This window comes from Phytohabitans kaempferiae (assembly GCF_042433955.1).
In the GTDB taxonomy this organism is placed as follows: Bacteria; Actinomycetota; Actinomycetes; order Mycobacteriales; family Micromonosporaceae; genus Phytohabitans; species Phytohabitans kaempferiae.
This window is the reverse complement of sequence record NZ_JBHLUH010000056.1, coordinates 1-57671: the sequence shown is the minus strand read 5'-3', so window position 1 is coordinate 57671 and position 57671 is coordinate 1. Positions and strand designations below refer to the sequence as shown.

The 57671-nt window shown below is 71.6% G+C and carries 50 protein-coding genes and 1 pseudogene (1 of these 51 running past the window's edge); 19 read left to right on the top strand and 32 right to left on the bottom strand.

Going from position 1 to position 57671, the window contains the following annotated elements; all coding sequences use genetic code 11:
* Nucleotides 1-1946 carry the 3' end of a type VII secretion protein EccCa gene (gene eccCa / locus ACFFIA_RS25715; RefSeq protein ID WP_377254771.1) on the top strand. 2020 nt of this gene lie to the left of the window's left edge, so the window shows 1946 of its 3966 coding nt (coding positions 2021-3966); the start codon falls outside the window, past its left edge; its stop codon occupies nucleotides 1944-1946.
* 313 nt (nucleotides 1947-2259) lie between these two features.
* Here eccCa and ACFFIA_RS25710 read toward each other — a convergent pair whose 3' ends face one another.
* The 4 genes from ACFFIA_RS25710 to msrB form a co-directional block, all read right to left on the bottom strand.
* Nucleotides 2260-3432 carry a hypothetical protein gene (locus tag ACFFIA_RS25710; RefSeq protein ID WP_377254768.1) on the bottom strand — a complete coding sequence of 391 codons (1173 nt, stop codon included), beginning with the start codon at nucleotides 3430-3432 and terminating at the stop codon, nucleotides 2260-2262.
* 58 nt (nucleotides 3433-3490) lie between these two features.
* On the bottom strand, nucleotides 3491-4765 hold the full coding sequence (locus ACFFIA_RS25705) for a type VII secretion protein EccE (protein WP_377254765.1): 1275 nt from the start codon (nucleotides 4763-4765) through the stop codon (nucleotides 3491-3493).
* A gap of 195 nt (nucleotides 4766-4960) precedes the next feature.
* Nucleotides 4961-6640 (bottom strand): right-handed parallel beta-helix repeat-containing protein, encoded by a 1680-nt coding sequence (locus ACFFIA_RS25700; protein ID WP_377254763.1) that lies wholly within the window; start codon nucleotides 6638-6640, stop codon nucleotides 4961-4963.
* Nucleotides 6641-6967: 327 nt separating this feature from the next.
* Nucleotides 6968-7387 (bottom strand): peptide-methionine (R)-S-oxide reductase MsrB, encoded by a 420-nt coding sequence (gene msrB, locus ACFFIA_RS25695; RefSeq protein WP_377254760.1) that lies wholly within the window; start codon nucleotides 7385-7387, stop codon nucleotides 6968-6970.
* 93 nt (nucleotides 7388-7480) lie between these two features.
* Between msrB and ACFFIA_RS25690 the strand changes: the two genes are divergently transcribed.
* Both ACFFIA_RS25690 and ligD read left to right on the top strand, forming a co-directional pair.
* Nucleotides 7481-7927 (top strand): hypothetical protein, encoded by a 447-nt coding sequence (locus ACFFIA_RS25690; protein ID WP_377254757.1) that lies wholly within the window; start codon nucleotides 7481-7483, stop codon nucleotides 7925-7927.
* A gap of 27 nt (nucleotides 7928-7954) precedes the next feature.
* Nucleotides 7955-8977: a non-homologous end-joining DNA ligase gene (gene ligD / locus ACFFIA_RS25685; RefSeq protein WP_377254754.1), complete on the top strand. Its 1023-nt coding sequence runs from the start codon at nucleotides 7955-7957 to the stop codon at nucleotides 8975-8977.
* A 36-nt stretch (nucleotides 8978-9013) separates the two neighbouring features.
* Here ligD and ACFFIA_RS25680 read toward each other — a convergent pair whose 3' ends face one another.
* Nucleotides 9014-9184, bottom strand: coding sequence for a hypothetical protein (locus tag ACFFIA_RS25680; RefSeq protein ID WP_377254752.1), 171 nt, complete (start codon nucleotides 9182-9184; stop codon nucleotides 9014-9016).
* A 115-nt stretch (nucleotides 9185-9299) separates the two neighbouring features.
* Between ACFFIA_RS25680 and ACFFIA_RS25675 the strand changes: the two genes are divergently transcribed.
* The gene (locus ACFFIA_RS25675; protein ID WP_377254749.1) at nucleotides 9300-9923 is read left to right on the top strand and encodes a CGNR zinc finger domain-containing protein; all 624 of its coding nucleotides are present in this window, start codon (nucleotides 9300-9302) and stop codon (nucleotides 9921-9923) included.
* Between the two features lie 345 nt (nucleotides 9924-10268).
* Here ACFFIA_RS25675 and ACFFIA_RS25670 read toward each other — a convergent pair whose 3' ends face one another.
* The 15 genes from ACFFIA_RS25670 to ACFFIA_RS25600 all read right to left on the bottom strand — a co-directional run bounded on the left by ACFFIA_RS25670 (nucleotide 10269) and on the right by ACFFIA_RS25600 (nucleotide 27856).
* Complete coding sequence (locus tag ACFFIA_RS25670) at nucleotides 10269-10718, bottom strand: GNAT family N-acetyltransferase (RefSeq protein ID WP_377254746.1); 450 nt, start codon at nucleotides 10716-10718, stop codon at nucleotides 10269-10271.
* Between the two features lie 108 nt (nucleotides 10719-10826).
* On the bottom strand, nucleotides 10827-12389 hold the full coding sequence (locus ACFFIA_RS25665) for an alpha/beta hydrolase (RefSeq protein ID WP_377254743.1): 1563 nt from the start codon (nucleotides 12387-12389) through the stop codon (nucleotides 10827-10829).
* A gap of 264 nt (nucleotides 12390-12653) precedes the next feature.
* A complete protein-coding gene (locus ACFFIA_RS25660) occupies nucleotides 12654-13418 on the bottom strand; it encodes a DUF1775 domain-containing protein (RefSeq protein ID WP_377254741.1) in 765 nt (254 codons plus the stop codon).
* A gap of 109 nt (nucleotides 13419-13527) precedes the next feature.
* Nucleotides 13528-14373, bottom strand: coding sequence for a Pecanex-like protein 1 (locus ACFFIA_RS25655; RefSeq protein WP_377254738.1), 846 nt, complete (start codon nucleotides 14371-14373; stop codon nucleotides 13528-13530).
* A gap of 437 nt (nucleotides 14374-14810) precedes the next feature.
* Nucleotides 14811-15710 (bottom strand): DNA-3-methyladenine glycosylase family protein, encoded by a 900-nt coding sequence (locus ACFFIA_RS25650; protein WP_377254736.1) that lies wholly within the window; start codon nucleotides 15708-15710, stop codon nucleotides 14811-14813.
* A 331-nt stretch (nucleotides 15711-16041) separates the two neighbouring features.
* Nucleotides 16042-16791, bottom strand: coding sequence for a DUF4142 domain-containing protein (locus ACFFIA_RS25645; RefSeq protein ID WP_377254734.1), 750 nt, complete (start codon nucleotides 16789-16791; stop codon nucleotides 16042-16044).
* A 442-nt stretch (nucleotides 16792-17233) separates the two neighbouring features.
* Nucleotides 17234-17872 (bottom strand): COG4315 family predicted lipoprotein, encoded by a 639-nt coding sequence (locus ACFFIA_RS25640; RefSeq protein ID WP_377254731.1) that lies wholly within the window; start codon nucleotides 17870-17872, stop codon nucleotides 17234-17236.
* A gap of 256 nt (nucleotides 17873-18128) precedes the next feature.
* Complete coding sequence (locus tag ACFFIA_RS25635) at nucleotides 18129-18926, bottom strand: anti-sigma factor family protein (RefSeq protein ID WP_377254729.1); 798 nt, start codon at nucleotides 18924-18926, stop codon at nucleotides 18129-18131.
* On the bottom strand, nucleotides 18923-19612 hold the full coding sequence (locus tag ACFFIA_RS25630) for a sigma-70 family RNA polymerase sigma factor (protein ID WP_377254726.1): 690 nt from the start codon (nucleotides 19610-19612) through the stop codon (nucleotides 18923-18925). Before ACFFIA_RS25630 ends, ACFFIA_RS25635 begins: the two co-directional genes overlap by 4 nt.
* Nucleotides 19613-19711: 99 nt before the next feature.
* Entirely contained in the window at nucleotides 19712-20566 is an 855-nt protein-coding gene (locus tag ACFFIA_RS25625; RefSeq protein WP_377254723.1) for a spermidine synthase, read from the bottom strand.
* Nucleotides 20567-20586: 20 nt separating this feature from the next.
* Nucleotides 20587-21537: a hypothetical protein gene (locus ACFFIA_RS25620; RefSeq protein ID WP_377254721.1), complete on the bottom strand. Its 951-nt coding sequence runs from the start codon at nucleotides 21535-21537 to the stop codon at nucleotides 20587-20589.
* Complete coding sequence (locus ACFFIA_RS25615) at nucleotides 21534-24023, bottom strand: AAA family ATPase (RefSeq protein WP_377254719.1); 2490 nt, start codon at nucleotides 24021-24023, stop codon at nucleotides 21534-21536. Before ACFFIA_RS25615 ends, ACFFIA_RS25620 begins: the two co-directional genes overlap by 4 nt.
* A gap of 37 nt (nucleotides 24024-24060) precedes the next feature.
* Nucleotides 24061-25257 carry an exonuclease SbcCD subunit D gene (locus ACFFIA_RS25610; protein ID WP_377254716.1) on the bottom strand — a complete coding sequence of 399 codons (1197 nt, stop codon included), beginning with the start codon at nucleotides 25255-25257 and terminating at the stop codon, nucleotides 24061-24063.
* 25 nt (nucleotides 25258-25282) lie between these two features.
* The gene (locus ACFFIA_RS25605) at nucleotides 25283-27031 is read right to left on the bottom strand and encodes an ATP-binding protein (protein ID WP_377255283.1); all 1749 of its coding nucleotides are present in this window, start codon (nucleotides 27029-27031) and stop codon (nucleotides 25283-25285) included.
* 93 nt (nucleotides 27032-27124) lie between these two features.
* Complete coding sequence (locus tag ACFFIA_RS25600) at nucleotides 27125-27856, bottom strand: pyrimidine reductase family protein (RefSeq protein ID WP_377254714.1); 732 nt, start codon at nucleotides 27854-27856, stop codon at nucleotides 27125-27127.
* Between the two features lie 169 nt (nucleotides 27857-28025).
* On the opposite strand from ACFFIA_RS25600, the gene ACFFIA_RS25595 reads away from it, so the two are divergent.
* The 8 genes from ACFFIA_RS25595 (at nucleotide 28026) to ACFFIA_RS25560 (ending at nucleotide 36835) form a co-directional block, all read left to right on the top strand.
* Complete coding sequence (locus ACFFIA_RS25595) at nucleotides 28026-28571, top strand: plasmid pRiA4b ORF-3 family protein (RefSeq protein ID WP_377254711.1); 546 nt, start codon at nucleotides 28026-28028, stop codon at nucleotides 28569-28571.
* A gap of 345 nt (nucleotides 28572-28916) precedes the next feature.
* Nucleotides 28917-30212, top strand: a complete 1296-nt coding sequence (locus ACFFIA_RS25590) for an ABC transporter substrate-binding protein (protein WP_377254708.1) — start codon at nucleotides 28917-28919, stop codon at nucleotides 30210-30212.
* Nucleotides 30213-30421: 209 nt separating this feature from the next.
* Nucleotides 30422-31393, top strand: a complete 972-nt coding sequence (locus tag ACFFIA_RS25585) for a carbohydrate ABC transporter permease (protein WP_377254705.1) — start codon at nucleotides 30422-30424, stop codon at nucleotides 31391-31393.
* A gap of 10 nt (nucleotides 31394-31403) precedes the next feature.
* A complete protein-coding gene (locus tag ACFFIA_RS25580) occupies nucleotides 31404-32255 on the top strand; it encodes a carbohydrate ABC transporter permease (RefSeq protein WP_377254702.1) in 852 nt (283 codons plus the stop codon).
* A complete protein-coding gene (locus ACFFIA_RS25575; RefSeq protein ID WP_377254699.1) occupies nucleotides 32252-33679 on the top strand; it encodes a GH1 family beta-glucosidase in 1428 nt (475 codons plus the stop codon). The genes ACFFIA_RS25580 and ACFFIA_RS25575 overlap by 4 nt, the downstream gene beginning before the upstream one ends.
* Before the next feature lie 48 nt (nucleotides 33680-33727).
* Nucleotides 33728-34774 (top strand): LacI family DNA-binding transcriptional regulator, encoded by a 1047-nt coding sequence (locus ACFFIA_RS25570; protein WP_377254696.1) that lies wholly within the window; start codon nucleotides 33728-33730, stop codon nucleotides 34772-34774.
* 122 nt (nucleotides 34775-34896) lie between these two features.
* On the top strand, nucleotides 34897-35640 hold the full coding sequence (locus tag ACFFIA_RS25565) for an ACT domain-containing protein (RefSeq protein ID WP_377254694.1): 744 nt from the start codon (nucleotides 34897-34899) through the stop codon (nucleotides 35638-35640).
* A gap of 133 nt (nucleotides 35641-35773) precedes the next feature.
* Nucleotides 35774-36835: a GNAT family N-acetyltransferase gene (locus tag ACFFIA_RS25560; RefSeq protein WP_377254692.1), complete on the top strand. Its 1062-nt coding sequence runs from the start codon at nucleotides 35774-35776 to the stop codon at nucleotides 36833-36835.
* 660 nt (nucleotides 36836-37495) lie between these two features.
* Here ACFFIA_RS25560 and ACFFIA_RS25555 read toward each other — a convergent pair.
* Nucleotides 37496-37987: pseudogene (locus ACFFIA_RS25555) on the bottom strand (aldehyde dehydrogenase family protein); the annotation flags it as partial.
* A gap of 558 nt (nucleotides 37988-38545) precedes the next feature.
* On the opposite strand from ACFFIA_RS25555, the gene ACFFIA_RS25550 reads away from it, so the two are divergent.
* The 3 genes from ACFFIA_RS25550 to ACFFIA_RS25540 all read left to right on the top strand — a co-directional run bounded on the left by ACFFIA_RS25550 (nucleotide 38546) and on the right by ACFFIA_RS25540 (nucleotide 42791).
* On the top strand, nucleotides 38546-40885 hold the full coding sequence (locus tag ACFFIA_RS25550) for a glycoside hydrolase family 9 protein (RefSeq protein ID WP_377254689.1): 2340 nt from the start codon (nucleotides 38546-38548) through the stop codon (nucleotides 40883-40885).
* 243 nt (nucleotides 40886-41128) lie between these two features.
* Entirely contained in the window at nucleotides 41129-41950 is an 822-nt protein-coding gene (locus ACFFIA_RS25545) for a helix-turn-helix domain-containing protein (RefSeq protein WP_377254686.1), read from the top strand.
* A gap of 16 nt (nucleotides 41951-41966) precedes the next feature.
* On the top strand, nucleotides 41967-42791 hold the full coding sequence (locus ACFFIA_RS25540) for an SAM-dependent methyltransferase (RefSeq protein WP_377254683.1): 825 nt from the start codon (nucleotides 41967-41969) through the stop codon (nucleotides 42789-42791).
* A gap of 68 nt (nucleotides 42792-42859) precedes the next feature.
* Here the strand turns inward: ACFFIA_RS25540 and ACFFIA_RS25535 are convergent, their stop codons facing one another.
* Nucleotides 42860-43066: a DUF397 domain-containing protein gene (locus ACFFIA_RS25535; RefSeq protein ID WP_377254680.1), complete on the bottom strand. Its 207-nt coding sequence runs from the start codon at nucleotides 43064-43066 to the stop codon at nucleotides 42860-42862.
* Nucleotides 43067-43391: 325 nt separating this feature from the next.
* On the opposite strand from ACFFIA_RS25535, the gene ACFFIA_RS25530 reads away from it, so the two are divergent.
* Nucleotides 43392-44432, top strand: coding sequence for a GGDEF domain-containing protein (locus tag ACFFIA_RS25530; protein WP_377254678.1), 1041 nt, complete (start codon nucleotides 43392-43394; stop codon nucleotides 44430-44432).
* Between the two features lie 92 nt (nucleotides 44433-44524).
* On the opposite strand, the gene bsaP is transcribed toward ACFFIA_RS25530, so the two are convergent.
* Both bsaP and bioB read right to left on the bottom strand, forming a co-directional pair.
* A complete protein-coding gene (bsaP, locus tag ACFFIA_RS25525; protein WP_377254675.1) occupies nucleotides 44525-44728 on the bottom strand; it encodes a biotin synthase auxiliary protein BsaP in 204 nt (67 codons plus the stop codon).
* Nucleotides 44725-45720, bottom strand: a complete 996-nt coding sequence (gene bioB / locus ACFFIA_RS25520) for a biotin synthase BioB (protein ID WP_377254673.1) — start codon at nucleotides 45718-45720, stop codon at nucleotides 44725-44727. Before bioB ends, bsaP begins: the two co-directional genes overlap by 4 nt.
* Before the next feature lie 35 nt (nucleotides 45721-45755).
* Here bioB and ACFFIA_RS25515 point away from each other — a divergent pair, with 35 nt between their 5' ends.
* Entirely contained in the window at nucleotides 45756-46892 is a 1137-nt protein-coding gene (locus ACFFIA_RS25515; protein ID WP_377254670.1) for an 8-amino-7-oxononanoate synthase, read from the top strand.
* Between the two features lie 166 nt (nucleotides 46893-47058).
* Nucleotides 47059-47787 (top strand): dethiobiotin synthase, encoded by a 729-nt coding sequence (gene bioD, locus ACFFIA_RS25510; protein WP_377254668.1) that lies wholly within the window; start codon nucleotides 47059-47061, stop codon nucleotides 47785-47787.
* Here bioD and ACFFIA_RS25505 read toward each other — a convergent pair.
* Both ACFFIA_RS25505 and ACFFIA_RS25500 read right to left on the bottom strand, forming a co-directional pair.
* A complete protein-coding gene (locus ACFFIA_RS25505) occupies nucleotides 47739-48974 on the bottom strand; it encodes a cytochrome P450 (RefSeq protein ID WP_377254665.1) in 1236 nt (411 codons plus the stop codon). The genes bioD and ACFFIA_RS25505 overlap by 49 nt on opposite strands.
* Complete coding sequence (locus ACFFIA_RS25500; protein WP_377254662.1) at nucleotides 48971-49630, bottom strand: class I SAM-dependent methyltransferase; 660 nt, start codon at nucleotides 49628-49630, stop codon at nucleotides 48971-48973. The genes ACFFIA_RS25505 and ACFFIA_RS25500 overlap by 4 nt, the downstream gene beginning before the upstream one ends.
* A gap of 77 nt (nucleotides 49631-49707) precedes the next feature.
* Here ACFFIA_RS25500 and ACFFIA_RS25495 point away from each other — a divergent pair, with 77 nt between their 5' ends.
* Entirely contained in the window at nucleotides 49708-50880 is a 1173-nt protein-coding gene (locus tag ACFFIA_RS25495) for a Glu/Leu/Phe/Val family dehydrogenase (protein ID WP_377254659.1), read from the top strand.
* Nucleotides 50881-50964: 84 nt separating this feature from the next.
* On the opposite strand, the gene ACFFIA_RS25490 is transcribed toward ACFFIA_RS25495, so the two are convergent.
* From ACFFIA_RS25490 to ACFFIA_RS25465, 6 genes are all read right to left on the bottom strand, one after another.
* Nucleotides 50965-51762: a carbohydrate-binding protein gene (locus ACFFIA_RS25490; RefSeq protein WP_377254656.1), complete on the bottom strand. Its 798-nt coding sequence runs from the start codon at nucleotides 51760-51762 to the stop codon at nucleotides 50965-50967.
* 82 nt (nucleotides 51763-51844) lie between these two features.
* Nucleotides 51845-53290: a rhamnulokinase gene (locus ACFFIA_RS25485; protein WP_377254653.1), complete on the bottom strand. Its 1446-nt coding sequence runs from the start codon at nucleotides 53288-53290 to the stop codon at nucleotides 51845-51847.
* 70 nt (nucleotides 53291-53360) lie between these two features.
* On the bottom strand, nucleotides 53361-55391 hold the full coding sequence (locus ACFFIA_RS25480) for a bifunctional aldolase/short-chain dehydrogenase (protein ID WP_377254650.1): 2031 nt from the start codon (nucleotides 55389-55391) through the stop codon (nucleotides 53361-53363).
* Entirely contained in the window at nucleotides 55392-56552 is a 1161-nt protein-coding gene (gene rhaI / locus ACFFIA_RS25475) for an L-rhamnose isomerase (RefSeq protein ID WP_377255280.1), read from the bottom strand.
* Nucleotides 56545-56889 carry an L-rhamnose mutarotase gene (locus tag ACFFIA_RS25470; RefSeq protein ID WP_377254647.1) on the bottom strand — a complete coding sequence of 115 codons (345 nt, stop codon included), beginning with the start codon at nucleotides 56887-56889 and terminating at the stop codon, nucleotides 56545-56547. Before ACFFIA_RS25470 ends, rhaI begins: the two co-directional genes overlap by 8 nt.
* Before the next feature lie 98 nt (nucleotides 56890-56987).
* Nucleotides 56988-57671: substrate-binding domain-containing protein (locus tag ACFFIA_RS25465; RefSeq protein ID WP_377254644.1), on the bottom strand; the 684-nt coding region annotated here is incomplete at its 5' end.

Sequence of the window (57671 nt, the reverse complement as noted above, 5' to 3'; positions counted from 1 at the left end):
CCGGCCACGGCTACCTGCGCACCGGCACCGAGGGCCTGATCCGCTTCCGCGCGGCGTACGTCTCCGGCGTCGTCCGTGGCGACGGCTACCGTCCCACCTCGCGCGGGCGCCAGCTCGACCCGGTGCGCGACTTCACCACGTACTACGTCGCCCCGCCCCGCGACGACAAGCCGGCCACGCCCGAGGCGGTCGAGCCGGAGGAGACCGCGGTCGGCGAGACGCTGCTCGACGTACTCGTGGAGCGCATGGAGGGGCAGGGCCCGCCGGCCCACCAGGTGTGGCTGCCGCCGCTCGACGAGCCGCCGACGCTGGGCCAGATGCTCGCGCCGATCGTGCAGGCGCCGGAGCGCGGCCTCACCACGCAGGCGCTCAGCCCGGAGCGGGCGCTGCACGGGCTCGTGGGCATCATCGACAAGCCGTTCGAGCAGCTGCGCGAGCCGATGTGGCTCGACCTCTCCGGCGCCGCCGGCAACGTGATGGTGGTCGGCGGTCCGCAAAGCGGCAAGACCACCTTCCTGCGTACGCTGGTCGGCAGCCTCGCCCTCCGCCACACGCCACGCGAGGTGCAGTTCTACGGCCTCGACTTCGGCGGTGGCGGCCTCTCGGCCATGGCCGGGCTGCCCCACATGGGCGGTGTGGCAAACCGGCGTGAGGTCGACAAGGTGCGCCGCACCATCGCCGAGATGCACGGGCTGATGCAGGTCCGCGAGGCCACGTTCGCCAAGCACAACGTGGAGGGCATCGCGGCGTACCGGCGGGCCAAGTCGCAGGGCCGGTTCGCCGACGACCCGTTCGGCGACGTGTTCCTGGTCATCGACGGCTGGAATACGATCCGCTCCGAGTTCGAAGACCTCGAGCCGATGGTCAACGAGCTGGCCAGCCGCGGCCTCGGCCATGGCATCCACATCCTCGCCGCCAGCAACCGGTGGATGGACGTGCGGGCGGTCGCGCGCGACATGTTCGGCACCAAGCTGGAGCTGCGCCTCGGCGACCCCAGCGACTCGGCGATCAACCGGCGCGCCGCGGTCAACGTGCCGGAGGGCGCGCCCGGCCGCGGTCTCACCCCGGACGGCTTCCACTTCCTGGCCGGCCTGCCCCGCATCGACGGCGAGATGCGCGTCGACGACCTGGCCGACGCGGTGGCCGAGTTCGTCAAGCTCTCCCAGGACTACTGGACCGCGCCGCCGGCCCCGGCCGTACGCCTGCTCCCCGCCGAGCTGCCCTTCGAGGTGCTGCCCATGCCGTCCGGCGGGCGCCTGCCGATCGGCATCGCGGAGGCCGACCTCCAGCCCGTACACCTCGACTTCGACGCCGAGCCGCACACCATCCTCTTCGGCGACATCGAGGCGGGCAAGAGCTCGTTCCTGCGCAGCCTGGCCAAGATGATCACGATGAGCTACGACCCGAGCCAGGCCCGCCTGATGCTGGTCGACTTCCGCCGCAGCCTGCTGGGCACAATCGACACGCCGCACCTGATCGGCTACGGCACCTCGCAGCAGACCACCATCGACCTGGTCAAGCAGGTGGCCACGGTCATGCGCGAGCGGCTGCCCGGCCCCGACGTCACGCCCGAGCAGCTGCGCAGCCGGAGCTGGTGGAAGGGCCCCGAGCTGTACCTGCTGATCGACGACTACGACCTGGTCGCCAGCTCGACGGCCAACCCGCTCACCCCGCTGCTGGAGTTCCTGCCACAAGCCCGCGACATCGGCCTGCACCTGGTGCTCACCCGGCGCATCGGCGGCGCCAACCGCGCCATGTTCGACCCGGTGATCGCCCGGATTCGCGAGCTGGCCTCGCCGGGCATCATGATGTCCGGCCCGCGCGAGGAGGGCGCGCTCTTCGGCAACATGAAGCCGCAGATCCTGCCCCCGGGCCGCGCGTGGCTTTTCACCCGCCGCGGCGGCGCCCGGCTCGTCCAGCTCTCTTGGACCCCACCGGCGGCCTAACCGCACAGAGCAGCCTAGCCGCACAGATCCTTCCAAAGGAGACAGATCCGGGCTACCGCGATGTGCGCCGTGGTCCAGACCGCTGCTCCCGCAGCCGCACCCTCCGCGGTTCACAACCTTCGCCCTGGCCCGCACGCGCTGTCGGGGAGGCTTGCTCGGCTTCCGGTTGTTGGCGGGCTGCCTCACAGGCAGCCGCCGGGCGAAGGCGCAGTCGGTGGTGTTCTGCTCGCGCGTAGGACGCGGCTGTGTGGGCGCGCTTGCACGCGCGTGGCGGCACAGGCGCTCACGCCCTCTCCGGCGCGGCGGTCCGCGGTCAGCGGCGCGGGGCGCCCGCGTACTGCCGCTCGACGTCGGTTTGCGAGAACCAGATGTAACGGTCGCTGCCGTCGCCGACGAGCGCGATCATGTCGTCTGCCATCACCTGGAGGAACTGCGTGCTCGGCGCCGGCAGCCGCAGCGCGCCGCCGACCAGGGCGGCCTCCGCGCTGCCCAGGCGCTGCAACATCACCAGGTTGCAGTCCTGAATGGACGGTACGCCGCTCTGGTCGAGCTGCCGCAGCACCGTCATCTGGGTCTGCCACGGCCCGAGCTGCTGCGGCGCGTTGGGGCCGACCAGGCCCAAGTCGTACAGGAGGAGCACCGGCTGCTGGGCGGTGGCCGCGAGCGCGAGCGGCTGCTCGGTCGGGAAGACCGCGACCCGGTCGCCCCGCCCGGTGGCCCGCTCACCGAAGCCGTGCCAGGTGCGCGGGTCAGCGGTGATGACGGCTACTCGGGCGCCGAGCGCGAGTGCGCGGAACGCGACCAGCATGCCCGCCCACGCCCCGCCGACCAGCGCGACGCGGGTCGGCTCGGGCCGGAAGAAGCGCACGGAAACGGGGCGCTGCTGCCGGTCGGCGCCGAGGATCAGGCCGGTGCCCGGGGCGGAGAAGCGCAGCTTGGCCAGCGCGGAACGGGACACCGTGTGCGAACCGATCCGCAGCCGCGCCAGCCTGCCGGAGATGCCCTGGCGGCCACCGCCGTTGGGCGGGCGGCGGCTGTCGTACACCGTGCCGGCTGGCGCCTGCTGCTCCGCCTCCGGGATCGCGCGGGCAGCGGCCTGCGCGGACGCCGTGGAAGCGGCCTGTGCGGCGGCGGCCGCCTGCGCCGCCTGGCGGGCCACGGTGCTGCTCCGCGGGTCGGCCGTCGAGGGCGGCGGCACCTGCACCACCGGCGCGGAGAGCGTCGGGTCGCGGCCGATCACCATGCCGCCGGTGGGCGGGGATGCGACCGGTATTTGCGGGGTCGGTGGCGGCGGTGGTGCGGTGCGCGGCGGGGGCGGCGCGGCCTGCTGGGCGTACGGCGTGCCGTGCTGCGTGGGGACGGCCGGGCGCGCGACGGAGGGAGGCGGGCCGACGACCGCCTTGCCCACGGCGCCCTGTCCGGGCGCCGCCTGGGCGGCGCCGTGCTGCGGCTGGTGCTCTTCGTCACGGTGTCTGGGCTGGGTCATCGCGCGTCCCCTCCGCTCACGGCACGCCGGCCGCTCTCGCGGGATGCGTGGGGCCGGGTCATCGCGCGCCACCTCCGGTCGGGGCCGAGGCGTAGACCGCGGGCCCTTGCTCGCCGTCGAGCGGGAAGAGGTCGGCCTTGGCCTGCTCGGCGCCGCGCCGGATCGCCTGGCTGACCTGGGCCAGCTGCTCGGGGGGCGCGGCCACGCGGACCAGCCCGCGCAGGTCCATCATGCGTTTGTCGTCGTCGGGCGCCATGATCAGGGAGAGGCTGGTCATCGCCGCCGGCGTGGTCGTGAGCCAGTCGAGGAGCGCGGCCGCCTGGTCGACCGGCGGCCAACCGCGAATCCAGTAGGACCGGTGCGCCAGGCGCGTCGAGTGCCACTCGGACCAGTCCTCACGCGGCTGCACCGGCTCGGCGCTCTGCGTGGTGGGCGCCAGGTCACACGAGCGGAGCAGCACCTCGAGCAGCTCGTTGGCGTCGAGGAGGCGGTGGCTCACGCCCACGCGCCGGAGCGCCTTGGCCACGCGCCGCACCAGCGCGGCCACCACCGCCGGCGCGGTCTCGATGTCGGCCTCGCCGTCCGCGACGGCCTCCGCGAGGGTACGGGCGTCGAGCCGCACCGCGATCCACGTGCTGCGGTCGGCCGGCACCGGCACCGTGCCGAAGCGGGCCAGCAACTGCCGGTATGACTGCCCGGCCGCGGAGGAGGGGTGCATGTCGAGGCTCGGCGCCGGCACGGTCTGGGTCACCACCTGCAGCACCGCGCCCGGCTGGTCGGCCTCGGCGAGCGCCGCGGCCAGCGCCTCCAGCGGGATCGGACCCGGCTCGTCGCGCATCGGGGAGCTGGAGGTGACCGCGGCCACCGCGTACCAGCCGGCGTCGTCGCGGGCCACGCCCACGTGCGCGCCGTCGGCCACCGACACGTTTTCCACGACCAGGTCGGGGGCGAGGCGGCGCAGGGCGCCCAGGCGGGGATCGTCACCGTACGGCGACGTGGTGGAGCTCAGCCGGCGGCGCTTGTAGTTGCGCGTCATCATCCGCCGCTCCAGCCACCACCGGCCGTGGCGCCGGCCGAGCGTGACGAGCAGCAGCAGGATACCGGCCAGCACCACACCGCCGATCAGCGCGATGATCTCGCTGGTGATGCTGGCCAGGATGGCGACCACCACCACCTCGGCGAGCAGCAGCTGGGTGATGTGCACCGGGCCCAGGTGGCCCGGTCTGCGGCGAGGTAGCAGGATCGCCGGGCCGGACTGCTCCGGCGACTCGCTCGCGACCCGCGCGACGGCGCGAACCTGGTGTGGCGACACGCTCTGCGGCGACACCGTCATGCCGTCGACTACCCCCGTCCTCGCTTTCGCCCAGCGCGGGCGCTGCCTCAACCGTCGTGTGCTCGGCTGCTGGCGCGCGCCGCACCGTCAGCCATGCGCCTCACCATCATAGAAAGGCATGCCCGTCTGATGGTGAGACGAGCATCGGGCCTGATTCACTGAGCCTGATGGCTAGCTCGCAAGCTCGCTCACTGTTCAGCGTGTGGCTCCCAGCAAGTCGTCGAGGACGAGAGTGCGCAGGTCGTCACGGCTGGGCATGCGGCCGAGCGCGCGCAGGCGGCCGGACTGCACCTTGCGCATGCCCTCCAGCAGCTTGCGTGCCTCGCGCGCGTTACCGAAGTTTTGGTCGCGCTCGATCTGCGCGAACCACTCCAGCAGCGCCTCGTCGAGCCCCGCTCCCAGCAGGTAGTCGTCGTTGCGGGCGATCCGCCGCACGATCAGCACCAGCTCGTCGGGGGAGTAGTTTTCGAACTCGAGCGTCTTGGCGAACCGGGAGGCCAGACCGGCGTTGGCGTCGAGGAAGTTGGCCATGTCGTTGGTGTAGCCGGCCACGATGACCGCCACCTGGTCGCGGTGGTCTTCCATCAGCTTCACCAGCGTGTCGATGGCCTCCTGCCCGAAGTCGGCGCTGGCGCCGGCCGACCGGGAGAGGGTGTACGCCTCGTCGATGAAGAGCACCCCGCCGAGCGCCTGCTCGAAGACCGAGGTGGTCTTCTCCGCGGTGTGACCGATGTACTGGCCGACGAGGTCGCGGCGGGACACTTCCTTGAAATCGCCGCCCGGTAGCACGCCCAGCGCCTTGAGGAGCTGGCCGTAGATGCGGGCGACGGTGGTCTTGCCCGTGCCCGGCGCGCCGGTGAAGACCAGGTGGTTGCTGGCGCCGCCGACCGCGAGGCCCGCGCTGCGCCGCCACTCGTTGACCTGGATCTCGTCGATGAGCGCGCGGACCTCGGCCTTGACGCTGGCGAGGCCGATCATCGAGTCGAGTTCGGCGAGCAGCTTGTCGACCTTCTCGGTGTCCTGCTGGGCCAGGCCCTCGGTGGCGCTCACGCCGACCTTGAGCTGGCCGGCCGTGTCGTCGGCCACGCGGATGGTCGGCGTCGCGCCGTCCTCCACGTCGATGCCGGGCGACGCGGTGCCCTCCACGCGCGTGCCCTCGACCAGGCCGCCGCACCCGCGCCCGAAGGAGATGCCCACGCCCGAGGTGTCGTGCACCCAACTGTCGGTGATGGTCGGCGCGCTTTGGTGTGCCACGGAGATGCCCGCGTCGCCGGTGCCGGAGATGTCGCACCGCTCGATCGTGGGGCGGCCCGCCTGGTACACATAGATGCCCCGGTAGCCACAACCGGCGACCGTCGAGTTACGGATCGTGGGGTTGGCGCCGAGTCGCACGATGATGCCGTCGTCGGCGATGCCGCGGACCTCGCACTTGTCGAGCGTGCCGCCGGAGTCTTCGAGCACGAAGCCGTACTGCCCGCCGGTCACCTTCACGTCGGTGGCGGCCACCTGGGCGCCGTCGGTCACCGAGATGCCCGCCGCGTAGCCCGCGCTGGCCTCGCACTTGTCGATCGTGGCCCGGCCGCCGGACGCGGTCACCGCCGGGTAGTCGCCGGCCTTGAGCACCAGCCCCTGGAGCGTGATCTCGGCACGCGAGGCGGCGATGGCCGGGCCGCCCGCCTCGCTCGCGTCGATCGTGACCGAGCCGGGATCCTTGGCGGCCGAGATGCTGATGCGGCGACCGATGATGCGGATCGCCTCGGTGTAGGTGCCGGGCTCGACAGAGATGACCGCACCGTCGGCCGCCACCTCTAGCGCGTCCTGAATGGTCGGATACGCCCCCGCTCGTTGCGAGGAAACCGTCAGTATGCGCGCCATGTTGTCCTCCCCGTACACCTTGGTTGGGGATCGTAGCGACTGTGCGCCTCATCCTGTAGGCGAGGCTCGTCCCGTGGGCGGGCAGGGCGCTCCCGGTGGCTCCCCACGGGGCATGGCGCGCGGTCTCTTGGCGTGCATGGCGCGGTGTGCGTGGTGTCGAGGAGACGGGCGTGCTCGTGCGCGAGGCGCGTGGGCGGGGCGCGTGCTCGTCAGGGCCTGGCCCCCACGGACCCGGCCCTGGCGGCACGTGTCGCCGCCCGCCCCGCGCGGTGGTGGCCTTGCGCCAGCCACCTACGGCTCGGGGCGGTGCGTCTCGCGGCCGCTCGCCTACGCCTTGTCGGCCGGCTCCAGCGTCAGCGAGATGCTGTTGATGCAGTATCGCTGGTCGGTGGGCGTCGGGTAGCCCTCGCCCTCGAAGACGTGACCCAGGTGCGAGTCGCAGCGGGCGCAGCGCACCTCGGTGCGGACCATGCCGTGTGACTGGTCGACGATGTAGCGCACGCGGTCTTCAGCCAGCGGGGTGAAGAACGATGGCCAGCCACAGTGCGAGTCGAACTTCGTGTCGCTGGAGAAGAGCTCTGCCCCACATGCCCGGCAGCGGTAGACACCTTTGGTCTTGGTGTCCACGTACTCTCCGGTCCAGGGCGCCTCGGTGCCGGCCTGGCGGAGAACGCGGTATTCGTCGGGCGAAAGTCGCACGTGCCATTCCTCATCGGTGGTGGGCACGGTCATTTCGTCTGCAGCCATGCTCCAACGGTACGACCGCGCCCGGGTGACTGGCCCCGCCCCCTGATTACCAACAGGTGACGCCGTCGTTGACCTGACATGGGGGACGCGGACGTGCTGGTCAGCTTTCGGCCGACCTGGCGCCAAGCGATCAGCCACGGGCTGTGCGGGGGCATGATCTGTGCGGTTGTCGCCCTGCTCGTCGCGTTTGTGGTGCCGACGTCGCTTCGCCCGGCCGTGCTGGTCGTGCCGCCGCTCGCGGTGCTGCTGTGCCGTGTGGTGGCCGGGCGCCGCGGCGGCACGGAAGTCGACGAATACGGCATCCGCCGCACCGTGCCCGACCTGCCCGGCGTGGCCTCATGGCGCCAGGTGGTGGACATCCGCCCCGAGCGCCGGCGCCGCCGCACTGTCGTGGCCGTGTATCTGGAGAGCGGCGAGACATTGCGACTGCCCGCGCCCTACGACGGGCGATGGCTGGGACGGGACCCGTTTTTCGAGCGCCGCCTCTTTATGCTCGTGCACCTGTGGGAGACCCACCGCGACTGGAGCGTGCACAGCTGACCTGCTCAGAAGCAGTATGGTCGCGACATGAGTCCGAAGGCGAGCGCCGTCGAGGTCGAGGTCGCCGGCCACAAGGTGCGACTGAGCAGTCCTGACAAGGTCTACTTCCCGCAGCGTGGATACACCAAGCACGACCTTTTCTCGTACTACCTCGCCGTGGGCGACGGCATCGTGCGTGCCCTGCGTGACCGGCCCACCACCCTCCAGCGCTTTCCGGAGGGCATCGAGGGGGAGATGTTCTACCAGAAGCGCATCCCGACGCGGGGTGTGCCGCCGTGGGTGCAGACCGCACGGATCGCCTTTCCGAGTGGGCGCCCCGCCGACGAGCTGTGCCCCGTGGACCTGGCACACGTCGCGTGGGCGGCCCAACTCGGCACGGTGGTCTTTCACCCCTGGCCGGTGCGCAAGGCCGACGCCGACCACCCCGACGAGCTGCGCATCGACTTCGACCCCCAGCCGGGCACCGACTTCGGCCACGCGGTGAAGGCCGCCGGCGTGCTGCGCGAGGTGCTCGACGAGCTGGGCATCGCTGGCTTTCCGAAGACCTCGGGCGGCCGGGGCGTGCATGTCTACGTGCGGATCCGCCCCGAGTGGGACTTCGTCGGCGTGCGCCGCGCCGTGATCGCGCTGGCCCGCGAGGTCGAGCGTCGCCGCCCCGACCTGGTCACCACCTCGTGGTGGAAGGAGGAGCGGGGGGAGCGCGTCTTCGTCGACTTCAACCAGATGGCGCGCGACCGCACGATCGCCTGTGCCTACTCCCTCCGGGCCAACGCGCGCGCGACCGTCTCCACGCCTGTGACCTGGGACGAGCTGCCCGAGGTGGAGCCGGACGACTTCGACATCCGCACGGTGCCGGAGCGGTTTGCGAAGATCGGCGACCCGCACGCCGCGATCGACGACGAGTCTTACGACATCTCGCCGCTGCTGGAGTGGTCGGAACGGGACGAGCGCGACGGCCAGGGCGACATGCCCTATCCGCCCGATCACCCGAAAATGCCGGGCGAGCCCAAGCGCGTGCAGCCATCCAAGGACCGCGACCGCAAGGGCTGATCCCCTCGACCGCGCCTCGCCCCGCATGGCGTGCCGTCAGGCGGGACGGGGGTGACGGGCGGCCTCGCCCGCCAGCCGGTGGCCAAGCCGGATCAGCCCGCGACCCGCGCGGACGCGGAGCGAACCGCCGCCGAGGTGCACAGCGGCGGCTCGGCGCTCATGTCGGGCCTCGTCACGCAGCTCCTGGTCGTATGCCTCGAGCCACATCGAAGCGATCAATGGGTGCATCGCGCGCCCCCTCGACACTAGTGAAAAGTCTTTGATGGTGTTGCCATGACGGTAGTAGGATGGTGGTTACCAGTCAAGGCGGTTTGGAGGTGTCGTGGCCGACGGGGTTCCGGAGCAGCTGGCGTTGGTGGAGGCGTTCGCCAACACCGTCGACGTCGAGGAGGGCACCGACGAGCTGACCTCGACCGAGCGCTTCCAGCGGTGGCTGTCCGCGCAGGGGCGCGACGTGCCCGTGGCGACCGCCGACCTCGACCTCGCCTGGCAGTTGCGCGCGGCGCTGCGCATGGAGCTGGCCGCGCACGACCTTGAGAGCCCGCCGCACGGCCACGAGGTGCCGGCACACGACACGGCGGCGGCGGGCGAGCGGGGGAGCGAGGCATCCGGGCACGACGACGAGGGCGCCGATCCCCGCGCGGAGCTCGACCGGCTCGCCGCCGGGCTGCCGCTGCGGGCCCGCTTCACCGGGGGCGGCATGAGCCTGGCGCCTACGGCGGGCGGCGTCCCCGGCCTGCTGGCGGAGATCGTCGCCGCGATGGTGCTCGCCGAGCGCGACGGCATCTGGTCACGGCTGAAGATCTGCCGGGAGGACAGCTGCCAGTGGGCCTATTACGACCGTTCCAAAAACTCGTCGAAGTGCTGGTGTGGCGCCTCCTGCGGTAACCGCAACAAGACCCGTGCGTATCGCCAGCGCCGCGTCGTGGGGAGCGCGCGCGCCTGACTCCTGAGGGCGCTGTGGAGGCTGCCCGGCGCCGGTCGGGTCCGCGTCGGTGCACGCGGCAGTGCGGTGAAGGCGGGGCGCCCGCCGGAGACCAGGCCGGGCGCACCTCGGCCGTGCGGCATTCGCTGACCAGGCACCGCGCCGGTCACGCCCGCGACGGGTCAAGCTGACCGGGCACCGGGTCGCTCACGCCCGCGACAGGCCAAGCTGACCGGGCACCGGGTCGCTCACGCCCGCGACAGGCCAAGCTGACCGGGCACCGGGTCGCTCACGCCCGCGACAGGCCAAGCTGACCGGGCACCGCGTCGCTCACGCCCGCGACGGGGCCAAGACGACGGCTGAGCCTCAAAGGGGCAGTTTCATGCCCTCGTGCGAGGCGATGAAGCCGAGGGACGCGTAAAACCGGTGTGCGTCGACGCGGCGCTTGTCGGTCGTCAACTGCACCAGGCCACATCCGCGTGCCTTGGCCTGCTCGACCGCCCACCGGATCATCTCGTGACCCAGGCCGCGGCCGCGCTGGTCGGAACGGACGCGCACGCTCTCGATCTGCAACCGCTCGGCGCCTCGGTTGCTCAGGGACGGGATGTAGGTCAGTTGCATCGTGCCGATCACGTCGCCGGCGCGGTCCGCGACCACGAGAGTGTTCTGCCGGTCTGCCTCGATCTGGTCGAACGCCGCGGCATATGCGGGATCGTCGGCCGGCCCCCAACTGGCGTTGAAGGTGTCCTCGGCCAGCATGGCCACGATCGCGGGCAGGTCGGCACGGGTCGCGGGGCGCAAGAGGGCGTCGGTCACGCCTCCCACCCTAGGGCTGTTCCGTAAAGGCAGGGCGGGCCCAGACGACGGAATCAGCCCGGGGCCACATCGGTGCGGACCTGGCGTCCGCCTCCGCCTACCGCCGGCTCACCGCGGACAGCGCAGCCCCGCCTTTGGTACCTCCAGGTCCAGCAGGTACCGGTCGACCGCCTGGGTGACGCACTCGGTCTGCGGGTACGCGGTGTGGCCCTCGCCCTCCCACGTCAGCACCACGCCCACGCCCAGCATGTCGGCGAGCTTGGCGGTCTGCTCGTACGGCGTCGCCGGGTCGCCCGTCGTGCCCACCACCACGATCGGCGGTGCACCGCGCGCCTCGCCGGTCGGGTACGGGTCGCGCTCGCCCGGCCAGTACGCGCACGGCAGCATGCCCAGCGCGAGTGCCGCCCCGAAGAGCGGGTACCGGGAGCGCCACTGCGACTGGTACGTGCGGATCTGCTCGAGCGTCGGCTTCTCGGCGGAGTCGGCACAGTTGACCGCCAGGTTGGCGTCGAAGAGGTTGGAGTAGCGGCCGTTGTCGTCGCGTTCGGCGTACGAGTCGGCCAGCTCGAAGACCCCCGAGGCGTCGCCGCGCTGGATGTCGTCGATCGCGGTGGCGAGCTCCTGCCAGCCCTGTTCGGTGTAGAGCGAGGAGATGACCGCGTAGAAGACCCAGCCGGCGGTGGCCTCGCGACCGTCGCGGCCACGTACCGGCGAAACTCGGGCCTTGTCGAGTGCGGCCGTGACGGCGCCGCGGGCATCTGCCGCGATGGGGCATCGCCCGCTGGTCTGCGCGCACCAGTTGGTGAAGTTGGTGAAGGCCCGCTCGAAGCCCTTCGCCTGGCTCTCCGATCCGGCGACCAGGTCCTGGCCGGGGTCCACCGCACCGTCGAGCACGAGCGCGCGGATCTTGTTGGGGAAGAGCTGCGCGTAGGTGGCGCCGAGAAGCGTGCCGTACGAGTAGCCGAGGTAGGTGAGCTTCTCGTCGCCCACCGCGGCCCGCACCGCGTCCATGTCGCGTGCGGCCTGCTCGGTGGAGAAGAGCTTGAGGTCGTCGCCGTACTTGGCGCCGCAGCCGTCCGCGACCCGCTTGTTGATCGCCACCACCTCGTCGAACCCGGCCTGCGTGTCAGGGTCGGGGTCGGCGGCGAAGGTCGCGTCGAGGTCGGCGTCGGAGATGCACTCGACCGGCGAGGAGCGGGCGACGCCGCGGGGGTCGAAGCCGACGACGTCGAAGCGCTCGGTGATCTCGTCGGGCAGCCCGCTGAACGCCGCCCCGAACGACAGGTAGACGGCCGTGTCGATGCCCGAGCCGCCCGGACCACCCGGGTTGACCACCAGCGAACCGATGCGGTCATGCTGGCGGCTGGAGCGGGCGCGCAGCAGCGCGACCTCGAACGTGCCGCTGCCGCTCGGGTCGGCCCAGTCCTGCGGCACCGCGATGCTGGCGCACTCGTAACGCATGCCGGGCGCGCCCCGCCCCACGAGGTCTTCGGGCACGTCGGGGCAGGGCCTCCACACCGCGGCCTCGCCGGGCGCGGCAGGTGCGGGGGTGTCGCGCGCGGCGTTGCCGCCCCCGTCGGTCTGCGGGGCGTAGACCGGGAGCGTGCAGCCGGCGGCGATTAGGGCACCGGCGACGAGACCGGCCAAAACCCGGCGTTGGGTGCGAGCCACCCGGCAAGGCTACCCGCCCACGCCTCACCGGCCAGCCGCCGTCACACGGTGGCCGCCGCCGGAAAAGGCCGCCGGAGAGGCGATTTCAAAGACAACCTTGGGCTGCCGCTCTGTCCGTCGCGGTCCAGACCGTTGCTCCCGCAGCCTCGCCCTGCGCGGTCCACGACCCCAACCGACGATGGACGGACGGTAGACGATGGACGGACGGTAGGAGCCCCACGCCATTGGCGCGGGGCTCCGGAAAGTGCGTGTGTCGCCGGCGGATCAGCTGGCGCCGGCGCCGACCTTCTCCCGTTCCGGCGCCTCGACGGTCGCGGCGGGGGAGGCGGTGCGGCGGCTGCGCAGGATCAGCCAGCCACCGAGTACCCCGAGCCCAAGTCCGGCGACGAGCCCGGCGGCGAGGATCCCGTAGGTGGAGCCGCCCTCGTCCACCGTGTCCGGTGCGGCGGCCGCAGGCGGGGGCGCCTGCCGCTGGCCGCCGTGGTGGCCGCCGCCCGGGGCGGCCTGGCCGACCAGCTTCACGGCCACGGCGGGGTGGGCGCCGCCGGCCGGGTCGGCCCAGCGGACCACGGTACCGTCGGAGTACGTCTGCACGAGCACGAACACGAGCTGGTCGCCCTCGGTCGGCATCGGTCCCATGGAGACGGTCAGCTCGGCCGCCTCCGGTGTCGCCGGCGGCGGGGTGACCCGCGTCCACGTGATCGAGGCCGCGGCCTCGGTGACCGGCATGCCGTGCAGCCCAGCGACCGCCTCGTCGAGCCTGCGGGTCTCGGTGGCCGGCGCCCAGTCGTCCTGGGACATGGGGTAGATCTCGCCGATCGGGTTGTCCACCGGGGCGATCAGCTGAACCTTGATGGTGTGCGCCCCGGGGCGGTCCTCGGTGACCCGGAAGGTCACCTTGGCGCCGTCCCCTCGCGTGGCCTCGGCCGGGTTCGCGGTCACGTCGGCTGAGGCCGGCGACGCGAGCGCGAGGGCACCGAAGACGGCGGCGCCGAGCGCCACGACTGCCGTACGCCGGTTGCGGAACATGGACGGCTCCTTACCTTGCTGCTCTCGCTGCTTCCCTTATGGGGCAAGGGGGCACGGCCTGGCTGGCCCGTGCCCCCTTGACTGTCGCATGTGGATCGCCGCTCTGTCGCTATCGGACGGTCACGCGAACCGAGTCGAACGCGGGGATCTGGTTCGCCCGCTGCATCAGCGGGATTCGGTGCGAGGCGTCACCGGCCCAGGAGGCGCACTGGAAGGTGCCCCGGTTGGGCAGGCCCGGTACGCGGATCTCGATGACGTCCGGTGCGGCGGAGCCGCCGTTGTCCTCGGTGGCGACGAAGAACGCCGGTGCCGGTGCGGGATCGGGGGCGGCGTTGGCGTTGTTGAGCTGGCGGCAGGCGCTGTGGAAGTGTCCGCGGACCAGGTTCTGGGCGTTGAGGATGGACATTTCCACGTAGTAGCCGCCCTGGCCGGCCGGCAGGAACCGGTCACGGATCAGGTTGCGGGTGCTGACCCGGATGGTGAAGGGCTGGTTGACGCGGACGGTCCGCGGCGCGTCGGTGATCAGCAGGGTCGGGTTCTGGTCGGCGTTGGCGACCTCACCCATCTGCGTGTCGACGCAGCGGTTGCCGTTCTGGAAGCCGTCGTGCGGTTGGAGGCCGTTGCCTTCGGAGCACTCGTCCGGGCCGATCTCCAGCGGTGGTGGCGGCGTCGTGGGCGAGCCGGTCACCGGCTGGTTGGGCTGACCGGACGTGCTCGTCGTGGGCGTCGGCGCGGTGGTGGTGCACGCCTGCCCGTCACCCCAGTAGTTGCGGACCGTCCGGCCGTTCTGCCGGGTCTCCGTGACGTTCTGCTGCCCGGAGGGCGCGGTGCCGTTCGGAGCGGGCCGGCACTCGGTCGCCGGAGGACGCTGGTTGCCACGGTTGCGCCGGTCACCCGCGTTGGAGACCTGGGTCACGGTGATGATGCCGCCGAACACCACGAGTGTCGCAAGCACGGCAATGATGCGCTTGCGACGCCCGCTGGTGGTCGATCTGCGCCGTTGTGCCGACCTGTACATGTGGGGATACCTTCTCCTTCTCGTCGAGGGCGGCGCGGTGGGCAGGCGTCGTCCCATGAGGGGTTACCTCTAGCACGTGGTCCAGTGCGGGGTGCCGAATACACGTCCGAACTTCCATACGCGACGAGTTCGCACCACGTCTATCCGCCCAGCCAACCTAAAAGCGGCCGTCGATTAGTGTCAAGCGACGAAGAAGGAATTAAGATTTCCCGGCTTTCCTTAATTGAGATTTATGGTGGCGGCCTGAACGCGCACGTATCCACCGAACGGATGATGTGGGCGGTTCAACGATCTTGGAACTTTTTCAAAGTCGCAGGTCAGGGCCGGTGAGCTGCCGTGTAGCCGCCCCGTTGCCGGTCGCTGACGGAGCGTGGTCAGAATTGGGCGAAAGAACGGATTGGCATCCGCGGGCCAAATCGCGGCGCCATAATTCCCGCGCTTTCCAAGAGTACGCACACTCGGCCCCGATGTCCCATGAACGGAGCCAGCAGTTCGAGCATCCGGGCGTCGTCCGCGCGCGCTTCTCCGGCCAGTGCCCAGGCCACTGTGTTGGGAATGTGGTAATCGCCGACACTGACCGCGTCGGCGTCGCCGTAGACGGTGCGGACGACCTCCGCCGCGGTCCACGGCCCGATGCCCGGGATCGAGGTGAGTCGCTTCGTCGCCTCGGCGCTCGTTTCGCAGCGCTGGAGCCGGGCGGCCTCGGCGGCGCCCCGGCGCAGTGTGTCGGCCCGCCGCTGCTCGACCCCGAACGGATGGAACACCCAGTACGGCGCCGCCGCGACCGCCTCGGCCTCCGGCGGCAGGTACAGCCGCTCGACCGGCCCGGGCGCGAACTCGCCGAAGTGGCGCACGGTCGCCGCGTACGCCCGGTAGGCCTCCTTGCCGGTGACCTTCTGTTCGAGGATGGCCCGCAGCAGCCGGGGAAAGATCTGCCCGGTGGCCGGCAGCCGCACGCCTCGGTGCACGCGGGCGAGTTCGGCGACGACGGGGTGGGCGGCGGCGAGCTCGGCGAATCCGGTGAGATCGTCGTGCAGGCCGGCGATCGCCGGCGTCCGGTCGAGCAGCCAGCCCGCGCCGGGGCCGTGGCCGGTGGCGACCAGGTCGGTGCCGTCGCGGTGCAGGGCGAGCGAGGCGGGACCGTCAGGCGTGCGGCTCGCGTACCAGAATGTGTCACCGACGAAGCGGGCGCAGGGATCGTGCCGCCCCATCGCGAGCTTCGCGACCGACCCGGCGAGGTGGTATCCCGCAGGCGGCGTCAGGACCCGATGCACTGCCTCACTCTATGGGCTGGGCCTGCCTGGTGAGGGCGTGCCCCTCGTGAGACGGGCCCGGGGCTTAAGGTGTTGCGGACGGCGAAGCGCCGGGACACGGACGGGGTGTCCCGGCGCTTGCCCTTTCCGGAGTCGTGCGCAGGCCCGGTGGTCGTACCCTGACCACTCCCTTCGCGCTGGGTTTGTCCGGGCCTTCCCTTGGTGCGCCGGTTTGGGGGAACCGATCGCCACCGCCCGCTGGCTGGTTGCGCGACCTGCGTGGATGTCGTGGGCTCTCCGACACGACATCCACGGGCCGGGGCGGGTGCGCTGCGCTCCGGAAAGCTTTCTCCTACCTCCCTGAACGGAACAGTCGGAACGTCGTCGCGCCGCCGGCTATCAGCGCCGCGAGCAGGACCACCCAGATGACCGCGGGGTCGACGCCGCCGATCTGGGCGCGCGCCTCGGCGCCGTTCAGAATGCCGTTGCCGGCGGCGTTGTTGGCCTGCGGCGGGTCGGGCGGCAGGGGCAGCTCCGAGTACTTCACCAGACCGGTGCTCTCCAGCAGGGTCAGGTGGTTGAGCACGAAGCCGTTGGCGTCCTGGGCCAGCTCGCGCACGATGTCGTTGCGTGTGCCGGTGCGCACGCCAGCGATGACCGGGAAGACCTTGCCGTGCGCGGCGCGGAGCCGGTCGACGAAGACCTGGTCGAAGTCGGCACCGGCCCGCGCCTCCTCCATCTCGGCCAGCCACTTCTGCTGGTCCGCGTTGGGCTCGTCGGGAAGCCGGTAGTTGAGCTTGTTCGCCGCTTCCACCACCAGGCGGTCGAGCTCGGCGTGCTGCTTGGAGATCTCAGCACCCACCTGGCGAACGCGAACCCGGCCGCCCTTCTCGGCGGCCATGTTGCCGGCGGGCATCTCCCAGAGGCCGGCGAGCCGCACGGCCGACAGCAGGTTCTTGTCGGCGGCGGTGAGGGGCGTGTCCGGGGCGGCCTGGGCGGCTGCCATCGGCATCGCGAAGGTGCCGACGGTGCCGATGACCAGGCCGGCGAGGACGGCTGCCGCCCGGCGCGATCCGGGTGCCGCAAGTCGTCCCGAGAACATCTCAAACCTCCCACGTAGAAGCTGGAAGAAACGGTATTGCCGGCACCAGGAATCGTCAATCTGGGACGACTGGAAATAGGGAGTTCTTACGTGACATTTAAAGCGAACTTATGTCGTTCCCGCTCGTCGTCGAGGCATCGTACTTTCGGCCGATGCTGGCGGTTCGAAGTGCGCGTCAAAGTAGTCGCGTGGTGCCAGATCGTGGTCGCCTCTGGCATTCATCGTGGTCGCACGATACTTGCTGGTCGCATCGGCCGCGAAGCCGTGACGTCACCGCGTGCGAAGCCGTGACGCCATCGCGTGCGAAGCCGTGACGTCACCGCGTGCGAAGCCGTGACGTCACCGCGCGCGAAGCCTTGACGCCCACCATCGGCGCGGACGACGGCGGCCGGCCACGCCTCGATGGCTGCGACCGGCCGCTGTGTCCGCGGATGTGGATACCTCAGTAGTTGTAGGTCTCGGAGTCGCCGCCGTCGCCCTTGTCGGCGGCGTCCTCGGCCGGCGGCTCGACCGGCTTGGGGGTGAAGGTGGGCAGGCAGCTCACGTTCCGCTTGCCGTCGGCCGCGATGACGAACCACGTGCCACCGACGCCCTGGCCCTTCCACTGGCCGGGCTTCTTGTCGCCGATGTAGCGGTACAGGGCCCAGCCGTCCAGCGTCAGCTGCTTGGTGCCGTCCTCGCGGGTGATCACGCCGACCTTGCTCTCGTCGACGCCGGAGAGGTCGGGCTTGCCGTTCTCCGTGTACGCCGGCGGCCACACCTGCTCGCACTTGTCGACACAGTTGCTGGTCGGCGGGTTCGCCGTGTCCTTGTCGAACCGGTACAGGATCCAGCCTTCCTGGTCGACGACCGCCTGGCCCATCCGGGGGAGGTTCTTCGCCGTCAGCTTGGTCGTGATCGGTACGTCCTTCTTGGGCTCGTCGGCGGTCTCCTCGGCCCCTTCACTGGCATCGGGCGTGGGGGTCGTCTCCGCCGCCGCGGCCGCTTCGTTGGCCACCGAGACCTGGTCGCCGTCCTGGTTGTAACCAGCCGGAGCACAACCTTGCAGGGCGAGCGCGACCCCCGCCAGAGCGCCTGCCAAGAGAGCGGTTCGCTTTCCCGGTATCACTTGCCCTCCCTGTACATGTCCACTTGGGCCTTGTCTCCACTGTGTACGTACGAGCGGGGCGAAGAGATGAACTATCGACCGTAAACAATTTCACAGCTACGCCTTGAACCAGATCCTCGGCGCGTACGTGTGCAGGTATGCAAGCGGTGTGTACCCAGCGGATCCTTAAGAGGAGCTAAAGGGGCGCCGGCCATTTCTGGCGGCGCCCCTGTCAATTTTTGGCGCGCTTCTAAACCGGCATCTCGACGAGCGACTCGACGACGCCGTCCTTGCTGACCTGCTGCACCAGGATGCGGTCGATCTCGTTGCGCGGCGTGGCGGTGCTGGTCTGGAGCAGCAGCGGCTCCGGCTCCTCCTTGGTGCCGTATCCGGGCGGCGGCACCGACCAGCTGTTGAGCACCTCCTTGGTGCCGTCTTCGCGGAGCACCATCAGCCGGCACTGGCGTGGGCCGGTCAGCTTGGTCAGCTGGAACGACACCTGCGTGCCCCAGGTCTTGGTCTCCAGCACCAGCGTGGCCTCGACGCCGGTCTGCACGTCGGTGGCGGCGAACCGCTCGCCGTCTTCGCCCACCCCCTGAGGGCCGCCGATGCCGGGACCGGCCTGGCCGGAGGGGACCGACGGGGTGAGCGGGGCGCTGGTGCCGCCGCCCTGCGCGACCACGTCGGACGGGGTGGAGCCGTTGCCCAGCCAGCGGCCGCCGGCGAGGAGGGAGACCCCGGTGGTGGTCGCGAGCACCACGACCGCCGCGGCGACCGCGAGCAGCTGGCGGCTCCGGGCCCGGCGCCGGTGGGCACCGACCTCGACGATCATGCGGTCGAGCAGGCGGCCGTCGGAGCGGGACTGCTCGGCGGTGATGAGGCTCTCGCCATCTACCTCGGACAGCAGGTTTACCACAGGCAGCATGGACTCGAGCTCGCCCGCGCAGGCCCAGCAGCCGGCGAGGTGCTCCTCGAACCGCTCCGCCTCCTGCGGGTCGAGGACGCCGAGCGCGTACGCGGCGACATCCCAGTGGGCTGCCCGGCTCATCCGGTCACGCCCCGCTGCTGTAGCGCGCTCCGCAATGCACGGAGCGCATAATAGACCCGCGACTTGGCCGTCCCTAAGGGCAGGCCCAGCGTCTCCGCTGCCTCCGGCACGGTCTTCCCCCGAAAGTACGTCTCCAGGATGATCTCCCGGTGTGGCTGGCTGAGCGTGCGCAGCGCGTCGGTGACGGTCATCAGGCGCAGCACGCGTTCGGTCTCGTCCGGCTCGGAGAAGTTTTCCAGATCCCGGCCGTACGTCTCCGGCGGGCGGGCGTTTTCGCTGCGGTGGTCGTCGATGGCGATCCGCCGGGCCACCGTGACCAGCCATGGGCGCAGCGACGTCTGCCCCTGGGCGCCCAGGCGGTGCGCGTTGCGCCAGGCGCGCAGCAGCGTCTCCTGCACGATGTCCTCGGCCCGCTGGCGGTCGCCGCCGGTGAGCCGGAGCACGAACATCAGGAGCGGACCGGCGTGCTCCTCGTACAGCTCGCGCACCAGAGCGTCGTCATGGTCCGGGGTCGAAGACCCGGCCTGGTGGCGCCCGGGTGCGGGTCGTGGCGTCACGCGCTCATCATGGCGTGCGGCCGAACCTCCGTCGATAGCCTGCCACCGACTCGCTGACCGCTGGGCCGGCACGGCCGACACGCGGTCTCTCGCGCGGCTACCGCGCCATTCCGCGGCTACCGCGTACATAGGCTGTCCAGCGGCGTCAGCATGTGACTGTGACCTCCATACATCGCGGGTCCGAGATACCCGGACCATGCTTGTGTACGGATCACGCCCGCGTACGGATCAATGACTCCAGAAACTCGCTGGCGGCGGCGTCGAGGGCTGTGCTGAGACGTCGTCGACCACCTTGGCGCCGTGGGTGAACCGTTCGAGCTCGCCGTCGTAGACCACGCGCCCCGGAAACCAGTCGCCGGCCACGCGCCGGGACAGGGCCGGGATCGGCGGCTCGGCGTGGCCGGCCACGATGACGAGGTTGCCGTAGCGGCGGCCGCGCAGCACGGTCGAGTCGGCCATCAGGCAGGCGTGCGCCAGCGCCGCCCGCACGGTCGCGACCTGGCCCTTCGCGTACGCCAGCGGCGGCCCATCGGCGACGTTGACCAGGTAGGTGCCCGCCGGGGCGAGGACCCGGGCCACCTGCCGGGCGAACTGCACCGACGCCAGGTGGGCGGGCGTGCGGGCACCGGCGAAGACGTCGCTCACCACCAGGTCGTACGACGCGTCGCGGCAGGACTCCAGCGCCGCCCGCGCGTCGGCGACCCGTACGCGCAGCCGCGGGTCTCGCGGCCACGGCAGCTCGCGCCGCACGAACTCGACCAGCGCCCCGTCGACCTCCACGACCCGTTGCGTCGACCCGGGGCGGGTCGCGGCGACGTACCGCGGGAGGCTGAGCCCGCCGCCGCCCAGGTGCAGCACGCCCAGCGGCCGCTCGGGCGGGGCGGCGAGGTCGACCGCCATCGCCATCCGCCGCATGTACTCGAACTCGAGGTAGGTGGGGTCGTCGAGATCCACGTACGACTGGGGCGCCCCGCCGAGCACGAGCGTGAAGGCGCGCGCCCGGTCGCGGTCGGGGACCAGCTCGGCGGTGCCGGAGTCGACGCGCGCGGAAATCCGGTCCGCTGCCCGCCGCCCTCCCGCCACGAGAGCAGTATGCACAGGCTCTAGCTCAGGCGGGCCGTCGCCAGGGTCAGTGCCCGGTGCAGGAGGCGGGCGTCGCCCAGCAGGCCGCGCAGCCGCCGCTCCAGCCCGGCGATCGGGATGAGGTTCTGCGGCGCGCGGGGGTCCTTGTACGCGGTCGACGCGAAGCGGGGGAGCGTCACCAGCGACAGGTCGGCCAGCTCCTTCGCCTGTTCGAGGAGCAGGTCGGGCGAGCACTCCACGCGCACGATGCCGGACCAGGGGGCGCCGCTCGCCCCGGGCAGCCGCAGGTACCACGACCAGCAGCCCCAGGCTGTGCCCTGCTTGAAGATCGGCGACCGCTGCCCGGGGATCAGCGAGGTGACCACGAGCGCGAGCGCGGGCGGAAGGTACTGGCTCTGCTGCGTCTTGACATAGCCGATCGTGCGGGGGAGGTGCCTCCGGCCGCGCAGGGGGCCATCGACCACCAGCAGGTCGCCGTCGGTGCGGGCGGTGCCGGAGATCTCGACTTCGAGCGCGGTGAGCGGGGCCTGCACGGAGGCTTGGAGCTTGCTCAGCTCACCTGAACCTTCCACCTTGTGCACGGCGTATCGGATTTGTCCCGCGAGCACATCCTCCACCGATGGGCTGGCGGTGAAGAGCGCTCGGGCCACCTGGGACCCGGCCAGCTCGGCGGCGCCCCGTGCGAGATCACACCGCACCACGCCGGCCGCGTACGAGGCGGCCAGGCCGGGGAAGGACGTGCCGTCGTCCTCCTCGGTGGAGAGCGTGCCGTCGACTCGCTGCACGCCGTCGACCAGCAACACCACGTCGGGCGCCTTGGCCCCATCCTCCGCCACGATCGGATGCCACTCCTCGGAGGGCACTTCGTGGTGGGTCTCGACCCGAGCCGAGGTGGGCGACGTCGGCCCGTCTCCGCCCTCGAAGGACGCGCCGTATGACGCTGCCCACCTGTCCATGAAGAGGCGACTCAAAGCCCCACCCGCTCCACTCGTGCCGTACGCGCGTCCTTGCGCACCTCGAAACGGACCGGGACCCGCTCGGCCAGCGACGGCACGTGGGTCACCACACCGACCATCCGGTCACCGCGGGCGGCCAGCCCTTCCAGCGTGGCCGCGACCGTGTCGAGCGTCGCCGCGTCGAGCGTGCCGAAGCCCTCGTCCAGCACGATCGACTCCAGGCTCGCCGACGTGGTGGAGAGGCCGGCGAGCTGCTCGGAGAGGGCCAGCGCGAGCGCCAGCGACGCCTGGAACGTCTCGCCGCCAGAGAGCGTGCGCACGCCCCGCCGCAGCCCGGCGTCGTGGTGGTCGACCACGTAGAACTCGCCCTTGTCGTGCACCAGCTCGTACTGCCCGCCGGACAGCTCGCGCAGGATCCGGGAGGCGCCGTCGACGAGCAGGTCGAGTGCCTCCTCCAGCAGCCACCGCTCGAAGTTGTTGGCCCGCAGGTGGCCGGCGAGCGTCTTGGCCACGTTGCCCTCGCGCTCGTACTCGACGCGCTGCTCGCGGAGGCGTTCGGCCTGCTCGCGGCGCTCGATGACGCGCTGGTGGGCGCCCTCGGCGCGGGCCACCGCCACGGCCACCGCGCGGCTCGCCCCGGCGCCGTCGAGGCCCGCCTCGGGGACGGCCAGCTCGGTGGAGACGAAGAGTGTCGCCAGCCGCTCCTGGATCGCGGTGACCGCCGCCCGCGCGGCGTCCAGCCGGGCGACCGCGTCGTCACGCCGGCCGGCCCGCTCCTCGCCCTGCGCGGCGGCCCACTCGGCGAGCGTGGTCCAGGCGGCGACCAGGTCGTCGCGGTCGGCGGCCGGTGGGCCGAGCCGCCCCACCGCGTCGCGCGCCTTGTCGAAGCGGCGCCACGCCGACCTCAGCCGCTCGTCGGCCGCGTCGGCGCCGCTCTGTGCCCGCCGCTGCGCCTCCCGCGCGGCGCGTACGGCCCCCGCGGCGTCGTCGAGCCGTCCTTGCAGCACCGCCCGTGCCTCCAGCTCGCGGCCGAGCGCGACCGGGCCGGGGGAGTCGGCGAGGCGGGCCGCCAGCTCGGCGAGGCGGGCGGTGAGCTGGTCGTGCTGGGCCCGCGCGCGCTCAAGTACGCGGTCGAGTTCGCGCAGCGCCTTGTCGCGCTCCGCCACGAGCTGTGTGGCCTTGTCGGCCTCCTTGCGGGCGACCTTGCCGGCCGCCTCCGCGGCGGCCACGGCCGACGCCGCCACGTCGGGCACCGTGGTCACCGGCTGCTCGCAGACCGGGCAGGGCGCACCGACCGCCAGGTGTACGCGGAGCGCGGCGGCCCGGTCGGCGTGCTGCGCCTCCTGGTACGCCCGGCGCGCCTCCTCCAGCTTCTGGGCGGCCGCCGTGGCGTCGGCGGTGGCCTTGTCGAGCGCCGTGGCCGCGGTGCCGTGCTCCTTCTTCGCGCTCCGCACCGCTTCGGCGAGCGTCTGCGCCTGGCCGGTCAGCTTGTCGTACTCGGCGTGCGCCTCCAGGAGCAGGCGGAGGGCGGCGACGTCGGGCGCGCCGGCGATCTGGCCGCGTACCTTCTCCTCGCTCTCCTCGGCGGCCGCGACGGCGGCGGCGGCTTCGGTGGCGGTCGCGCGGGCGGTGGCGACCGCCTCGGCGACAGCGGCGTGGTCGTCCGGCGGGCGGATCGCGGCGAGGGCGTCGATCTCGCCGCCCAGTTCCTTCAGCGCGGTCGCCGCGTCCTCCGCGCCCTGCTCGGCCTCGCGCAGCGCGGGTACGTCCGCCTCGACCGCCGTGGCCAGCTCCCGCATCGCGGCGAGCCGCGCGGCGGTGGCCTCCAGCGACTCGTCGTCGGCGTCGGAGAGGTCGCCGAGGAGCTGGTCGACGGCGGCGAGCTGGGCGTCCGCCTGCACCGCCCGGGCCGACGCCTTCTTCTGGATCGCCTCGTAGACGTGCAGCCCGAGCAGGTTGACCAGGATCTCCTGGCGGGCCGCGGGCTTGGCGTGCAGGAAGTCGGCGAACTGCCCCTGCGGCAGCACCACGCAGCTGGTGAACTGCTCGTACGGCAGGCCGACCGCCTCCAGCACCGCGGCGTCCATCTCGCCCGGCGTGCCGGCGAGCACCTCGCCGAGGTCTTCCGGCGTGAGCCCGGTGTCCAGCTTGGACGGATCGAAGCCGCGCGGCATCAGCTGGAGCCCGGCCCCGCCGGTGGAGACCCGGCCCTTGCCGTCGCGGCGCACCACGCGAGTGGCGACGTAGCGCGCGCCGGCCGACTCGAAGACCAGCCGGACCCGCGCCTCGGTGGCCGAGGGGGCGAGCGCGTTGACGATGCCCCGGCTGCTGGCCCAGCGCGGCACCTGCCCGTACAGCGCGAAGCAGATCGCGTCGAGCACCGTCGACTTGCCGGAGCCGGTGGGGCCGGTGAGCGCGAAGAAGTCGACGTCGGTGAAGTCGATGGTGGTCTCGTCGCGGAAGACGGTGAACCCGGCCATGTCCAGCCGCAGCGGCCTCATGCTGAGCCCGCCTCGTGCGCTTGCTCAACTCGCTCGCTCACGGCCCCGACACCTCCTCGTACAGCGTGTCGAACAGCTCCCGCACGCCTTCGTCGGCGTGGCCCCGGCTCTCCAGGTAGTCGCCGAAGAGGTCGCGCGGCGAGCGGCCGGCGCGCTGGGCGGCCCGGGCGCTCGCGCCGGTGTCGGGCAGCATCTCCGGGTCGATCCGCACCTCCAGCGCCTTCGGCAGCAGCGCCTGCACCTCCTCGCGGAGGCCGGCCCGGGGCGCCTCGCGTACGTACACGCGGAGCCAGCCCGGCTGGTCGCCATCCATCGTGGACAGCTCGGCGAGCGAGCCGCGCACGGTGCGCAGCGGCACCGCCGCGGTGATCGGCACGTCGCGCACCTTCGCCGTGCTCTCCGCGGTCACCTCGACGATCGCGACCGACGGCGTGTTTTCCCCTTCGCCGAAGTCGATGGCGAGCGGGCTGCCGCAGTAGCGCACCGGGCACGGGCCGGGCACGTGCTGGGCCCGGTGCAGGTGGCCGAGCGCGACGTAGTGGGCGCTGCCCGGGAAGACCGTGGCCGGCACGGCGTAGCCCATCACCGAGTGCGCCTCCCGCTCGCCGCCGCCCATCGTGGCGCCGACGACCGTGAGGTGGGCGGTCACGAGATTTACGGTGCCCGCGCTGTGCTGGCCGGCGCCCGCTCCGCCCGCGCGGCGACCCGGTGCGTCGAAGCCCTGGCACAGCACGCCCAGCAACCGTCCGATGTGGTCGGCGTAGGTCTGGCTCGCCTCGGCGGCGGTCAGCTCGTACATCTCGGCGGCGCGCACGGCGTACCGCTGGGAGAGGAACGGCAGCGCGACCAGCCGCCACCGCTCGCCGTCCGGGGTCTGGCCCTCGATCACGTGCTCGGCCGCCGACTCGCGCACGGTGCCGCGCAGCACCACACCGGCCGCGTCGGCCCAGGGGCGGAGCGCGTCGAGCGCCGCCCCGTTGTCGTGGTTGCCGCCGATCGCGACCACCTCGGCTCCGGTGCCGCGCAGGGCGGAGAGCGCCCGGGTCACCAGCCGGGTCGCCTCCGGTGTGGGGGCGGCCGTGTCGTACATGTCGCCGGCGACGATCACCAGGTCGGGGCGCTCGGCCCGGGCGATCTCCACCACCTGGGCGAGCACGGCGATGTGCTCCTCGGCGCGGGACTGTCCCTTGAGGACCTTCCCGACGTGCCAGTCGGACGTGTGCAGGATCTTCATGTGGGGCCCCCGCCGGAACGCGGCATCAGAACGGGATCTCATCCTCGCCGCGGCCGCCGACGACCGCGAACGGGTCGGCGGACTGGACGATCGAGCGGAGCGTGGCCGAGGGCGCCTGCCCGGCCTCGGACGGGCGCGTGGCCCACGCGGGGAACGGGAACTCCACGCACAGCGGCACCGGGATGTCCGGCTGGCTGACGAACATCGTGCCCGGCTTCGCCAGGAGCACGCGCTGGCGCTGCGCGGGCGGCAGGAAGCCGTACTCCGGGCGGGATGCCTCGGCCGGGTCGAGGCGGCCCACGACCTTGATCGCCGAGTTGGTGACGATGCGCCGCTCCACCTCGCTGGCGGTCTGCTGCGCGCCGACGAGGATCACGCCGAGCGAGCGCCCCCGCTCGGCGATGTCGAGCAGCACCTCCTTGATCGGCGAGGAGCCCTCCCGCGGCGCGTACTTGTTGAGCTCGTCGAGCACCACGAAGAGCAGCGGCTTGGCCGTGCCCGCCTTCTCCTTGCGCTCGAACTCGGTCTTGAGCGTCACGCCGACCACGAAGCGCTGCGCCCGGTCGGGCAGGTTGTGCAGGTCGACGACGGTGACCTGGGCGCTCTCCGCCGTGTTGATCGAGTGCGGGCGGCGGGCCGCCAGGTCGCCGCGGATCAGCCGGGCGAGGTCCTTCTTGCTCGCGATCAGGCGCCGGGCGAAGGCGTTGACCGTGCCGGTGTTGATCGCGCTCCCGGCCCAGGTGCCCCGCGTCTCCTCGTCGGTCAGCCGGCTCACCACGAAGTCGACCAGGTCGGGGTAGGACCCCAGGCGGGCGCCGTCGATGCTCACTCCGCCCTCGGCGGGCTGGGCGTGGCGGGCCAGGTGGGCGGTGACCGCGTGGACGACCATCGTGTACTGCTGGCGCTCGTCGTCGGCGTCGGCGAAGACGTAGGGCAGCAGCCGGTGCTCGCAGAACTCGGCGAGCGTCCAGTAGAAGCTGTCGACGCCGGCGAGGCGGCTGCTCACGTCGGGGGTGCCGGAGGAGTCGTTGACCCGCGGCGGCGCGTAGACCCGGACGTCCGGGAAGGGCGTGGCGGGCAGCCCCAGCTCGGCGTAGCGGGCGGTGGTGGCGTCGTCGAGCCGCGCGTTGGGGTGGTCGAGGAAGAGCAGATCCTCGCCCTTGACGTTGAAGATCAACGCCTTGGCGTTGATCGCGTCGCCGCCGAGCACGCCGGAGCGGAACACCGAGTACAGCAGGAAGGTGGCGAAGCTGGTCTTGGTCGCCACGCCGGAGATGCCGGAGATGGAGACGTGTGCGCCGCGGCTGCCGTCGAGGAAGTCGGCGTTGAGGAAGGCGGGCAGCCCGTCGCGGCCGGTGCCCATCGGCACCCGCTTTTCCATCCGGTCGAAGTGCAGCGCGGCGGCGCGGAGGTCGCCGGTGGCCCGCCGGACGAGCGCGCCGGGGGCGGGCGGCACGTACAGCTCCGGGTCGACCCGGGTCGTGGTGATCTCGGCGGCCTCCTGCACGAGCGCCGGGAGCGTGCCGTCGGCGATGGCGAAGACGTCGGAGTCGAACTGCGCGCCCTCGTGCCGCGCCCGCACCTGGGTCACGACGCCGGCGATCGTGACCGGCTCGCGGTCGGGCAAGTCGCGCTTGGTCACCACGACGTCGTCGAGCTGGAGGTAGCTGCCGGGCGCTACTGCCGTCCAGAACTGCAGCGGAGTGGCGTCGGCCGTGCCGAGGACCCGCCCCACCGCCTCACCGGTCTCATCTGCCACGGCCTCATCGTGCACCACCGGACCGACATCATCGCGGAGGACTCACCGATATCCACAAGAACTTGTGGTCATCCACAGATTCATCCACAAGAACGTGTGGTCATGTGGTCACGTACGGGTGTATCTGAGGAAGAGTGACCCCTCCGCCTCCAGTACGTGCCGCAGCGCCATGCCTTTGGGCGGGCTGGCCGGGCCGGCGGTGATCCGCCCCGCGCCGGGTCCGGTGACCAGGGGGGAGAGGGTGAGGCACACCTCGTCGACAAGGTCGGCGGCGGTGAGCGTGCCGAAGAGGTGCGGGCCGCCCTCGCAGAGCAGGTGGCGCAGCCCGCGCTCGCGGAGGCGGGCCAGCCCGTCGGCGAGATCGACCGTGTCGTCGCCGGCGGTCCACACGTCGGCCACACCGGAGAGGGCCTGCCGCCGGTCGACGGGCGCGCGGCCGTGGGTCAGCACGATCGGACGAACCGGGGCATCCGCGAACGCCGCCTGCCCCGGGTTGAGGTCGAGCGACCCGGATACCACCACGAGCGTGGGGTACTCGGCGAGGCCCTGCCCCCGTCGCCAGGCCCGGCGCTCGGCGTCGAGCCGCAGCGCCCGGTAGCCCTCGTGGCGCAGCGTGCCGGCGCCGACCACCAGGGCGTCGCAAAGCATGCGGAGCAGGGCGAAGACCCTCTTGTCGGGCACGCCGGACAGCCCCGCCGAGAAGCCGTCGAGCTCCACCGCACCGTCCACACTGGTGACGAAGTTGACCCGGACGACGGGCTCATCCACCTGGTACAGGCCGGTGAGCGCGCGGTCGTCGAGCGTGGCGGCCGGCTCGAGCCGTGCAAGAGACGCGCTCATTCGCCCGCCGGACCGGTGACCGGTGGGGTCGGTGCCGGGGTACGGTGCTGACAGTCACACCAACTGCCACCTCGGCAGGCAGCGTGTCGCCTCGATCGGCACGCCTGGCAGATCACGTGGAAACCCTACGGCAGCACGACGTACGTCAGAACGGGGGACAGTGCCCACCATGCCGCGCCAGATCTTCCAGCTGAAGGTGTCGCTGGCCGACGTCGTCCCGCCGGTGTGGCGGCGTGTGCTCGTGCCGGGCGGATACACGCTCGACCGGCTGCATCGCGTCGTCCAGCTCGCGATGGGTTGGCAAGACTGCCACCTGCATTCCTTTGACATCGACGGTGTTCAGTACGGTGAGCCCGACCCCGACGGCGAGCTGGCCCTCCGCGACGAGCTGGACGTGCGGCTGGACGCGGTGGCGGCGAAGGGCGGCCGGTTCCTCTACACATACGACTTCGGCGACTGGTGGGAGCACGAGATCACCGTCGAGGACGTCTTCGGCGCCGAGCCCGACGAGCGATACCCGGCGTGCGTGGGTGGCGAGCGGGCCTGCCCGCCGGAAGATGTCGGCGGCGCGTTCGGCTACGCGCGGTTCCTGGCCGCGACAGGTGACCCGCGCCACCCCGAGCACGAGGCGATGGCGGCCTGGATCGGCCGGTCCTTCGACCCGGAGGTGTTCCCGATGGAGCGCACGACGACCCTTCTGCGCCGCTTGGCGTAAGCGCTTGCAAAGCACGGGAGCGGCCAAAACGGTCGCTCCCGCTGCTGTGCGTAGAGGTATCTCGCCCGGCTACACACCGTTCCGCGCGGCTGGTGGTGGTTCGCCCCACTGCGGTCAGTAACGAAATGGGAACGCTCCCAGTTGGGTCTTGACACCCTAGAAACCTGCCGGCAATCTCATGGGAGCGCTCCCGGCGGGGTGTGGTGAGAGCCACACACCGGGCACCGTGTGGCGCCAGGCACGCCTCCGGGGCGTTCGTGGGCAGCGGTTTTCGTGCGTCCGCCGACGGTGGCGTGCACCGGGCACACCCCCACCACACACATCAAGACCTGAGAGGGGTCAGGGATGAGCGTTTCGACGCGCCGCCGGCGGTACGCGGCGGTCGCGCTCGCCTCGGTCGCGGTTCTCGCCGCGGCGACGGCGTGCGGCGAGGACAACGAGGGCGGCGACACTGGCGCCAAGCCAGAGAAGCTTGTGGTCGACACCTTCGGCGAGGCCGGATACGAGGACCTGGTCAAGCAATACGAGCAGCAGACCGGCATCAAGATCGAGCTGCGCAAGGTGGCCCAGCTGAACGAGTTCCGGCCGCGTGTCGTCCGCTCGCTCGCCACCGGCAAGGGCGCGGCCGACGTGATCATGCTGGAAGAGGGCATCCTCAACGAGTTCAAGCTCAACCCGGGCAACTGGGTCGACCTGGCCCCGCTGGTCGGCGACAAGAGCAAGGACTACCTGTCCTGGAAGTACGAGCTCGGCAAGGCGCCGGACGGCCGCCTGATGGGTCTGCCCACCGACGTGGGCGGCCTGGGCCTCTGCTACCGCACCGACCTCTTCGAGGCGGCGGGCCTGCCCACCAACCGCGACGAGGTCAGCGCGCTCTGGCCGACGTGGGACAAGTTCATCGAGACCGGTAAGAACTACAAGGCGAAGACCGGCAAGGGCTTCGTCGACTCGGTGACCACCGCCGTCAACGCGGTGATGTTCCAGCAGAACGGCGCCGACCTGTTCTACGACAAGGAAGACAAGCTCATCGCCGACACCAGCCCCGCGGTGAAGGCGGCGTGGGACCAGGCGATCGCGATCGCGGACGCCGGCATCTCGGCCAAGATCACGACCTGGTCGCCGGAGTGGAACGCCGGCTTCAAGCAGGGCACCTTCGCCGTCAACGCCTGCCCCTCGTGGATGCTCGGCATCGTCGAGAGCAACTCCGGTCCGGAGAACGCGGGCAAGTGGGACCTCGCCGCGGTGCCCGGTGGCGCCGGTAACTGGGGCGGTTCGTGGCTGGGCGTGCCGACGCAGAGCAAGTACCACGCGGAGGCCGCGAAGCTCATCGACTTCCTGACCAACACGGCCGGCCAGGTCGCCGCGTTCAAGAAGAGCGGCCCGCTGCCGACCAACCTGAAGGCGCTGGAGGACGCGGCCTTCACCTCCTTCACGAACAAGTACTTCAGCGACGCGCCGACCGGCAAGATCTTCGGCGACGGTGTGCAGAAGATCGTGCCGACCCACCTCGGTCCGAAGCACCAGGCGGTGAAGGAGAACGCGCTCGAGCCGGCGCTGCGGGCGTACGAATCGGGTCAGGCCAACAAGACGGAGGCCTGGGAGCAGTTCACCAAGGACGCCGCTACGCAGGGCGCCTTCTGATTCTGCCGGTATCGGTAGCCAGCCCGTCTCGATAACGGTCTCGGTGGCGTCCGGGGATCACCCGGGCGCCACCGAGCCCCGTCCGCAATCTCTCGCCCTACCGCCGGCCGCACCCGAGAAGGACATGCCATGAGCGAGCCCAGCGAGCGAATCATCAAACAGAGTGCGAATGGAGCCTCGCGGGCGCCCGAAGCGAAGCGAGGACGACCGTGAGCGCTTCGGTCACCCAGGCACCGCCCTCCCGTGGCGCGCCATCCAAGCACGCCCAGCCCCGCCGGCGCCGCGCGTACTCGCGCTTCACCCGGCTGGACATGAAGTACTCGCCGTACCTCTACGTCGCACCGTTCTTCGTGCTCTTCGGCATCTTCGGTCTGTACCCGATGCTGTGGACACTGTGGATGTCGCTGCACGACTGGGACCTGGTCGGCGAAAACACGTTCATCGGCCTCGACAACTACGCCGCGCTGCTCGGCGACGACTACTTCTGGAACGCGGTCAGAAACACGTTCGGCATGTTCGTGCTGGCCACCGTGCCCCAGCTGGCACTCGCGCTCTTCATGGCCAACCTGCTCAACCGCCCGCTGCTGAGGGCGAAGACGTTCTTCCGGATGGCCATCTTCGTCCCCAACGTCGTCTCGGTCGCGGCCGTAGCGATCGTGTTCGGCATGCTCTTCCAGCGCGACTTCGGCGTCGTCAACTGGGGGCTCAGCCTCTTCGGCGTGGAGGCGATCGACTGGCGGCGCGAGTGGTGGACCTCCTGGATCGCGATCTCCGCGATGGTCGACTGGCGCTGGACCGGCTACAACACGCTCATCCTGCTCGCCGGCATGCAGGCGATCCCGCGCGACCTCTACGAGGCGGCCGCGATGGACGGCGCCAGCCCATGGCGGCAGTTCTGGACCGTCACGCTGCCGATGCTGCGCCCCACGTTCGTCTTCGTGGTGATCCTGTCGACCATCGGCGGTCTCCAGCTCTTCGTCGAGCCCCTCGTCTTCAACAACGGCAACATCATCGGTGGCACGCAGCGCGAGTTCCAGACCGTGCAGATGTACATGTTCGAGAACAGCATCCACAACCTCAGCAAGGCCGGCTACGGCGCGGCGGTGGCGTGGGCGCTGTTCCTGATGATCGTCGTCGTGTCCGTGCTCAACTTCGTGATCACCCGCCGTTCGGTGAAGTGAGGGAGACCCGATGACCACCTTGACCACCGGGTCGAAGCGGCTCTGGCGTACCAGCCCGCTCACCTACATCGCGCTGATCCTGGGTGTGCTCAGCTCGCTCTACCCGCTCTACTACATGTTCGTGATCGCGACCCGCAGCAACGACGCGATCAACGACACGCCGCCGCCGTTCAGCCCGTCCAGCCTTTTCGGCGACAACATCGGCCGCGCGCTCGACAACGAGACGGCCAACCTGATGCAGGGCATCGTCAACTCGGTGATCGTCTCCAGCGTGGTGACCATCTCGGTGGTCCTGACCGGGTCGCTGGCCGGCTTCGCCTTCGCCAAGCTCAAGTTCCGCGGGCGAAACGGCCTGATGCTCGCGATCGTCGCCACGATGATGGTGCCCACGCAGCTCGGCATCATCCCGCTCTGGGGCCTGATGCAGGACATCGGCTGGTACGACTCGCTGCTGGCGGTCACCGTGCCGTTCCTGGCCAGCGCGTTCGGCGTGTTCATGATGCGCCAGTACGCCAGCTCCGCGGTCTCCGACGAGCTGATCGAGGCGGCCCGCATCGACGGCTGCTCGACCTGGCGCATCTACTGGAACGTCGTGCTGCCCGCGCTCCGCCCGGCCGCGGCCGTGCTCGGCCTGCTCACGTTCATGCAGACGTGGAACGAGTTCGTGTGGCCGTTCGCGATCCTCACGCCGGAGAACCCGACGCTCCAGGTGTCGCTCTCCACCCTCTCGTACGCCTACTACACGGACTACTCGATGGTGTTCGCCGCGACGGCGGTCGGCACCGTGCCACTGATCGTGGTGTTCATCCTGTTCGGCCGCCAGATCATCGGCGGCATCATGGAAGGTGCAGTCAAAGCGTGACAAGCCCCAACGGCCACGTGGTGGCCTTCCCGCCGGACTTCCTCTGGGGCGCGGCCACCGCCGCCTACCAGATCGAGGGAGGCGCCACCGAGGGCGGCCGGACGCCGTCTATCTGGGACACGTTCAGCCGGACCCCCGGGAAGGTGAAGGGGGGCGACACCGGCGACGTGGCGTGCGACCACTTCCACCGCTCGTCCGAAGACGTGAAGTTGATGGCCGGGCTGGGGCTGCGCTCCTACCGGTTCTCCCTCGCCTGGCCACGGATCCAGCCCGACGGTCGCGGCCCGGCCAACCAGGAAGGGCTCGACTTCTACCGTCGGCTGGTCGACGACCTGCTGGGCCACGGCATCGAGCCGTGGGTAACGCTCTACCACTGGGACCTGCCGCAGGCCCTGGAAGACGCCGGCGGCTGGCCGGCGCGCGACACCGCCAGCCGGTTCGCCGAGTACGCCGAGCTGGCCCACCGCGCGCTCGGCGACCGCGTGCGCCACTGGACCACGCTCAACGAGCCGTGGTGCTCGGCGTTCCTGGGGTACGGCTCGGGCGCGCACGCCCCGGGCCGTAGCGACGGCGCCGACGCGCTGCGGGCGGCGCACCACCTGATGCTCGGGCACGGGCTGGCGGTCCAGGCGATGCGGGCCGCCCAGCCCGACCACAACCTGGGCATCACGGTCAACCTGTACGCGGTCTCCCCGCAGACCGACTCTCCCGCCGACGTCGACGCCGCCCGCCGGATCGACGGCCTGGCCAACCGGATCTTCCTGGACCCGGTGCTCCGCGGGCAGTACCCGGCCGACGTGGTCGAGGACGTCCGCGAGGTCACCGATTTCGGGTTCGTGCGCGAGGGCGACATGGAGGTCATCTCGACGCCGCTCTCGGTGCTGGGGATCAACTACTACAGCCGGTACGTCGTGGCCGGGCCGGACGGCGAGCCGACCGAGCCGTACTGGCGGGCGCCCTCCAACTGGCCGGGCAGCGAGACCGTGCGCTTCGGCGACCGGGGCCTGCCGGTGACCGACATGAACTGGGAAATCGACGCGCCCGGCCTGGTCGAGGTGCTCGAACGCGTGCACCGGGAGTACCCCGCGATTCCGATCTACATCACCGAAAACGGGTCGGCTTTCGTCGACAAGGTGGTGGACGGGGCGGTGGACGACCCCGATCGAGTGGCATACTTCGATGCCCACCTGCGTGCGTGCGCCGAGGCGATCGAGGCGGGCGTGCCACTGCGCGGCTACTTCGCTTGGTCGCTAATGGACAACTTCGAATGGGCATGGGGCTATTCGAAGCGCTTCGGCATGATCTACGTGGACTATGACACTCAGGTGCGGATTCCGAAGTCCAGTGCGAAGTGGTACGCCGAGGTGATACGCCGTAATGGCCTGAGCCACAGCGGCTCGGAAAGGCAGGAACGCGCACAATAGGCTGGTCAGCCAACTGTCAGGGCACGCCCGCCGTCCGAGGAGCAGACGATGACTACGCAGCGCACCCGGTCGCTCGGCCGTCCGACCCTGGACGCGGTCGCCGCCCGCGCCGGGGTCGGCCGAGGCACCGTGTCCCGTGTCGTCAACGGCTCTCCGCAGGTCAGCCCCGAGGCGCGGGCCGCGGTGCAGCAGGCGATCGAGGAGCTCGGGTACGTCCCCAACCGGGCGGCCCGGGCCCTCGTCACCCAGCGGACCGACTCGGTCGCGCTGGTGATCTCCGAGTCCGGGGAGCGGCTCTTCGGTGAGCCGTTCTTCGCCGGCATCGTCCGGGGGATCCACTCCGGCCTGCTCGACACGCCGATGCAGCTCTGGCTCGCGCTGGCCCAGTCGCCGGCCGAGCGGGAGAAGGTCGAGCACCACCTGACCAACCAGCACGTCGACGGCGTACTCCTGCTCTCGCTGCACGACGCCGACCCGCTCCCCACGCTGCTGGAGCAGCGCGGGCTGCCGACCGTGCTCGGCGGCCGGCCGGCCCGCATGCTCCAGCCGGGGGCGCAGGCGGCCAACTTCGTCGACGTCGACAACGCCGGGGGAGCCCGGCAGGCCGTGGAGTTCCTGATCGGACGGGGGCGGCGGCGGGTCGCCACCATCGCCGGCACGCAGGACATGGGCGTGGGCATCACCCGCCTCGCCGGCTACAAGCAGGCGATCCTCGACCACGGCGGCACGGTGACCGAGGATCTGATCGCGTACGGAGACTTCAGCGAGGCCAGCGGCACGGCGGCCATGCGCCGGCTGCTGGAGGTCTCGCCCGATCTCGACGCGGTGTTCGTCGCCTCCGACCTCATGGCGAGCGGCGCGCTGCGGGCGCTGCGCGAGGCCGGCCGGCGCGTGCCGGAAGACGTTGCGGTGGTCGGCTTCGAAGACGCGGAGATCGCGCGCCAGGCCGACCCGCCGCTGACCACCGTCTACCAGCCGGTGGAGGAGATGGGCCGGCAGATGGCCTACCTGCTGCTCGCGCTGATCCGGCGAGACGAGCTGGAGGAGCCGTACGTGCTCCTCAATACGCACATGGTGCAACGCGCCTCTGCTTGACGCCAGGTGAGGGGCGGTTTTCCCGCCGGGGACATGGCGCAGCAACAGGGACGAAATGGTCATCAGGCAACCTGTGGGGAAGCCGGCGCTCGCTCGTGCCGGTCCACCGACAGGAGGCTGTCATGTTGTTGCGGGTTCGGGTGACCCTGCCGGACCGACCCGGGGCGTTGGGGCAGGTGGCGCGCACTCTCGGCGTCGCCGGTGCCGACATCGTCCAGGTGGTGGTCCTGGAGCGGCTGGGCGGTCGGGCCGTCGACGACTTCACCGTGGTGTGGCCGGGCGCGTCCCGGGTCGAGCGGCTGCGGGCCGGGCTGGCGGCCATCCCCGGCGTGCAGGTCGACGGCGTGTGGCGGGCGATCGGCGCGCCCGTCTCCGGCGGGCATGACGCCGAGCTGCTCGCCCAGGTCGCGGCCAACCCGACCGACGGGCTCGCCACGCTGGTCGACGCGGTGCCCGGGCTGCTCGCCGCCAACTGGGCGGTCGCCGCCGTGGTGCCGGCCGACTGGGCGGCCCGCAGCGGATCGGCGCCGCGCGCGTTCGCCGGCGACGGGCCGGGTCTCTCCGGCGGCGAGCCCGCCGTGGCGTACGCGAGCTGGCGCGCCCCCGATCCCCTGGTGCTGCCCGAGGTGACGCCACTGCGCGCGCGGGCGCTCGCCGGCCCCGACAAGACGCGCTTCGCGGTCGCCCCGTTCGGTCGCGCTGGGCTGGTGCTGATGGTGGCTCGCGGGGAGGCGGAAGGGCTGCCCGCGGCCGCGTTCCACGTGACCGAGGTCGACCGGATCGCGCAGCTCGTGCGGGCCGCGGCGGTCATCCTCGGCGACCGGCTCGACCTGGTGACCGCGCCATCCGCAATTTCCCGATCATGAGTAATCACAGTTGAGTAACGTCAGAGAAACAGCGGCCGTGCAGGCTTGACTTCGGGCCTTCGATCCCGTCCGCGCGGCGCCTGTGCCCTTGGGGGAGGTTGAAAGGCTCGAGGGGGACTGAGAGGGGTTCGCGATGGGTCTGTGGCGGATCAGGGCGACCGTTGACGATCGGCCGGGCTATCTGTCGGTGCTGACCGCCAGCTTGGCGCTCAAGTCGGTCAACATCCTGGCGGTGCAGGTGCACACCACCGAGGCGGGCGCGGTTGACGACTTCCTGGTCGACGCGCCCGACGCGCTGACCGAGGAGGACCTGCTCGCCGCGGTGGAGAAGGGGCGCGGGCGGGACGCCTGGACCAGCCGCACCGAGGCCCGCGAGCTGGCCGATTGGCCGACCCGCACGCTGGCGCTGGCGAGCCGCCTCGTGCGCGACCCCGACTCGCTCGGCGACGCCCTCTCCGCACTGCTCGGCGCCGACGCGGTGATCTGGCGGCCGGCGCCCGGCCAGGATCGATACGGCGCAAACCGGGGCGCCATGCGGCTGGTCGACCCGACCGGCGGCACCTACCACGTCAGCCGCCCCGCGCCCGCGTTCACTCCCGCGGAGTACGCGCGGGCCCAGGCCCTGGTCGACCTCGCGGCCGCCGTCGTGCGCCAGGCCGCCGACCAGGTCACGCTGGTCCTTCCCGACGGAGCCGAGATCCGGGTACGCCCGGCGGTGCGCGACGACCTCGCCCCGGTGACCGCCATGCACGACCGGTGCACGCCGCTGACCCGCTACCGCCGCTACCTGACCGGCTCGGCCACTCCGTCCGCCGCCCGCATCGAGCGGCTGCTCGATCCCGCGCGGGGCGTGACGCTGGTGGCGCTCGCCCCCGACGACCGCGTGGCGGCGACCGCGACGCTGGTGGCCGAGGGCGCGATCGGAGAGGTGGCGCTCCTGGTCGAAGACGCCTGGCAGCGCCGAGGCATCGGCACCGCCCTGCTGCGGCGCCTGGTGGCACATGGCGAGCGGGCCGGATACGCGGCGCTGGTGGCGCACACGCACGCCGACAACACCGCGATGCTGGCCACGCTGCGCCGCCTGGGCCGCCGCTTCCCGGCGCCCGAGCGCGACGACACCGTGGTGAGCGTGACGGTGCCGCTGGTTTCCGCCCCGGTCGGTGGCCAGCCCAGGACTCCTGCCGCATCGGCGTAGCGGCAGCGAGAGCTCGGCCCGGTCCCGATGCGGGGCCGGGCCGGTTCGCGCCGCGCCCCGCCTATCCGGCGACCCGTCCCGGGGGTTGGGCGCATCGGTGCGCCCAGCTCGACAGCTTCTCCAACACACCACACCGGGTCCAGGCGCGCGGGTACGCGGTGGGGCGCCGGGCCGGCCCGGCGTCGGCTAACCTCCGGGCGTGAACTCCACGATCCAGCTGATCGGCGCGCTCGTCGCCGGGCGCGGTGATCCTCGGGATCGTCGTGCACGGTCTGGTCACCTGGGCGAGGCAGCGCGGCCGTCGTTCCAAAGAGGACGGCAGCGGCGGCTACGACAGCCGGCCTCCGGGCGACTGGGGCGACGCCAGCTCTGGCGACAGCGGCGGCGGATCCTGACCGGCCCTCGCCCGGGCGACGGTCCGGATAACCGCACCATGTCTCGGGCCGCGCGCCGCCGGCCGCCGCCGGGTAGCTGGTGTAGTCGGGGAAGTTGCCGTACAGGCGCTCGCCCGGCTCGCCGACCGTCACCGCCCGCACCAGGAGGTCGCCGCCGACGAAGGCGCCCTTCCACGACGCGCCCCGCCCGCCGAAGGGCTCGTCGCGGTCGCCACGGGAGCGGGGCTTGTTGATGCCCACCTTGAACGCCTGGAGGTCGATCGCCAGCGATGTTGCTGACCGGGCCGGTGAGCGGCTCGCGGTCGGCGACCTGGCGGTCGATCTGGTCCACGTACCAGCGGACGCCGTCCAGCGCGCGGTCGACGTCGGCGCGGGCCAGCCGCCACGGCTTGCCGATCTCCCAGACCAGTAGCAGCGCGAGTGTGTCGCGGTGCGCGGTCAGCTCGTCGAGCGCGGTGCGGACCCGCGCCTTGCGCTCGGCGAGCGGAGTGGCGGCCCAGGCCCGGTGGGCCTCCGCCGCGGACCCGACCGCCGCCCGCGCCGCGTCGGCGTCCACACGGGACAGACGGGCGAGCACGGTGTTGTCGACCGGGGTACGGACCGCGCTGGGCGTGCCGATGGAGCGCCACGCGCCGGCGACGAGGTTACGCGGTGTCATGTCACCGTCGGTAGTGCGGTCGAACGCCTCAGGTGCCGCCGCGACCGCGCGGGCGAGCGCGTCGGCCCATGCGGTGCCCGGCGCCAGGTGCAGGGCCATCGTCGCCTCCTCGGTCCGGTTTGCCGTTGGCCAGAGGATGGCGGCTACGCGCTGTGGTGGCAACCGTGGCGCTTGTATGCCAAGACGCTCTGACCTGCGCATTCTCCATCCATGTAGCCAGTGGCAAGATGTGTGACCTGCGCGGATGCAAAAGCGCACAAAGGTGTCTGTCGATCCTGTGACCCTGCCTGTCGTCGATCCCTTCACAACCGGGAAACATTGTGGGAACATAGGTGGCTATATATGGGAGCGCTCCCATCTCCCAAGCCACCCCACCCGTTCGCGGCTCTCCCGGAACGAGGCGAGGGGCGGATGCGCCCACATCCGCCCCTCGATGTCCTCACTACGCGTAGTCGCGCGCGGCTCCACAGCAGACTCCGGTCATCGCGTCGCGGAACCTCGCGAAGTGAGGGCCGGAGCCTGGAAACACGGACAGGAGCGATTCTAGTGAGCGAGCTTGCGAGCGAACCAGCAAACTCAGTGACAAAACTCGGCGCCGGCCACACCGCCAGACGGCCGTTTGCGGGCAGGAGCATCTGGTATCGCCGCGCGGGCGCCGTGGCCGCGGCCATCCTTGTCGCGGTGGCCGCCGCGATCTGGGCGGCGCCCCGATCGGATGCGGCGGCACCGGCGTACAACTACGCCGAAGCCCTCCAGAAGTCCCTCTTCTTCTACGAGGCCCAGGTCTCCGGCCGCAAGCCGGCGTGGAACCGGGTCTCCTGGCGCGGCGACTCCGCGCTGACCGACGGCTCGGACGTCGGGCTCGACCTGACCGGCGGCTGGTTCGACGCCGGTGACCACGTGAAGTTCGGCTTCCCGATGGCGTTCACCACCACGATGCTCGCGTGGGGCGCGGTGGAGTACCGGGAGGCGTACGCCGCCTCGGGCCAGCTCACCCACCTGCTCAACAACCTGCGCGTGCCCAACGACTACTTCATCAAGGCGCACCCCTCCGCAAACGTCCTCTATGGACAGGTGGGCAAGGGCGACGACGACCACAAGTGGTGGGGGCCGGCCGAGGTGATGCCGATGGCGCGCCCCGCGTACAAGATCGACGCGAGCTGCGGCGGCGCGGACCTGGCCGGTGAGACGGCGGCCGCGATGGCCGCGTCCTCGATGGTCTTCCGCCCCACGGACGCCGCCTACGCCAACACGCTGCTGACCCACGCGCGGCAGCTCTACACGTTCGCCGAGACGGTGAAGCGGATGTACCACGAGTGCATCACCGACGTCACCAGCTTCTACCGCTCCTGGAGTGGCTACGCCGACGAGTTGGTGTGGGGCGCGATCTGGCTCTACCGCGCCACCGGCGACGCCGCCTACCTCGCCAAGGCCGAGGCCGGCTACGACGCGCAGGGCAACGAGGACCAGTCCAGCCTCAAGAAGTACAAGTGGACCATCAACTGGGACAACAAGCAGTTCGGCAACTACGTGCTGCTGGCCAACCTGACCGGCAAGCAGAAGTACATCGACGACGCCAACCGCTGGCTCGACTGGTTCACGGTGGGCGTCAACGGTGAGAAGGTGCGCACCTCGCCCGGCGGCATGGTGGTCGTCGACACCTGGGGCGCGCTGCGCTACGCCGCCAACACCGCATTCGTCGCCCTCGTCTACAGCGACAAGACGGCCGACGCCACGCGTAAGACGCGCTACCACGACTTCGCGGTCAGGCAGGTCGACTACGCGCTCGGCGCCAACCCGCGCAATTCGAGCTACGTCATCGGGTTCGGCAGCAACTACCCGAAGAACCCGCACCACCGCACCGCGCACGGCTCGTGGTGGGACAGCATGACCACGCCCGCCAACACGCGCCACGTCCTCTATGGAGCATTGGTCGGCGGCCCCTCGGCACCGGACGACGTGTACAAGGACGAGCGCAACGACTACGTGATGAACGAGGTCGCCACCGACTACAACGCCGGCTTCACCTCCGCGGTGGCCCGGCTCTACCAGGAGTACGGCGGCACGCCGCTGGCCGGCTTCCCGCAGCCGGAGACGCCGGACATCGACCAGTTCACGGTCGAGACCACGGTGATGCAGAACGAGCCGCGGGCGACCGGCATCAAGGCCATCGTCTACAACAAGTCGGCGTACCCGGCGCGGGCGCTCACCCGTTCGGTCTTCCGCTACTACTTCACCCGGGAGGGGAGCGCGGCCCCGGTCGTGACGCCCGGATACACGCAGGGCTGCCCCTCGCCGAGCACCGCGCGCCAGCACAGCGGCGACATCTGGTACGTCGAGGTGGACTGCACCGGGTACACGATCGCGCCCGCCGGCCAGTCCCAGCACCGGATGGAGGTGCAGTTCAAGATCGGGGTACCCGAGGGCGGCACCTGGAACCCGGCCAACGACCCCTCGTACCAGGCGGCCGCCGGCCCCAACCGGGCGGTTCCGCTCTACGAGAACGGCGTGAAGCTCTGGGGCGACCCGCCCGGCACCGTCACGCCCGGCCCGACGACGCCGGCGCCCACCACGCCCGCGCCGACGACGCCCGCGCCCACCACGCCGGCACCGACCACGCCGGCGCCGACAACGCCCGCGCCCACGACGCCGGCGCCGACGACGCCCGGGCCGGCCGGGCCGTGCGCGGTCACGTACAGCACCAACGACTGGTCCACTGGCTTCACCGGCAGCCTGACGATCCGCAACACCGGTACGTCGGCGTGGTCCTCGTGGACGGTCGGCTTCACCTTCCCTGGCGGGCAGCGCATCACGCAGGGTTGGGGCGCGCGGTGGTCGCAGAGCGGCGCGGCGGTGACCGGTGCCAACGAGTCCTGGAACGGCGCGGTCCCGGCCGGTGGGCAACTGTCGGTGGGCTTCAACGCCTCGCACACCGGTGCCAACCCGCGCCCGACGGCGTTCACCGTCAACGGCGCCCAATGCACCGTGACCCCCTAGTGAGCGTGCGGGAGGGGGCGCCCGCCAGGCACCCCCTCCCGCCGGTTGGTGCCGCCGATGCGTGAAGGGGAATGAATTCCCATCTCTTGGGAGGTGTATCACCATTCGTCAGGCATGCACTACCCAGGCCTAACGGCTTCTGTTTGATTCGCGACGCCGGGTCGCCTGTTGACAACACCGCGTTGCAGGTACGGTATTCGGCGTCATCGTGGTCACACGGGGTTGGCGGGGCGGAGGTGGGCGGTGCCGGTCACAGGCCAACGTGTCGTACGACGGACGTTGGGGCGGCGATTGACGCGATTACGGAGCGCGTCCGGGATGAGCCGCCGTGAGGTGGCGGAGGCGCGGCTCGGCATCTCCGAGCCGACATTGCACCGCATCGAGACAGGCAAGGTGCCCGTCACAGCGGCAAACGTGCGGGCGCTCTGCTGGCTGTACGGTGCGGATCAGAGCATTACCGACGCGCTGGCGGAGCTCGCGCTCGGCACGTCGCAGCAGGAGTGGTGGGACGCCAGTCCGGTGATTCCGGAGTGGTTCAAGCTCTACGTGGGCCTGGAGGCGTCCGCGTCGCGGATGTTCGGCTACGACGGCGAGGTCGTGCCCGGCGAGATGCAGACGCCGGAGTACGCGCGGGCCGTCTTCGGCGCGGAGCAGCCGGTTGACACGGAGGCGGCCGAGCGTCACATCAAGCTGCGCATGCAGCGGCAGAAGACGTTGTACGCGCGCAACCCGCCGATCCGTCTGGTGACGGTGCTCGGCGAGGGGGCACTGAGCCGCCCGGTCGGGGGCGAGCAGGTGCTCAAGGGGCAGATCGAGCATCTGCGGCGACTGTCCCAGACGGAGGCGATCGACATCCGCGTCCTGCCGTTCTCGGTCGGCGCGCACGCGGCGATGGCCGGCGCGTTCCGGATCCTGGAGTTCGACGATCCGGACGACCCGGATGTGGTCTACCTGGAGTCCCACGTCGGCGCGCTCTACCTGGAGGAGCCGGCCGAGGTCGACGAATATCGGCGGATCTTCGACCTCATCAGCAAGGATTCCGTACCGGTAGGGGAGTACCGGTGAAGACTTGGGGAAGGGCGTGACAACGGTGGGTAACGGCTCGCAGGGCGCACATCAGAAGCCGGCCACGGCGGCTCGGATGTACGACTACTACCTGGGCGGGATCCACAACTTCCCGGCCGACCAGGAGGCGGCGAAGGCCGTGCTGCTGTACTCGCCGGTGATCCGGGCGAGCGTCCGGGCCAACCGGGCCTTCCTCGGCCGGGCCGTCCGTTACCTGACCTCCATCGGCGTGCGCCAGTTCCTCGACATCGGCTCGGGCATCCCGACCGAGGGCAATGTCCACCAGATCGCCCAGGCCGATATTCCGGACGCGCGAGTCGTCTACGTCGACATCGATCCGGAGGCGGTGGCGGAGAGCATCGAGCTGCTCGAAGGCAACCCGTTCGCCACGGCCATCCGGGCCAACGCGCGCGCGCCGCAGGAGATCCTCGACCATCCCCAGGTGCGCAAGATGATCGACTTCGATCAGCCGGTCGCCGTGCTGCTGGTCGCCATCATGCACTTCGTGGAAGACAACGACGAGGCGCGCGACATCGTGGCGAAGCTCCGCGCCTCGCTCGTGCCGGGCAGTCACCTCGTGCTCGCCCACGCGACGGTCGACGAGCAGGTGTTCGACCCGGCGTGGCTCAAGCACACCAAGGAGGTGTACAAGCGGCAGACCACGACGCCGTTGACACCTCGTACGAAGGACGACGTCACGCGGCTCTTCGACGGGTTCGAGCTCGTCGAGCCGGGCCTGGTCTGGCAGACGCTGTGGCGGCCCGACCCGGACGCGGTCGACGAGTTCAAGGAAGAGCCGCACAAGTCGGGCCTCTACGCCGGAGTGGGGCGGCTCGCCTGAGTTTACCGTCCACATAGCACGATCGCCGGCCCCCGGGGGCCGGCGATCTCTTTTTGGGTCCCTTGTGGTCAGTCGGTCAGCAGCTGGTCGAACTCGCCGAGCTTGGCACCGTAGAGGAACGAGTCCCACTCCTCCGTCGTGAACCGTACGGTCCCCGCGTGGCGGGCCTTGCTGTTGCGGACCTCGATGTGGCCCTCGTGGCGGCGGGCCTCGACGCAGCTGCCACCGTTGCCGGTCGACCTGCTGGACATGATCCAGCCGGTTTCGTTACTCATCAGGACTCCCTCGCGCTGGAGTGCTTGCTGTGGGTAACCGGCGAGACCCCCGGGCCGGCGGCCGGTGTGCCACCTGATGCCCGTGTGACAGGCAGATCCGTCGCTTCGTGCCCACGGATCATTCTTTCACCACGAAAGTGGCACGCACCTAGAGTAGCCGAAAGTGGTTGGGATGCACGATGTCGTCGTGACAGTTATCCAGGTGAAATCTTGCACGTGCGTCGGCTAGCTGTCATGATTTCGATGTGGTGCGAAGGGATCCTTCGTCGCCACGGGTCGACTCGACGGTGCCTTCCGGTCCGACGAAGTCTTGAGGGGATGGCAGATGCGGATCCTCGATCCCGCCGCCGCCGACACAGGTGGTGCGCCGCCGATTGGCGGACAGTCGCGGACCGAGGCCGACACCGCCCGACTCCAGGCCCGCATCGATCAGCTTGAGGCGCACGTCCAGCGGCTGGAGCAGGAGCGGGTCGCGCTCCGCTGGATGGCCGGGCACGACGCGCTCACCGGGCTCGCCAACCGCCGCCTCTTCCACGCGCTCGCCCCGACGCTGCTGCGCGGCGAGGGGCGCTCGTCCGCGATCGTGATCCTCGACCTCAACGGCTTCAAGCCGATCAACGACACCTACGGGCACGACGCCGGCGACGAGGTGCTCTGCGTCATCGCCCGGCGCATGGCCGCCTGCCTCGGCGACCACCTCGTGGCCCGGTTCGGCGGCGACGAGTTCGCCGCGCTGGTCACCGCACCTCGCGCGGACGCCTCCGAGGCGTGGTGGCACGAGGTCGCCGCGTCGCTTAGCGCGGCGATCTCGCCCCCGATCGACGTCGCCGGCCGCGAGTTGGCCGTCACCGCCTCGATCGGCCTCGTGCCGGCGGGGCGTCCCACGGATCTCGCCGAGCTGCTGCGCCGCGCTGACCAGGCGATGTTCCAGGCGAAGCGGCACACGCGCACCACCGGAAAGGTCAGTATCACCTGGGTCGTGGCCACCGAGGGCGGCGACCGCGCGGTGACGTACGAGCCGAGCGCGCCGCCAGCCGTCGAGCCGAGCGCGCCGCCAGCCGTCGAGCCGAGCGCGCCGCCAGCCGTCGAGCCGAGCGCGCCGCCAGCCGCCGCGCCGCCAGCCGCCGCGCCGGTCGTGCCGGGCACGGCGCCCGCCGTGCTCTACCGCTCGGGCGACCCGGTGTGGGTCCACCGCGACGGGATGCGCCGCGCCGGCGTGGTCGAAGGCGCCTCCGAGTGGGCGGCACTGGTGCGATACCGGTGCTCCGACGGCGCCGGCACGATGGTGGACACGATGCCGGCGGACTGCCTCGCGATCCGGGCGGTAGCCGATCCGCACCTGGACCGGGAGCCGTCGGAACCATGACGGGGGCCGCCACTGCCGGGCCGCGGGCACGGTAGTGGCGGCATGGCCCGCGATCTTCGACCGTCAGGTGGCGATGTGCCCGAGTTGGCGCACTACGCCGAACGCGCCGTGCCGTGCTCGACGCAGGTCGCCGACCAGCCGGCGGGCAGCACCTGCACCTTCATCCGGCGGCGGCAGGCGGGGCAGAAGCGCGGCGGCTCCAGCCGGCGGGCGGCCGCGCACGCTCCGTGATCGCCCTCGGCCGCCGCGCTGCCGCAGCGGTCGCACCACACAGCCGCCTCGCTCACCACGGTCACAGCGTCGCCGAGAGGGCCTTGACCGGCATCTTCAGCTCGTCGAGCAGCGCCAGGTCTTCGCCGGCCGGGCGCCCCAGCGTGGTCAGGTAGTTGCCGACGATCACCGCGTTGATGCCGCCGAGCAGGCCGTCGCGCGTGCCCAGGTCGCCGAGCGTGATCTCGCGCCCGCCCGCGTACCGCAAAATGGTGCGCGGCATGGCGAGCCGGAACGCGGCGATGGCCCGCAGCGCGTCTTTGCCCTCCACCACCGGACGGTCGCCAAGCGGCGTGCCCGGGCGGGGGTTGAGGAAGTTGAGCGGCACCTCGTGCGGGTCGAGCTCGGCGAGCTGCCCGGCGAACTCGGCCCGCTGCTCCACCGTCTCGCCCAGCCCCAGGATGCCGCCGCAGCACACCTCCATGCCGGAGTCGCGCACCATGCGGAGCGTCTCCCAGCGCTCCTCCCAGGTGTGCGTGGTGACCATGTTGGGGAAGTACGAGCGGCAGGTTTCGAGGTTGTGGTTGTAGCGGTGCACACCCATCTCGACCAGCTCGTCCACCTGTGCCTGGCTGAGCATGCCCAGTGACGCGGCGACCTGGATGTCCACTTCGGCCTTGATGGCCGCGACGCCCTCGCGCATCTGCTTCATCAGCCGCTCGTCGGGACCGCGCACCGCCGCGACGATGCAGAACTCCGTCGCGCCCGTCGCCGCCGTCTGCTTGGCCGCCTCCACCAGCGAGGGGATGTCGAGCCACACCGAGCGGACGGGCGAGGTGAAGAGGCCGGACTGGGAACAGAAGTGGCAGTCTTCGGGGCAGCCGCCGGTCTTGAGCGAGACGATGCCCTCGACCTCGACCTCGGGGCCGCACCAGCGCATCCGCACCTCGTGGGCGAGCTGCAACGCGTCCGGCAGGTCCTCGTCGGGCAATCGCAACACGGCCAGCACACCGGCCTCGTCGAGGCCGACGCCGCGTTCGAGCACCTGGGTCCGGGCGAGGTCGAGGATCTCTGGCATGGTCGTACCTTACAAGGGGGGATTCGAGGTGGATCGTGAGTGAGTGGCTTGAGCGGCTGGAGCTCCGCGCTCGGCTACGTGCCAAGGCCGGGCTCGCCCGCCAGTTGAGACACCGGGGTCCGGCCGACGGTGTGATAGATCTCGCCGGCAACGACTACCTCGGCCTCGCGGCCCATCCGGAGGTGGTGGCCGCGGCGGGGGCGGCGCTCACCGCGTACGGCCTGGGCGCCACCGGCTCCCGCCTCGTGCGTGGCTCCACCGACCCGCACCGCCAGTTGGAGGAAGGGCTCGCCGGCTGGCTGGGCGTGGCGGCGGCACTGGTGTACTCCTCCGGCTACCTCGCCAACCTCGGCGCGGTGCGCGCACTGACCCGCCCGCGTACCCTCCTCGTCTCGGACGCCCACAACCACGCCTCGCTGATCGACGGCTGCCGGATCTCGGGCGCGGAGGTCGTCATCACCCCGCACGCGGACGTCGCGGCGGTCGAGGCGGCGCTGGCCGCCGAGCCCGGGCGGCCGGCGGTGGTGGTGACCGAGTCGATCTTCTCGGTCGACGGCGACCTCGCCCCCCTCGCTGGCCTGCACGCGGCGGCCCGCCGTCACGGCGCGCTGCTGCTCGTCGACGAGGCCCACGCGCTCGGCGTGATCGGGCCGGCCGGCGCGGGCGGCGTCGCGGCGGCAGGGCTGGCCGGCGAGCCCGACGTGGTGGTCACGGCCACGCTCTCCAAGTCGCTCGGCGCGGCCGGTGGCCTCGTGGCCGGTCCGGCGCCGCTGGTACGGCACCTGGTGGACACCGGCCGCACTTTCATCTTCGACACCGCGCCGCCCCCGGCCGTCGCCGCCGGCGCACTCGCCGCGCTCGGCCTGGCCCGTGGCTCCGACGGCCGCCGCGCGGAGCTCGCCGACCGCGCGGCTGCCGTGGTACGTCGGCTGCGCGCCGCCGGCCTCGAGGTCTCCGAGCCGGCGGCCGGGGTCGTCTCGGTGACCGCGCCCGGCCCCGAGACGGCGGTGGCGTGGGCCGCGGACTGCCGCGATCGCGGTGTGGCCGTAGGCTGCTTCCGTCCACCTTCCACTCCGGACAGTCGGGCCCGGCTTCGGTTGACGGTCAACGTCGGCGTGCCGAGGGCCGACTTCGACCGGGCCCTCGACGTCATCGTGGAGTGCGCACCGTGATTGATCTGTCGCGTCACCTCGCGTTCCTTGGAGGTGGCACGTCGCGTTCTTTCGAGGGGAGACCTCGCGCGGAGAGGGCGCGAGGAGAAGACTGTGAGTGCGTGAGCGGATGGCGTGGTGAGACGGCGCCTCCGGCGCCGCGGGGGCGAGCGAGCCGGGAGACTCAGTGACGGACGAATGGCGGGGCCCGGTCGTGGTGACCGGCACCGACACCGACGTCGGCAAGACCGTGGTGACGGCGGCCATCACGGCCGCCGCGCAGGCCGCCGGGCTGCGGGTCGCGGTGGTCAAGCCGGGCCAGACGGGCACCTCCGCTGGCCTGCCCTCCGACGTCGACGTGGTGGCCCGGCTCGCCAGCCCCACGACGGGTCGCACGCTGGCGTCCTACCCCGACCCGCTGGCCCCGCTGGCCGCGGCGCGCGTGGCCGAGATGCCGCCGCTGGAGCTGTACTCGGTGCTCGATGAGGTGCGCGCCGAGGTGGAAAAGCACGACCTCGTACTCGTCGAGGGCGCGGGCGGGCTGCTGGTGCCGATGGGCCTGCGCCCTTCCGGCGAGCCGTGGACCGTCGCCGACCTGGCGGTGTCGCTCGACGCGAAGGCGGTGGTGGTCAACCGCGCCGGCCTCGGCACGCTCAACCACACCGCGCTTACGCTGGAGGCGCTCGACCGACGGGGCGTGTCGGCGGGCGTGGTGCTCGGCGCCTGGCCGCCCGAGCCCGAGCTGGTGCACTGGGAAAACCTGAGCGAGCTGCTGCCCAACTTGGTCGGCGCACTCCCCGATGGGGCGGGGTCGCTCGACCCGGGCGTCTTCCAGCGCAGCGCGCCCGGCTGGCTCACGCCCGCGCTCTACGGTGTGCTCGACGACTGGCGGGTCTGGGCCGAAGACGCCTCCTGACATCGGCGCACGGCACGCCGCCGCACGACGAACGCGTCGGGCATGCGGAAGGAGAGGTTGTCGGGGCACCACGGGGGGCGTACCACCTCGGCGCCGGCCAGCAGCCGCGCCGTCTCGGCCACGACCACGCTCGCCTCCATGCGGGAGAGCTGGGCGCCGACGCAGCGGTGGGCGCCGGCGCCGAAGGCCAGATGCCGCCGCGATCCGCGCTGACCCGGGCGAAACTCGTCCGGATCGGGGACGACTGACGCGTCGCGGCCCGCCTGGGCCAGCCACAGCACCACGCTCGTGCCCCGCGCGACCGGCGTGCCGCCGAGCACCGTGTCGCGCGACGTCACGCGTCGCCAGGTCACGATCGGTGGCACAAGGCGCAGCCCTTCCTCGACCACGTCGTCCACCGCGACCGTACCGGCGCGCAGGCCGTCGAGCACCGCGGGCTCGCCGGCCAGCCGGTGCAGCAGCAGCGTGAGAAACTGCGACGTCGTCTCCTGCCCCGCCACCAGTAGGAAGAAGAGTGCGCCGACCACGATGTCCGGGCTCTCCGCGTGCGCCCGCAGGTCGGCCACCATCCCCGGGCCGTCCTTCGCGAACTCCCGCAGCACCGCGTGGAACCGTCCCACGATCTCGGCCAGCGCGAGCTGCCGGTCGAGCGCGACCGGTGCCCAGAAGAGCTCCAGCGCCGCCCGCGTGAACTCCTTGACCACCGCGGCGTCCGCGTCGGGGAGGGCGACCAGCCGGGCGAGTACGAGCAGGGGCAGGTCGGCGGCGAGTTCGGCGTACAGGTCGACGGGTCGCCCCTGGTCGAGGTCGGCGGCGAGCCTGCCGACCCGCTCGCGGACGACGGCGGTCAGCCACGCCCGCTGCTCCTCCACGCGGCGCGGATGCAGTGCCTCGGCGACGATCGCCCGGATCGCGGGATGGCTGGGATGCCCGTTGTTGGCGAGCGTCGGCGGGAGGCGGAAGCCGTGGCGGGTGAGGATCCGCAGCGCGGCGACCGGCACCGGTGTCATCGCGTCGAGCGCGTTGTCCGGTCGGTAGGTCTGCTGGTCGGCGAGCACCTGCCGGACGAGCGCGTGCCGTGTCACGACGAGGTGCTCGACACCGACGTGATCAGCGACGGTCGCGACGTCGGGCCACTCCCGCGTGGCCGCCGGCGCCTCCCAGGTCCGGAACAGCACGCCGGTCACCGTACCGCGCCCTCGGCGGGGGTGACCTGCCATATCGTCGTGTGCTTGATCTCTGTGTCCTCGAGCGTGGCCACCACCGGCACGTCGTACGCCGCCAGCTCGCGCAGCCCGGCCCGCGGCAGGTAGGCCCGCCCCGGGTCGCCGGCCAGCACGGTCGCACCGGTGGCGGCGGCGCGCTGGAGGTAGGCCATCATCCGCTCGGCCATCTCGCGGCTGTAGAAGACGTCGCCGGCCAGCACCACGCCGGCGTCCGGGGCGGTGTCGAGGATGTCGCGTTCCAGCGGGGTCACGAGTACGTCGTTGGCGGCGGCGTTGGCGGCCACCGCGGCCAGCGAGAGCGGGTCGATGTCGACCGCGGTGACCGACGCGGCGCCCGCCTTCGCCGCCGCGATCGCGACCAGCCCCGAGCCCGCGGCGAGGTCGAGCACGTGGCGGCCGGCGACCAGCTCGGGATGGTCGAGTACGTACCGGGCCAGCGCCTGCCCGCCGGCCCAGGCGAAGCCCCAGAAGGGCGGGGGCTGCTGGGCGGCCGACGCGGACTCGGTCCGCTCCCACAGCGCGATGGCCTCCTCGGCCTGGTGGAGAAGGATCTCGGGCACCAGGGGTACGGGAGATAGGCGCGTGTGGGCGCGGACGAAACCGTGGGAGTCGGTCACCGCCGAATCCTAATATTGACCGTTTTGCTGACCGGTGTCCGACTCTGTGGCTGGGCCGATCGGGGGACCCTGACTGAGTGGCGAGTCAGAACTGCTTCCTGGAAGTGACATGGACCGACGAGGTCACCGGCAAGCGCGGCTACCTCGTCATCGACCGGCTGGTACGCGGTGCGGCCAGCGGGGGCCTGCGGATGCGCGAGGGCTGCACGCTCGACGAGGTGCGCGATCTCGCCCGCGGGATGACCCTCAAGGAGGCCGTCGTCTACTCCCCGGGCGACGCCTACGTCCCGTTCGGCGGGGGGAAGGGCGGCATCGACTGTGCCCCGTACGACCCGGGCGCCCGCGGTGTCATGGCGCGGTACGTCGCCGCGATGAAACCGCTGCTGGAGGCGTACTGGTCGGCGGGGGAGGACCTCGGCGTACGCCAGGACGTGCTGGAGGCGGTGGCGATCGAGGCAGGGCTGCGGTCGACCATCGACGCGGCGCTGCGGCTCGTACCGGATCCGGCGGCGGCGCTTCGCCGCGTGCGGGCCGGCTTCGCGGTGACCGACGCCGGGATCAGCCTCGCCGACCTGGTCGGAGGGTACGGCGTCGCGGAGGTGACCCTCGCCACCGCCGAGCGGATGGGCCTGCTGCACAGCGGGGCACGGGCGGTGGTGCAGGGCTTCGGCTCGATGGGCGGGGCGACCGCGCGCTACCTGTCCCGCGCGGGCGTGCCGGTCGTGGGGATCTGCGACGCCTTCGGGGTCGTGGCGCATCCGGACGGGCTCGACGTGGAGGCGCTGCTGCGCACTCGCGACGGGTACGGGCGCCTGGACCGCACCGCCCTGCGCCCCGGCGACCGCGAGCTGCCCCGGGAGGAGTGGCTGGCCGTGGAGGCGGAGATCCTGGTGCCGGCCGCGCTCTCGTACGTGCTCACCGAGGCCAACGTCGACGCGGTCACCGCCCGCCTGGTGGTCGAGGCGGCGAACGTGCCGACCACGGCGGGGGCGGAGGCGGCCCTCACCGACCGGGGCGTACCCGTGATCCCGGACTTCGTCGCCAACGTGGCGACGAACGCCTGGTGGTGGTGGACGCTGTTCGGCGACATCGCACCGACCGCGGAGGCCGCGTTCGCGAAGATCTCGACCACGCTGCGCGGGCTGCTGCACGAGATGCTGGACCGCGCGGCCCGCACCGGCGGTTCGCCCCGGGCGGCGGCGCTGGTGATGGCGAACGAGCGCGCGGCGGAGTTAGGGCGTGTTTCATAAGGGCATGCCCGGCCTGCGGCGGGCCCAGACGCCGGACGCCGCCTGGACTCCGCCTCGGCTCGACCGACCCTTATGAAACACGCCCTACCCCGCTGACGGCTCCACGACGAGGCGGTCGAAGTCGGGCGCCCACGAGTACCGGTTGCCGAACTCGATCGTGTTTTCGCCGGCCCGCAGGGTGAGCGTGACGGTGATCGTGCCGACCCGGTCCCAGCCACCGGTCGACGGGAAGTCCACGATCTGGGCAAACCGCCCGTTTGCCTCGACGGCGGCGGCCCGGCGCTCCTCGGTGAGGTAGTGGACGGTAACCCGGTAGCGCCCCGCCGCCGGCACCGTCACGTCGGTGAAGGTGAGCGTGTTGTCGCGGTGGTCGCCGACCCAGCCCACCACGCTCCCGCCGGAGGCCGTGGCGACCTCGCGCGTTGCGGCCCGGCCTCCCAGGCGGTTGCCCGGCGCCTCCGCCTCGTACGACCCGGGGGCGGGCGCGGTCGGCGACGGGCTGGGCGTGGCGGAGGCGGATAAGTGGCGCGGCACCTCAGCGGCCGGCGGGGGAGGTGCCACCAGCGCCACCGACTCCTCGGGCGGCGACGGCAGGGCGGGCGTGGACTCCATCATCGTCGGAGCCGGCGGCCACTGCGGCGGTACCATCTGCTGCCGCGCGTTCGGGCTGTCGGAGGTCGCGAAGAGGGCGATCGGGATGCTCGCCAGAGCCGCGGTGGCCAGGGCCAGCAGTGGCCACCGCCACCGCCGGGTCAGGGGCGGCTCGTCCGCCGGCGCATCCGGGGACGCGTGCGACAGCGCCGGGATCAGCGCCGGCAGTTGCTGGGTCGGAGCGGCCAGGACGCGCAGCTCGGCGGTCTCCTCATTGCCCGCTTCGCCCACGAATTGCCCCTCTGTCCACTATGGAAACTGTCGAGGCAGGCCGGCGCCGCCGGGGTGAGGGTACGCGAGGAAGCTGGCGGGGTCAGCGGGAGGGGTGCACCCGCGCCTCGGCCGCCCGCCACGCCGCCTCGACGCCGGCGGCCGGATGGTACGAGCGCAGCTCCTGGGTCCGCCGCAGCAGCGCCCGCAGGTCGTCGAGGCCGCCCCGCACCACGCCGAGTGCGCGCGCCTGTACCAGCGCGTTACCGAGCGCCGTCGCCTCCACCGGACCGGCCACCACCGGCAGCCCGCAGGCGTCGGCGGTGAGCTGGCACAGCAACGTGTTGCGCGCGCCGCCGCCGACGATGTGCACCGCGTCTACGTCGCGCCCGGAGAGCGCGCTCGCCTGGCGTACGGCCCGGCGGTGCGCGAGCGCCAGACTGTCCACAATGCACCTCGTGAACGCGGCGGGCGAGTCCGGCACCGGCTGCCCGCTCGCCGCGCACGCGGCCGCGATCCGGGCCGGCATGTCGCCGGGCGGCAGGAACACCGGGTCGTCGACGTCGACCAGCGTGGCCAGCGCGGGCTCCCGCGCGGCGGCCGCCAGCAGCTCGGGCAGGTCGAGCGTGCCCCAGGCGCGCATCGACTCCTGGAGGACCCACAGCCCCATCACGTTGCGCAGGTAGCGGACGGTGCCGTCGACGCCCGCCTCGTTGGTGAAGTTGGCCTCGCGGCTCTCCGCGCTGAGTACCGGCTCAGGCAGCTCGACGCCGACGAGCGACCAGGTGCCGCAGGAGATGTACGCGAAGCGCTCGCCCTGGGCCGGCACCGCCACCACCGCCGAGGCCGTGTCGTGCGAGCCGACCGCGGTGACCGGCACCTCCGCGTCGACCAGCCCGGGGCGCACCACGCCCGCCGCGTCGCCGGGCCGCCGCAGCTCGCCGAAGAGCCGCGCGGGAAGGCCAGCGCGCTCGATCAGCGCCGCGGACCATTCCCGGGTACGCACGTCGAGCAGCTGGGTCGTCGAGGCGTTGGTGACCTCGGTGCCGGCGACGCCGGTGAGCCAGTACGAGAGCAGGTCCGGGATCAGCAGCATCCGCTCGGCGGCGGCCACGGCGGGCGTGTCCGCGGCGGCGGCGAGCTGGAAGAGCGTGTTGAATGGCAGCAGTTGCAGCCCGGTGGTGCCGTACAGCCACTCGGCGCCGAGCCTGGCCACCATGGTCGGCATCACCCCGTCGGTGCGGGCGTCGCGGTAGTGCACCGGGTTGCCGAGCAGCGCGCCGTCCCGGTCGAGCAGGCCGTAGTCGACCGCCCACGAGTCGATGCCGACGCTCGCCAGGTCGGGATGCCTCGCCACCGCCGCGCGCAGGCCGGTGAGCACCTCCGCGTACAGCCGCGGCGCGTCCCAGTGCAGCGTGTCGAGCAGGCGTACCGGTCCGTTGTCGAAGCGGTGCGCCTCGGCCAGCGCCACGCCGTCGGGCGAGACGTCGGCCACCATGACGCGACCGCTCGCCGCGCCGAGGTCGACGGCGGCGACGGCGGCTCTCATCCGGTCCGCCCGTTTCTTCCGGCTCGTGGCCACGAGTTCACCGAGTTCACCGATCGGCTCGCAAGCTCGCTCATCGCAGGAAGGCGGCCGCGACGCCGGCGTCGACAGGTACGTGCAGCCCGGTGGTGTGGGTCAGGTCGCCTGCGGTGAGCGCGAAGACCGCGTTGGCCACGTGCTCCGGCAGCACCTCCCGCTTGAGCAGCGTGCGCTGGGCGTAGAACGCGCCCAGCTCCTCCTCGGGCACGCCGTAGGTGGCCGCCCGCTGCGCGCCCCAGCCGCTGGCGAAGATGCCCGAGCCGCGGACGACCCCGTCGGGGTTGACGCCGTTGACCCGGATGCCGTGCGCGCCCAGCTCGGCGGCGAGCAGCCGTACCTGATGGGCCTGGTCTGCTTTCGCGGCGCCGTAGGCGACGTTGTTGGGGCCGGCGAAGACGCTGTTCTTGCTGGAGATGTAGACGATGTCGCCGCCCATGCCCTGGTCGATCAGCGCCCGCGCGGTCTCCCGCGAGACGATGAACGAGCCGCGCGCCATCACGCCGTGCTGGATGTCCCAGTCGGCGTCGGTCGTCTCCAGCAGCGACTTGGAGATGGAGAGGCCGGCGTTGTTGACCACCAGGTCGAGCCCGCCGAACGCGAGCAGCGCCTGCCGGATCGCCTCCCGCACGGCGGCGGCGTCGGTGACGTCGACGGTCACGGGCACGGCGACGTCGGTACCACCGATCTCACCGGCGACGGTGGCCGCGCCCTCCGCGTTTCGGTCGGCGACCACCACGCAGGCGCCCTCGGCGGCCAGCCGGAGGGCGATGGCCCGCCCGATTCCCGAGCCGCCGCCGGTGACCAGCGCGATCCGCGTGGCCAGCGGCTTGGGCTTGGGCATGCGCTGGAGCTTGGCCTCCTCGAGCGCCCAGTACTCGATCCGGAACTTCTCCGCCTCGCTGATCGGGCTGTACGTGGAGATCGCCTCGGCGCCGCGCATCACGTTGACGGCGTTGACGTAGAACTCGCCGGCGACGCGGGCGGTCTGCTTGTTGGCGCCGTACGAGAACATGCCCACGCCGGGGATCAGCACGATCGCCGGGTCGGCGCCGCGCATCGGCGGGCTGTCCGGGTCGGCGTGCTGCTCGTAGTAGGCCCGGTAGTCCTCGCGGTAGGCGGCGTGCAGCTCGCGCAGCCGGGCGATGGTCTGGTCGAGCGGCGCGGTCGGGGGCAGGTCGAGCACGAGCGGCCGGACCTTCGTACGCAGGAAGTGGTCCGGGCACGACGTGCCGAGCGCGGCGAGGCGGGGGTGCTCGGCACGGGCCAGGAAGTCGAGCACCACCTCGGCGTCGTCGTAGTGGCCCACCTGGCGCCGGTCGGTGCTGGCCAGCCCGCGGATGACCGGCGCGAGCGCGGCGGCGCGGGCGTGCCGTTCCGGCTCGGGCAGCGCGGTGTACCCCTCGACGACCGGGCCGAACGGCTCCGGGCGCCCGCGTTCGTCGATGAACGCCTGCGCGGTACGGATGATCTCCAGCGAGTTTGCCTCGCACTCCTCGCTGGTGGCGCCCCACGCGGTGATGCCGTGGCCGCCGAGGATCACGCCGATGGCGCGGGGGTTGGCGGCCTTGACCGCCGCGATGTCGAGCCCGAGCTGGAAGCCGGGCCGCCGCCAGGGCAGCCACACCACGCGGTCGCCGAAGCACTCCTTGGTCAGCGCCTCGCCGTCGGCGGCGGTGGCGAACGCGATGCCCGCGTCGGGGTGGAGGTGGTCGACGTGCGCCGCCTCGACCAGCCCGTGCATGGCGGTGTCGATGGAGGGAGCCGCGCCGCCCCGCCCGTGCAGGCAGTAGTCGAAGGCGGCCACCATCTCGTCTTCACGCTGCACGCCGGGGTACACGTCGACCAGCGCGCGCAGGCGGTCGAGCCGCAGCACCGCGAGCCCGGCCGGTGTCAGCGTGCCGAGGTCGCCGCCGGAGCCCTTGACCCACATCAGGTCGACCGGCTGCCCGGTGACCGGGTCGGTGTCGGTGCCCTTGGCGGAGGTGTTGCCGCCGGCGTAGTTGGTGTTGCGGCGGTCGGCGCCGAGCCGGTTCGATCGGCCGATCAGGTCGTCGACGGTGGACACTCAGGCTCCCCATCCGGCTTGTTGGCCGCCGACCCGGTCGGCGACGATCTTGTCTGCGTATCCCGATCTCGCGTAGGCGGCGACCGGGTCGGGGTCCAGCCCCATCTCCTGGCGCACCTGGGCCAGCAGCGGACGGACGTCGGTGTTGTAGGCATCCATGAACACGGCGTTCGCGCCGAGCACGTCACCGGCCTGCTGCGCCTCGGTCAGGGCCCGGTGGTCGACCAGCAGCGCCTTGGCGGTGGCCTCCTGCACGTTCATCACCGAGCGGATCTGAGCCGGGATCTTCGGCTCGATGTTGTGGCACTGGTCGAGCATGAACGCGATCCCCGCCTCCGGCGCCAACGCGTCCGCGACCACGATCTCATGCATGATCCGAAACAGCTGGAACGGGTCGGCCGCACCGACCATCAGATCGTCGTCGGCGTAAAACCGGGAGTTGAAATCGAACGCCCCCAGCTTGCCCTCACGCAGCAGGAACGCCACGATGAACTCGATGTTCGTCCCCGGCGCGTGATGGCCGGTATCGATCACCACCTGCGCCTTCGGGCCCAGCCGCAGACAGTGCGCGTAGGCGGTGCCCCAGTCCGGCACATCCGTCGTGTAGAACGCCGGCTCGAACAGCTTGTACTCCAACAGCAGCCGCTGCCCCTCACCCAACGCCTCATACGTCTCCCGCAGCGCCTCGGCCAGCCGATCCTGCCGGGCCCGGATACTGTCCTGACCCGGATAGTTGGTGCCATCGGAAAACCACAACTTCACATCCCGGACCCCGACCCCCGCCGCGATCTCCACACACTCCAACAAATGATCGACGGCCTTACGCCGCACCACCGGATCCGGGCTCGTGACCGACCCAAGCATGTAGTCGTCATCCTGGAACACATTCGCGTTGATCGTCCCCAACCCGACCCCACACTCCCCGGCGAAAGCGGCCAGATCCGTGTAGTCATCGACCTTGTCCCACGGAATGTGCAACGCCACCGTCGGCGCCACCCCCGTGTAACGATGCACCTGCGCCGCGTCCTCGACCTTCTCGTACGGCGTCCGCGGCACCCCCCGCTGCGCGAACACCTTGAACCGCGTCCCCGAATTACCGAACGCCCACGACGGCAACTCGATCCGCTGCGCCCGCAGGGCCGCACGTACGGCGTCAGTCATCGAGAGCCTCCAGTTGGGTCTCCAGGTGGAAGATTTCGGGGAGCACGGTGAAGCCCTCGTCCGGCCGCCGGCCACCGAGGTCTTCGAAGAACGGGGCCATCTCGGCCTGCCAGCGCGCGTTGACGTCGGTGTGCTCCATCGCGGCCAGCGACGCGGCGAGGTCTTCGGTGCGGAAGTGGCCGACGAGCAGGCCGTCGTCGTGCAGGAAGAGGGAGTAGTCGTGCCAGCCGGCGTCGCGAAGGGCGCGCAGCATCTCCGGCCAGACGGCGGCATGGCGCTCCCGGTACTCGGCCAGCCGGTCCGGCTTGACCCGAAGGATGAAGCAGACGCGTCGCACGTGAACGACTCCCGGGGTGGCCGGCGGCCGTTGTGGCGGCCGCTGAATGAACCGTTTCAAAGATGTGCCCCAAACATACGAGCGCCGTTGCGCGCGTGTCAAGGACGGATGAACTGGCTGGACTCCCGGACGACGAGTTCGGGCTCGAACACGACCTGCTGGTGCTCGTGGGTCTCGGGCTTGTTGGCCTCGTCGAGCAGGAGCCCGGCGGCGGTCTGGCCGAGCCGCTGGCGGGGCTGGCGGACGGAGGAGAGCGGCACGGCCGCCGCGGCGGCGAACTCGATGTCGTCGTAGCCGACGAGCGCGATGTCTTCGGGGACCCGCACCTGCTGGCGGGTCAGGCCCTGGAGCACGCCGAGCGCGAGCAGGTCGTTGGCGCAGAACACCGCCGTGGCCCGGGAGTCGCGCGGCTGCCCCAGGATGCGGGCGGCGGCGTCGCGGCCGGCGGCGACCGTCGGCGCCGGCGTTTCGTAGCGGCGCAGGTGCTGCTCCTCGGTGAGCCCGGCGTCCTCGATCGCCTGGATCGCGCCGTCGTAGCGGTCGCGTACCTGTTCGAGGCGGTGGGGTCCGCCGACGAAGGCGATCCGGCGGTGGCCGCTTTCGAGGAGGTGGCGCATGGCGAGCTCGCCGCCGAGCCGGTCGTCCACCGACACCGAGCAGAGGTCGGCCTGCCGGGAGCGACGGTCGAGCAGCACGACGAGGACGCCCCGGTCGCGCAGGCGGCGGAGGCGTTGGCTGGCGTCGTCGATGGGGGTGATGAGGACGCCTTGGACGCGTTGTTC

Coding starts and splice junctions, on each gene's coding strand:
- ACFFIA_RS25710 (WP_377254768.1), bottom strand. CDS start 3,432: ATGACCCAGCCCAGACACCGTGACGAAGAGCACCAGCCGCAGCACGGC.
- ACFFIA_RS25705 (WP_377254765.1), bottom strand. CDS start 4,765: ATGACGGTGTCGCCGCAGAGCGTGTCGCCACACCAGGTTCGCGCCGTC.
- ACFFIA_RS25700 (WP_377254763.1), bottom strand. CDS start 6,640: ATGGCGCGCATACTGACGGTTTCCTCGCAACGAGCGGGGGCGTATCCG.
- msrB (WP_377254760.1), bottom strand. CDS start 7,387: ATGGCTGCAGACGAAATGACCGTGCCCACCACCGATGAGGAATGGCAC.
- ligD (WP_377254754.1), top strand. CDS start 7,955: ATGAGTCCGAAGGCGAGCGCCGTCGAGGTCGAGGTCGCCGGCCACAAG.
- ACFFIA_RS25680 (WP_377254752.1), bottom strand. CDS start 9,184: ATGTGGCTCGAGGCATACGACCAGGAGCTGCGTGACGAGGCCCGACAT.
- ACFFIA_RS25660 (WP_377254741.1), bottom strand. CDS start 13,418: ATGTTCCGCAACCGGCGTACGGCAGTCGTGGCGCTCGGCGCCGCCGTC.
- ACFFIA_RS25645 (WP_377254734.1), bottom strand. CDS start 16,791: ATGTTCTCGGGACGACTTGCGGCACCCGGATCGCGCCGGGCGGCAGCC.
- ACFFIA_RS25635 (WP_377254729.1), bottom strand. CDS start 18,926: ATGAGCCGGGCAGCCCACTGGGATGTCGCCGCGTACGCGCTCGGCGTC.
- ACFFIA_RS25630 (WP_377254726.1), bottom strand. CDS start 19,612: ATGTACGCGGTAGCCGCGGAATGGCGCGGTAGCCGCGCGAGAGACCGC.
- ACFFIA_RS25615 (WP_377254719.1), bottom strand. CDS start 24,023: ATGAGGCCGCTGCGGCTGGACATGGCCGGGTTCACCGTCTTCCGCGAC.
- ACFFIA_RS25610 (WP_377254716.1), bottom strand. CDS start 25,257: ATGAAGATCCTGCACACGTCCGACTGGCACGTCGGGAAGGTCCTCAAG.
- ACFFIA_RS25600 (WP_377254714.1), bottom strand. CDS start 27,856: ATGAGCGCGTCTCTTGCACGGCTCGAGCCGGCCGCCACGCTCGACGAC.
- ACFFIA_RS25595 (WP_377254711.1), top strand. CDS start 28,026: ATGCCGCGCCAGATCTTCCAGCTGAAGGTGTCGCTGGCCGACGTCGTC.
- ACFFIA_RS25590 (WP_377254708.1), top strand. CDS start 28,917: ATGAGCGTTTCGACGCGCCGCCGGCGGTACGCGGCGGTCGCGCTCGCC.
- ACFFIA_RS25580 (WP_377254702.1), top strand. CDS start 31,404: ATGACCACCTTGACCACCGGGTCGAAGCGGCTCTGGCGTACCAGCCCG.
- ACFFIA_RS25570 (WP_377254696.1), top strand. CDS start 33,728: ATGACTACGCAGCGCACCCGGTCGCTCGGCCGTCCGACCCTGGACGCG.
- ACFFIA_RS25565 (WP_377254694.1), top strand. CDS start 34,897: ATGTTGTTGCGGGTTCGGGTGACCCTGCCGGACCGACCCGGGGCGTTG.
- ACFFIA_RS25560 (WP_377254692.1), top strand. CDS start 35,774: ATGGGTCTGTGGCGGATCAGGGCGACCGTTGACGATCGGCCGGGCTAT.
- ACFFIA_RS25535 (WP_377254680.1), bottom strand. CDS start 43,066: ATGAGTAACGAAACCGGCTGGATCATGTCCAGCAGGTCGACCGGCAAC.
- ACFFIA_RS25530 (WP_377254678.1), top strand. CDS start 43,392: ATGCGGATCCTCGATCCCGCCGCCGCCGACACAGGTGGTGCGCCGCCG.
- bioB (WP_377254673.1), bottom strand. CDS start 45,720: ATGCCAGAGATCCTCGACCTCGCCCGGACCCAGGTGCTCGAACGCGGC.
- ACFFIA_RS25485 (WP_377254653.1), bottom strand. CDS start 53,290: ATGAGAGCCGCCGTCGCCGCCGTCGACCTCGGCGCGGCGAGCGGTCGC.
- rhaI (WP_377255280.1), bottom strand. CDS start 56,552: ATGACTGACGCCGTACGTGCGGCCCTGCGGGCGCAGCGGATCGAGTTG.